This window comes from Bradyrhizobium sp. 139 (genome assembly GCF_023074175.1).
Classification (GTDB): Bacteria; Pseudomonadota; Alphaproteobacteria; order Rhizobiales; family Xanthobacteraceae; genus Bradyrhizobium.
The window spans coordinates 1-42,341 of record NZ_JADPKS010000119.1; the positions used below are offsets into that span (position 1 = coordinate 1).

Genomic DNA, 42,341 nt, shown 5'->3' on the forward strand with positions numbered 1-42,341 from the left:
CCATCGCGTTGATCCCGTACAGAAGCAGGTTCCCGGCAAGCGGATGACGCAAAAAGGGATTGACTAACCAAGGCCCGTTACAGAAGCCCGGATGGAGCGAAGCGTAATCCGGGACCGCCGCGCGAGGCTGAACCATCCCGGATTGCGCTTCGCTCCATTCGGGCTACGTCGGCCTGCTTATAGGAAAAATTCCGCCGCTCGTCAGTGGCGCGGCGACAGACCCGCGATGACGAAATCGATCATCTGATCGATGGTCGGCCCCGGCTTGGTGGCGCACTGGGCGATCATCTGGGGATGGAAGAAGCGCATCATCGCGGTGCAGGCGCACAGCGAAGCCAGTTGCAGGTCCGGCGCCTCGAACTCGCCGGAGGCTGCGCCCTGCGCGATCATCTGGCCGATCACTCCGGCAATGCACTCCATGTGGGTGACGCAGACGTCCCAGTCCTCCTGCATCGCGATCTCGACCATCTCGTGCAGCTTGGAATCACCGACATAGCGCTCGGAGTTCATGCGATGGATGGTCGTGAGCAGCTCCCGGAAGCGCTCCAGCACCGGACCGGGCCTCGCCACGATCCGCTGCGCCTCCAGTTCGACCTCGCCCATCAACGAACGAGCCACCGCCTGGTGGATCGCCTTCTTCGATTCGAAGAAGCGATAGACATTGGCGGGGCTCATCCGGAGCTCTTTGGCGATGTCTCCAACCGTGGTCTTCTGATAGCCGATCTGGCGGAACAGCCGCTCGGCCACCTCGAGAATCCGATCCCGGGTGTCGCCTTCGATATGTTCCGCAACCAATGTCATGTGTCAGGACTCGTCCGTCAGCAGTCTTCTCATTTATTCAGCCGCTTCAGCAAGCGGAATTGCGTGCTGGTCATCGCTCCCATGCTGCGGCGCGGCAGGCTGCTCGGGCGTGCCCGCCTCGTCCAGACTCTTGCGGAACCAGAGGGCGTAAAGGCCGGGCAGGTACAGCAGCGTGAGGAAGGTCGCAACGAACAAGCCGCCCATAATGGTAATCGCCATCGGGCCCCAGAAGGCCGAGCGCGACAGCGGGATCATGGCCAGGATCGCGGCGAGCGCCGTCAGCACCACAGGGCGAGCGCGGCGGACGGTCGCCTCCACGATCGCCTCACGGCGGGTCAAGCCGTGAGAAACATCGGTCTCGATCTGGTCGACCAGGATGACCGCATTGCGCATGATCATGCCGGCGAGCGCGATCAGGCCGAGCAGCGCCACGAAGCCGAACGGGGCGTTGGCGACGTTGAGCCCGAGGGAGGCGCCGACGATGCCGAGCGGCGCGGTCAGGAACACCAGGATCAGGCGCGAGAAGCTCTGGAGCTGGATCATGAGCAGCGTCAGCATCACCATGATCATCACCGGGAAGAGGATGAAGATCGATGCGTTGCCCTTGGCGGATTCCTCGAAGGCGCCGCCCGCCTCGATGCGATAGGCCGGCTCGAGGTTATCCTTGATCGCCTTCAGCTTCGGCGTGATCTGGCCGGTGACATCGGGCGCCTGCACGCCGTCGACGACGTCGGAGCGCACGGTGATCGCCATGTCGCGGTTGCGCCGCCACATGATCGGTTCCTCGTGGGCATACTCGATCTTGGCGATCTGCTGCAGCGGCACGGCGACGCCGTCCCGCGAGGTGACGGTCAGATCGCCGACACCGCCGAGGTCGAGACGTTCGGACGAGACGGCGCGCGCGACCACGCCGACCTTCTCGATGCCGTCGCGTATGGTCGTGACCTGTGCGCCGGAGATCAGCATGGCCAGCGCCTGCGACACGTCTTGCGGGGTCAGGCCCATGGCGCGGGCGCGATCCTGGTCGACGACGAGCTTCAGGTACGGCGACTGCTCGTTCCAGTCGAGCTGGACGTCCTTGACGCTCTTGTTCTGCCGCATGACGTCGCGAACCTGATAGGCGATCTCGCGCACCTTGTTGGCATCGGGACCGATCACGCGGAACTGCACGGGGAAGCCGACCGGCGGACCGAAGTTGAAGCGGTCGACGCGCACACGTGCTTCGGACAGGAAGCCCTCGGCAGCCGCGTTTTCGATCTTGGCCTTGATGCGCTCGCGTGCCTCGACGCCCTTGGCGACGATGACGATCTCGGCGAAAGCCTCGTTCGGAAGCTGCGGATTGAGGCCGAGCCAGAAGCGCGGCGAACCCTGGCCGACATAGGCCGTGTAGGTCTCGATGTCCTTGTCATCCTTCAGCAGCGTCTCGGCCTTCTTCACCGCCTTTTCGGTGACGTTGAAGGCGGTACCTTCCGGCAGGCGAAGCTGGAGGAACAGCTCGGGCCGCTCCGACAGCGGAAAGAACTGCTGCTGGACATGGCCGAAGCCGACGATCGAGGCGATGAAGACGCCGACGGTCGCGGCCACCACGGTGATGCGGTGATTGACGCACCATTGCACGATGGCGCGCAGGCCGCGGTACATGCGGGTCTCGTAGACCGCGTGCGGATCGTGATTGTGGTGCACCTTGATGTTGGGCAGCAGCATGACGCCGATATAGGGCGTGAAGATCACCGCCACGAACCAGGACGCGACCAGCGCGATCGCCACAATCCAGAAGATGCTGCCGGCATATTCGCCGACGGCGGAATTGGCAAAGCCGATGGGGAGGAAGCCAGCGGCCGTGACCAGCGTTCCCGTGAGCATCGGAAACGCAGTGGATTCCCAGGCAAAGGAGGCCGCGCGAAAGCGATCCCAGCCCTGCTCCATCTTCACCACCATCATCTCGACCGCGATGATGGCATCATCCACCAAGAGGCCGAGCGCGATGATCAGCGCGCCGAGCGTGATGCGGTGCAGATCGAGCGACATCGTGTTCATGACGATGAAGACGATGCCGAGCACCAGCGGCACGGACAGCGCGACCACGATGCCGGTGCGCCAGCCGAGTGCCAGGAACGACACGAACAGAACGATGACGAGCGCTTCCATGAAGGAGTGCACGAACTCGCCGACGGCGTGCTCGACCACCATGGGCTGGTCGGCGATGAGCTTGACATCGATGCCCTGCGGCACCGCCTTCATGAATTCGGCGGTCGCCTTCTCGACCTCCTTGCCGAGATCGAGAATGTTGGCGCCCTTGGCGGTGACGACGCCGATGCCGATTGCGGCCTTGCCTTCCTGGCGCACGATGAAGCTCGGCGGGTCGACATAGCCGTGGGTGACGGTGGCGATATCACCGAGACGGAAGACGCGGCCGTTGCTCTCGACCGGAGTTTCGGCGACGGCCTTGGCGCCGTCGAGCGCGCCGGTGACGCGCAGCGGCACGCGCTGCGACGAGGTCTCGACCGTGCCGGCGGGCGTTACGTTGTTCTGCTTGGCGAGCGAATCGAACAGCGCCTGCGGCGTGATGCCGAGGGTGGCGAGCTTGGCGTGGCTGAATTCGACGAAGATGCGCTCGTCCTGGTTGCCGTAGACGTCAACCTTGGTCACGCCCGGCACCTTCAGCAGGCGCTGACGAAAACCTTCCGAGACCTTCTTGAGCTGGGCATAATCGGCGCCGTCGCCGGTCATCATGTAGAGGATGGAATCGACGTCGGAGAATTCGTCGTTGACGACGGGCCCCAGAATCCCCGCGGGCAACTGGCCCTGCACGTCGGCGAGCTTCTTGCGCAGGAGGTAGAAGAGATAGGGCACGTCCTTCGGCGGCGTGGAATCGCGGAAGGTCACCTGGAGCGCGGTGAAGGCGGGCTTGGAGTAGGTCTGCACCTTCTCGAAGTAAGGCAGCTCCTGGATCTTCTTCTCGATGGGATCGGCGACCTGGGTCTGCATCTCCTGCGCGGTCGCGCCCGGCCAGATCACGGAGACGTTGACCACCTTCACCGTGAAGAAAGGATCCTCGGCTCGCCCGAGCTTCTGATAGGAGAAGAAGCCGGCGACGCCGAGTATGAGCATCAGGAACAGGACCAGCGTCGGATGGCTGACGGCCCAGGCCGAAAGATTGAAGCGCTTCATCGCACTCTCCGTAAGACGATCCAATTGCCAAAAACGACAGCCACTCGGTTCAACCCGTCATCGCGAGGCAGCGAAGCAATCCAGGGGGCTGGGCAGGTTCTGGATCGCTTCGCCGCTTCAGCCCCAGTATTTGCGCTCGGGCCGAAACTCACCTCGCAACGACGAACTTGTAAAAACGTTTAGAAGGACAGTGACGAGACGATCCGCACCCTCTGGCCCGGATCGAGCTTCTGCACGCCAAGCGCGACGATCTTGGCGCCTTCTTCCACGCCGCTGGTAATGACGACGTCGTTGCTCTCGTACGACTTCACCACAACCGGCTTCAGCGTGACCGCGCCGTTGTCGTCGACGACGTAGAACGAAGGCTTGCCGCCTTCGTTGAACAGCGCCGACAGCGGCAGCCGCGCGACGCGCTCGGTTGCCGCGTCCGACAGCGTCAGCGTCGCGGTCATGCCGAGCGAGACCTTGTCGTCGGCCTCGGGCAGCGAGAATTTTGCAAGATAGGTGCGCGTGGCCGGATCGGCCGCCGGCGCGATCTCGCGCAGCTTGGCCGTATATTTCTTGCCCGGCTCGGACCAAAGAGTGACACTGGCGACGCCCGACTTGGCGCGTCCAACCAGCGTCTCAGGGATCGCGACGACCGCTTCCTTTTCGGCAAAGCGGGCGACACGGATCGAAGCCTGGCCCGCGGCGACCACCTGGCCGGGCTCGATCAGCGTTGCGGTGACGACGCCACGGGCGTCGGCGTTGAGCGTCGCGTAGGAAAGGGAATTTTTGGTCAGTTCGACCGAGCGCTCGGCCCGGTTCAGCCGCGCGCGGGCCTCGTCGGCAGCGGCCCGGCTCGAATCCATCTGGGCATCGGTGGTCCAGCCTTTGGCCTTCAGATCCTTGGCGCGCTGCTCGGCAGCGGCGGCCTGGGCGAGCACGCCGGTCGCAGCGGTCTGCTCGGCAACGGACTGCTCGGCCTGGAGCTTGAGGTCGACCTCATCAAGGGTTGCGAGCGGCTGGCCGATCTCCACGGTCTGGCCGACTTCGACGAGGCGCTTGGCGACCTTGCCGGCGACACGGAAACCAAGATCGCTCTCGATCCGGGGCCTGACGGTGCCCACGAAGCTGCGCTCCGGCGTCTCGGCATCGTAGTGGGCGGCTGCGACCAGAACCGGCCGCGGCGGCTCCGCCTTTTCAGCAACGGTATCATTGCACCCGGCCAGGGCGGCGGCCATCAGGGCCAGCGACACACCCGCCAAGAGCCTGGAATAGCTGGATAATACTGACCGGACGAACATCGGAAGACACTCCTGCATCTCGATTGAGAGGAATGTCGACTAATCACTGATGAAAGTCAATAATCGTCAGTCATCAGAAAAGCGTGATCGTTAACAGGTGGTAAGGGTTGGGAGACCGCCACCAAGGAGGCGCTAATACAAGAGTGGGCGAAGCGTGTGCCCACCTTTGCGCTTGATGAAGCTGGAAGAAATGGTGGGCACGGCGCTGCGCGCCTTTGCCCACCCGAGGCTGTGCCTACCGCCCCTGCTCGGCGAATTCGTGCTTGCTCTCGTGGCCGCCGACGAAGACCAGAATGCCGGCAAGCAGCGGCAACACCGCAAGCACGAGCAAGCCGGTCGAGGTCTGTCCCGTGGCTTCCTTGACCCAGCCGATCAAATAGGGCCCGCCGAAGCCGGCGAGGTTGCCGATCGAATTGATCAGCGCGATGGCGCCGGCCGCCGCCGTGCCGGAGAGCCAGGCGGTCGGCAGCGTCCAGAACACGCCAAAGCAGCAGAACACGCCGATCGCGGCGACCGTCAGCACCACCATCGTCATGGCGGGATCGGTGAGATACGAGGAGACGCCGAGCGCGACTGCCGTGAGCAGCAGCGGCCCGCCGACATGCATCACACGCTCGCGCGCGGCGTCCGAATGCCGCGCCCACAGAATCATGGCGATGGTGCCGAACAAATACGGGATCGCGGTGACGAAGCCGGTCTGTGCGTTGGTGAGGCCGAACGCCTTGACGATCTGCGGCAGCCAGAACTGCATGCCGTAGAGCGCGCCGACGAAGCCGAAATAGACCAGGCTCAGCATGATCACCTTCGGCGACGACAGCGCCTCGCCGAGCGACAAATGCTTCACCGCCTGCTTGGCGGCGATCTCGGAATCCAGCTTCGCCTTGAGCCAGGTCTTCTGCTCGGTCGAAAGCCAGTCGGCCTTCTCCGGCCTGTCGGTGAGGTAGAACCAGGTGACGATGCCGAGCAGCACCGAGGGGATGCCCTCGATGATGAACAGCCACTGCCAGCCCTTCAGCCCCATCGCGCCATCGAGCCCGAGCAGCAGGCCCGACACAGGTGCGCCGATCACCGTCGAGACGGGGACGGCGATCGCGAAGGCCGCGAGGAAGCGGGCGCGATATTCGGCCGGGTACCAGTAGGTGAGATAGAGAATGATGCCGGGGAAGAAGCCGGCTTCGGCGACGCCGAGCAGGAAGCGCAGGACGTAGAAGCTCGTCACCCCGCTGACCAGCGCCATCAGCGCCGAGATGATGCCCCAGGTCACCATGATACGGGCGATCCAGCGGCTCGCGCCGAACCTTTCCAGCGCCAGATTGCTCGGCACCTCGAAGATGAAATAGCCGATGAAGAAGATGCCGGCGCCCCAGGAGAAGATCAGCGGCGTGAACTTCAGCTCGGCGTTCATGGTCAGCGCGGCGAAGCCGAGATTGACGCGGTCGAGATAGGAGAAGAAGTAGGCCAGCACCAGGAACGGAATCAGGCGCCAGGAGATGGCGCGGATGGTCGAGGTCTCGATTTCGCTCTTGGCTCCGCCGGCAGATCCGGCATAGGTCGTGGTCTGGCTCATGGCTTCCCCCGGGTTGTTGCTTTTGTGAGCTGATCCGGGGTTTTGAGCATCACGGGCAAAGAGTCAATGGAGCAAGCAATGCACGGGGCGCAACCGGATAAATCTGTTGCGCCGTTACGGACATCCCTGATCCGCGCCGGGCTGGCGCTGGCGGTGATCGCCTGCGGGCTGTCCCTGCGCTGGTACGGCTTTCCGCTCGGCCTGCCCGCCTTCGTGGTGAAGTACGGTGGCTCGCTGCTGTGGGCAACGATGGTGCTTCTGCTGGTTGGCGTTTTGCTGCCGCGGCTGTCGCAAGCGCAGATCGCCGCCATCGCCGCAGCGATTGCGATCGCTGTGGAGTTTTCCCGGCTGGTGCATACGCCATGGCTCGACGCATTTCGACTCTCCACCGCGGGCGCGCTGCTGTTGGGGCGCGTTTTTTCGCTGTGGAATTTGGTTGCTTATGCGATCGGGATTGTGTTTGGCGTCTGGATCGACCGTCTCGCCGCGATGCGTAGCCTCGTAGGGTGGGCAAAGGCGCCCTAGCGCCGTGCCCACCATTTTCTCCACGGATAATGATGGTGGGCACGCTTCGCTTTGCCCACCCTACGAGACCGACGCCGTGGCGAGCAGCTTCACTCCGCCAATTGAAACTGCTCGAAGCGATCGAGCTCGTCCTCGATCTTTTGCTTCAGCTCCCTGCGCCCCGCCGTCTTCTTGCCCTGGCCGATCCAGGTCCATTTCTGCATCAGCAGCTTCTTCGCTTGCCGGTCGGTCTTGAGATCGAGCGCGGCGACGATCTCGTCGCCGACCAGCACGGGCAACGCGAAATAGCCGAGCTTGCGCTTGGCTTTCGGCACATAGGCTTCGAACAAATGATTGTAGCCGAAGAAGACATCGGTGCGCTTGCGCTGGATGATCAGGGGATCAAACGGGGAGAGGATGTGAACGAGATCGGGCGAGGCGCCCTCACCCGGCTCCAGCGCCGCAGGCGCGGCCCAATGCTCCTGTTTGCCGGCGCCTTCGACCGCAACGGGCACGAGCTCGCCGCGTCGGACGCGCGAAGTGATCAGGCCCGCGACCGCCTTCTTGCTCGGCGCATCGAGGTGGCAGATCGAGTCCAGACTGACCACGCCCTGCGACCGCAGCGCGCGATCGAGCAGATACGCCGTGATCTCCTTCGCCGACGCCGGCTTCGGCGGCTTGTCCCAACCGAAATGGCGCGTCATCAGCTCGTAGGTCTTGAGCATGCCCTGGCGCTCGCTGACGGTCACAACGCCGGTATAGAAGGCGAGTTGCAATGCCCGCTTCGACGGTTTTCGGCTCTGCCAGAGATGCTCCTTCTCAGTGAGCACGTCATCCTCGATGTCGCGGATCGTCAGCGGGCCGGCGCGCACCAGCCGCATCACCTTGCGCAAATCGGCCGGCGTGACCGAGGCGTACCATTTGTGTCCCTCGCGCCGGTGCTCGCGCATCGCCGGCAGAAAGAAGCGAAAATCGTTCGCCGGAACGTAGGACAGCGCATGGGTCCAGTATTCGAACACGCTTTTGTCGACGCTCTGCGCCTGGCGCAGGTCGGTGCGGCGGTAGGACGGGATGCGACTGAACAGGATGTGGTGATGGCAGCGCTCGATCACGTTGATGGTGTCGATCTGGACATAGCCGAGATGGGCGACCGCATCCGCCACCGCGCGCGCACCCTCCCCGAACGGCGCGCGCTCGTCCAGCCGCTGGGCGTGCAGCCAGATCTGCCGGGCCTGTGTCGTGGTGAGTGGGAGCGGTTTGGGGACGCGTGACATTGCGAAGAGCAATGTAGCGGGATTCGCGCCGGGGCAAAGAAGCCGGACAAAGAAAAAGCCGCGCTGCCATCTGCTGACAGCGCGGCCGAACGGTGCGCGCCTCGACCAAGGATGAGCGCAGGTTTCCAACAGGGAAGGCGGCCCGGATTGGGCCGCCCCCGTCGCCCTTTGCCGCCCCGGTGATCCAGATCACCCAGATCACAATGCGTCGTTGTGAACTGGATCAGATTGCTCTCATCGGATCGGCTCAGGCCGCTCCGAGCGTAGCGAAGAAGATTGGATCAGGGGAATACGGATGGAATTTCGGCCATTTTTGAATGTGACCGGCATCACATCAGGTTATTTGAACCCGCCCTATGCTTGCAGCATCAAGTAGCCACCAAGCGTAACAGCGAGGATACGACAATGACCCATTTCAATAAGTTTTTTGTCAATAAGTTTTTTGCCAATAAGTTTTTTGGACTGAAGGCGATCACCCTCTCGGCAGTTCTGTCGATGTCGGCGGGCTTGGCACTGGCCGGCGACAACGTCTCTACCGACCAGATCCTGGATGCGCTGAAGCCAAAGCCGGCGACCCGCGGCCTGTCCGCCGGTCCGCAGGCCGATCCGGCGGTGCAGGCCAAGGAATCGACGTTCCTGAACACCGTGCGCAACCGCTCGACCCGGTCGCTGTCGACCGGCGAGCGCGAGCAGATCGCCGAACTCGCGGCAACCAAGCCGAAGATCGATCTGGAGATCCAGTTCGACTACAACTCGGCCGACATCGCCAGGACTTCGGTGGCCTCGGTGCAGGCGCTCGGCAAGGCTCTGTCCGATCCGTCACTGAAGGGCTCGACCTTCGTGGTCGCCGGCCACACCGATGCGATAGGGACTGAAGAGTACAATCAAGGGCTCTCCGAACGTCGCGCGGACACCATCAAGAAGTATCTGGTGCAGAACTACGCCCTCACCGGCACCGATCTCGTCACCGTCGGCTATGGCAAGACCAAGCTGAAGGACACCGCCAACGGCGCCGACCCCGTCAACCGCCGCGTCCAGGTCGTGAACATGGACACCGAGACCGCATCCAAATGATCCACAGGTAATCGCCGCCGAAACACGCCGCCTGCCATAATCGTGGCAGGATTTCATATCCAGCTCTGGAACAGCATCATCCGGTTGAACGTCTGCATCGACGTGCCGATGAAGGCCGCCGAGATCGGCAGCATGGCGGCAAAGCCCGCTGCCGCGACCGCGACATAGGCCCACAGCAGCCAGCGCGGCAGCCCCTCTCTTCGCAGCACGTAGACGAGTGCAAGCGATGCCGCGGTTGCGGCCGGCAGATAATAGTAGATGAAGCCGAGCGTGCGCGGCAGCAGCGCCCAGGCGAGCCACGGGCCGAAATAGAACGCCGCGATCAGGAACGCATCCCATCGGCGCGTCACGATGAAGTCGCGCAGCACAACGGCAATCGCAAGCAACGCCGGCCACAGCACCAGGGGATTGCCGAGCAAGACGATCGCGGCGATGCGGTCCTCCGCGGCCTTGTCGAACAGGAACCACACCGGGCGCGCGAGCAGCGGCCAGGACGGCCACGAGCTCATATAAGTGTGGCCGGCGATCGCCGTGGTGGTGTTGTCGGAAAATATCCGGCGCTGCGCCTCGAGCAGCTCCGACAGCGATAATCCGTGGAGCGGAACGAAGGCCGCAAGATATGTCATCGCCGGCAGAACGGCGAAGCAGAGCGTGACATGCTGCACGCGAAAATCGGGCCAGAGATCGGGCCGATACCAGTCGCTCGGCTTCGCGTCGGCAAACATTGTGTGCCAGCCCTGCATCAGGCGGACCGCGCAGACGATGACGATGCAAACGCCGAGCGGAAACAGGCCGCTCCATTTGCAAGCCGCTGCAAGACCGAACAGGCTGCCCGCGAGCGCGAACGGCGCATGCGGCCGCTCTCTTCGAAAGCCGTGCATGAAGGCGGCGGTCGCGAGCAGGCCCAATCCGAGCGCGAAAATGTCGAGCATAGCGATGCGCGCCTGCACGTAGAGCATCTGGTTGAAGCCGGCGATCAGCGCGGCTGCGATCGCGGGCCCTTGCGCGGAGAACAGCGCAAGCCCGCACAGATAGATCGCGACGATCGCGAGGGCGCCGAACAGGGTCGACGGATAGCGCCAACCCAGTGCGTTGTCGCCGAAGGCTGCGATCGATGCCGCGATCAGCTCCTTGGCCAGCGGCGGATGCATCGGATTCAGCATCGGCTGCGACATCGTAGGTGCCAGCATCTGCCGCGCCGCGGGCACGTAATGCACCTCGTCGAAGACGAACTTCTCCGGCACCGTCAGGCCGATCAGCAGCGCGAGCTGCGCCGCTAGGAAAATCGCGACAGCTATCACTGCGCTCCGCGACACCTTTGGAACTGCGGGCAATTCAAGCTGCTGCTGTGGGGATGTTTTACGTGGCAAATCTGCTTCACCGCGAGGAAAAATAAAGCTGGTCGTTTTCATTGAACGCTTTCCGCCGCAACTGTCACTAAGCATAACGCAGGTCCCGCGCCGTTTGTGATAATTTCGCCACATCAGAAGCGCGCGCGATCCGGTACGATCAGGGACATATCATCGGTTGCGAAATGAATTTGCGTTTCTTGTTTTTCTCCGCACTGCTGTCGGCCGCGTTGTGCGCGGCGCCTTGCGCACGGGCGCAGACGCGCGTCGGTGAAGCCGTCGTGATTCAAAACGAAGTGGTGCGCGTGGCCGCGGCCACGACGCCGATCAGTGTCGGCGACAGCATGCTGCGCGACGAGACCGTGCGCACGGGCGCCGACAGCACAGCGCGCTTCGTCATGGCCGACAGCACCAATCTGTCGCTCGGGTCCGGCGCGACGCTGAAGCTCGACCGCACCGTCTTCAACGACGAGCACAGCTATCGCGACGTCGCGATCCGCATGACCACCGGCGCATTCCGCTTCGTCACCGGACATTCGGACAAGACCGCCTACAAGATCACGACGCCGCTCGCGACCATCGGCGTGCGCGGCACCACGCTCGACATCCTCTCGCAACGTGGCCGCTCCGTTGTCGTGCTTCAGGACGGTGCGGCCAGCGTCTGCACGACGAACTCCCAATGCGTGCAGCTCACCCAGCCCGGCGACACCGCAATCATCACCTCGGCCGGCGGCAAGGTCAGCATCACCAAGACCAACACGCCGCCCTGGACCTTTGCCGCCAACTGCGCCGCAAGCGCCGGGCTGTGCTCGGTCAACCAATATGCGGACGCCTCGCCGGCCCTCACGCCCGCCGTCCAGGACGACGGCATGCTGTGCGGGCGGTGACGATGGCGAAACTCCGCAAAGTGCTCCTCACGGTCGCACTGATCGGCGCCACAGCGGTTGTGCTGATCGCGACGGATATGCACCCTGCCGCGGCGCAGGCCTCGCCGACACCGACATATAGCCCATCGCCAACACCGTCGCCGTCGCCGTCGCCGTCGCCGAGCCCGTCCCCCTCTCCTTCGCCGACCCCGACCAGCGTAGATTCCAGCGGCAATTCGATCGGCGGTCTCGCCAACCAGCGTTTCAACCAGATGATCACCAACCGGGTGCTCGGGACGGTGCTGCTCGGCGTCAACGAGCAGGTCAATTGCAACGACTGCATCAGCGCGTTCGGCTCGGCCGGCTCGTTCTCGGCCGGCATTCACGGCCGCAAGGAACTGACCAACAATTTGTCGCTGCTCGCCGGCATCGCCTACACGCAATACAGCGAGGGCGGCTACAACATCACCAGCGCGCCGATCGGCGCCTTCGCTCTGCGCTATGACCTCACCGACTGGGGCTCGTCGCGCCCGTTCTTCGACGTCGGTACGATCCTGACGCCGTGGGAGAAGGCACGCTACACTCGCAGCTACAACACCAGCCTCGGCCCGGTGAGCGTGACGAGCTCGACCAATGCTTCGAACTACGCCGTCTACGGCCGTGCCGGCTGGATAAGCCGCGTGTCACCGCGCGACGAGATCGCGGCCTCGATCGAAGTCTGGCAGCTCTGGCAGCGCGTGTCCGGCTACACCGACAGCGCGGTCGCGTTTAACCCGTTCGACGCCAGCATTGCGACCGGCACCGATCGCACCAGCCTGGTCAAGATCGGCGGCCAATGGACCCATCTCTACGGCAGCAACATCGAGGCCAACATCAATGGCGGCTGGGTGCAGTCGTTCGCGAGCCGCAGCGGCATCGTCGCCACCGTGACCGGCGATGGCATGGTGGTGCCGACGATGGGCAACCAGGGCTGGTTCGAATATGGCGGCCGCCTCGGCTTCCGCGTGCAGAAGGGCTGGATCGTGGACGTCTTCGCCAACGGCACGCTGGGCCCGCAGCCGGTGGGGAACACCATCCACGGCGGCGTGGGGCTGCGGATCAGTTACTGAGATCCCGAGGAGAGTCGTAGGGTGGGCAAAGCGAAGCGTGCCCACCACATCGCTCAATCGAGGACAGATGGTGGGCACGGCGCAAACGCGCCTCTGCCCACTCTACAATACTACGGTACTTGTCGGGACCTCAGGCCGCCGGCTTGCCCTCGAACGCGCGGCGTAGGGCATCCACGTCAAGCTTCACCATCTTCATCATGGCCTGCATCGCGCGCGCCGCTGCCGCCTTGTCCGGGCTCGTTAGAAATTCGAACATCACCTTCGGCACCACCTGCCAGGCCACGCCCCAGCGGTCCCTGAGCCAGCCGCACTGCTCTTCCTTGCCGCCATGGGCCAGGAAGGCATTCCAGACGCTGTCGACCTGGGCCTGGTCGTCACAATGGATCATCAGCGAGAGTGCGTGGGTGTATTCCATCTTCATGCCGCCGTTGAGCGCGACCAGGGGCTGTCCGGCCACCGTGAACTCGACGACGAGCACGGAGCCTTCCTTGCCGGATGGATTGTCCGAAACGTTGCGCTGAACGTGAGTAATCTCCGAATTCGGAACGAGCGAGACGTAGAACTTCGCGGCTTCCTCGGCATCGCCGTTGAACCACATGCAGGGCACGAGCTTGGACATCGTGGATGCTCCTCTTCAGATTCTCGATGCTGGGGCTTCGATCAGGCGTTTGCCATGTCGGGCTGGGTGGTGGCGGCCGCGAAGTCCATCCACGTCACGCCCCACATATGACCGTCCGGATCCTCGAAGCTGCGGCCGTACATGAAACTGAACTCCTCCTTCGGGCTGGGATCGGCCGCGCCGCCCGCGAGCTCGGCCTTGCCGACGATATCGTCGACCTCGTCCCGGCTGTCCGCGGACAGGCAGAATAGCACCTGGCTCGAGGTCCTGGAATCCGCGATCGGTCTCGGCGTGAACTGACGGAATTTGTCGTGGGTCATCAGCATGGCGAAAATGGTCTCGGAAATGACCATGCAGCTCGCCGTGTCGTCGCTGAATTGCGGATTCCTGACCACGCCGATCGCCTCGTAAAAGGCGGTGGCGCGCCTGAGATCGGTCACCGGCAGGCTGACGAAAATCATCTTGGGCATCGGAAGCTCCTTGGGCGGGGTTCTGCCCAAGGACGGACGGCCCGGCGGCCATCCGACACGGCTTCCGAATATTTTCTAGCCCGGGGCTGCGGGGTTCTGTCGCACAGACCCCTTGGCGTTGTGGCAGCCCTACTTCGTCTCGTTCGGATCCCGGTGAACGGGGTCGATCCACAGCACCGTCTCGGGCTTCTCGACCGGCTCGATATCAAGGTTGATCGCGACCGCCTCGCCGTCGCTGCGCACCAGCACGCATTCCAGCACCTCGTCCCGGCTGGCGTTGATCTCCTGATGCGGCACGTAGGGCGGAACGAAAATGAAATCGCCGGGGCCAGCCTCGGCGGTGAATTGCAGGCTCTCGCCCCAGCGCATCCGCGCCCTCCCCTTCACCACGTAGATGACGCTTTCAAGATGGCCGTGGTGATGTGCGCCGGTCTTGGCATCGGGCTTGATGCTGACCGTGCCCGCCCACAATTTCTGCGCGCCGACGCGGGCGAAATTGATCGCGGCCGCGCGGTCCATGCCCGCCGTCGACGGCACGTTGGTATCGAGCTGGTTGCCGGGAATGACGCGCACGCCGTCATGTTTCCAGCGATCGTCGTGATCGTGGTCATGGTGAGAATGCGAATGGTCATGGCCGGTCATGAGGACTTGCTTTCTGTTGGTTCCATGCGGGCGAAGCTAGCCAAACCCACGCTGGCAAGCCATACCAAAAATCGGAACCCTCCCAGCCATGAAACGTTGTCTCTGCGACAAACGGAAGGAGAGTTTTATGGGTAGCACCACCGACAAGATCAAGGGCACCACCAATGAGGCGATCGGCAAGGCCAAACAGGGCATTGGCGAAGCCACCGGGTCCGATCGTATGAAGGGCGAAGGCACGGTGCAGGAGGTGAAGGGCAAAGGCCAGCAGGCCATGGGCGACGCCAAGGACGCCGCGAAGGATGCGGCGGATCGCGCCGCAGCCGCCGCAAAGCGAGCGGCTGAGTAAGGAACGTTAGACTGAAAGCGAAAAGACCGGCCGCGAGGCCGGTCTTTTGTTTGCGCCGCATGCCGACACGGCAGCCGTTGTTCACTTCACCGCGAGCAATTCCACGTCGAACATCAGCGTCGCGTTCGGCGGGATCACGCCGCCTGCGCCCCGGGCACCATAACCGAGCTGCGGCGGAATGATCAGCGTGCGTTTGCCGCCGACCTTCATCGAGGCCACGCCCTCGTCCCAGCCGGCGATGACACGGCCCTTGCCGATCGGGAATTCGAACGGTTCGTTGCGGTCGAGCGACGAGTCGAATTTCTTGCCCTTCTGACCGTTCTCGTAGAGCCAGCCGGTGTAATGCATCACGCAGATCTGGCCGGGCTTGGGTGAAGCGCCGGTCCCGGCGACGCCGTCGGTGATCTGCAAACCTGAAGCTGTGGTCATGGTCTTTCCTGCGGTCTGGGCCGAGGCCGTGGTGGAAACAAGGCCGGACACGCCGCCGATCACGGTGATCGCGAGTGCCGACATGATGGCGAGGAGCAGGCGCTGTAAACGCTGCATAAGACACCTTCCGTTCGAGGCGGGAGGTGTCTAGCGCAACGCGGGTGCGGTTTCCACCCCTCACACCTCGATATTTTCCAGCCGCACGGGCAGCTTGCGGATGCGCTGGCCCGTAGCGTGATAGATCGCGTTGCAGATCGCGGCGTTGGTGCCGACATTGGCGAGTTCGCCGAGTCCCTTCGCGCCTGCCGGGTTGATGTGATCGTCCTGCTCGGAGAGCAGGATGACCTCGACACCGGGCACGTCGGCATTCACGGGCACGAGATAGTCGGCAAGATTGTCGTTGACGTAGCGCGCATTGCGCTGGTCGATCTCGGTGGCCTCCAGCAGCGCCGAGGACATGCCCCAGATCAGGCCGCCCATGAGCTGGCTGCGCGCCGTGCGCGGATTCATGATGCGGCCGGCCGCAAAGGCGCCGACCAGACGCGGCGCACGGATTTCATGCGTGAAGCGGTTGACGCGGACCTCGACGAACTCGGCGCCGAACGCATAGGCAATCTTGTCCTTCATGGCGTGGCCGCCGACGAGCCGCGCATGCCCGCTGTGCATCGCCTTGAAGGAATCCAGCGGCGCGCCTTCCGGCTTCCACTCGCCATATTCCTCGACGACGCCGGCACCCAGCTCGTCAAAGGCCTTCTCAAGATCGAGCGGACGATCGCTCTTCGCCACCTGCGTACTCGGCGCTTGACTGATTCCGACGGTCTCCTTCGCCTTGTCGGTGAGGCTGTCGCTCGGCATCAGGGCCTTGAACAGCCTTTGGCGAATCTGATCGCACACCATCATCACCGCCGAACAGGTACTGGCGGTCGAATTCGAGCCACCGGCAACCGGCGCCGGCGGCAGCTCGCTGTCGCCGACAAGGACGGCGACCTTCTCCAGGGGCACGCCGAGCCGCTCGGCCGCGGTCTGGGCAATGATCGTATAGGCGCCGGTGCCGATCTCGTGGCCGGCGATCTCGACCCTGGTGCGGCCGTCGCGCTGGAGACGGACGCGCGCGGCGGATGGCGCCATCTGCGTCGGATAGCAGGTGGCCGCACAGCCATAACCAACCAGCCAGTCGCCATCCGACATCGATTTCGGCTGCGGCGAGCGCTGCGACCAGCCGAACGCCTTGGCGGCCTCATCGAAGCACGCCATCAATGACCGCGATGTATAGGGCTTGCCACCGATTGGCTCGTTGGTGGTGTCGTTGATGCGGCGGAGCTCGACCGGATCCATGTTCAGCTTCACCGCGAGCTCGTCCATCGCGCTCTCCAGCGCGAAGAGATACGGCACCTCTGGCGGTGAGCGCATGAAGCCCGGCGTGTTGCGGTCGGCGCGCACGATCGAGACCAGGCTGTCGACGTTCGGGCAGGCATAAAGCCGCGTCGTCGTCTTGGTGCCGCCGACGCAATAGGCATCCGGGCGCGAGGAGACCTCCGCGCCCTCGTGCCTCAAAGCCACCAGCTTGCCGTCCCGGCTCGCGCCAAGCCTGATCTCATGGCGCGTCTCGGCGCGGTAGGTTGCGATCGTGAAGCCCTGGTCGCGGGTCGGCACCAGCTTGATCGGCCGGTTCAGGCGTTTGGCGATGCCGGCGATGATGGCGGTGCGGGGCGTCATCGAGCCGCGCGAACCGAAGCCGCCACCGACATAGGGATTGACCACGCGGATCTTGTCGGGGTCGATGCCGAGCTGCTCGGCCACACCGTTCTTCAGGCCGTAGACATACTGGCTGCCCTCATAGATGACGAGGTTGTCGCCCATCCAGGCGCAGCTCGTCGTGAACAGCTCCATCGGATTGTGGTGCTGGGTCGGCGTGTCGTAGGAGGCGGTGAGCTTGACCTCGGCCTTGTCGAACGCCTTGGCAAAGTCGCCAACTTCCGGGTCTTCCTTGAATTGCGCGTTCTGTCCCTTTGCCGCTGCGGTGGTCGTCCCCGGCGAGTCGAAGCTCGCGCTCGGCGCTACGGCCGTGTAGCTGACCTTGACGCGGTTGGCGGCCTCGCGCGCGGCCTCGTAGCTCTCCGCAACGACGACCGCGATGATCTGGCCGTCATGCGCGATGTCGGCCGATTTCAATGGCTGGATCGTGGTCCCGGCATAGCCGCCATTGCTGAACAGCTTCGACTCCTTAAGCTTCGGGGCGTTCTCGTGCGTGACGATGTCGATCACACCACGGACCCCCCTGGCATCGTCGAGATCGAAGCTGTCGATGCGACCCTTGGCGATGGCGCTGGTGACCAGGAACGCATAGGCCGGATTGTCCAGCGGCATGTCGGAGGCGTAGGTCGCCCGGCCCGTGACCTTTGCGGCGGCGTCATAGCGCGGCACGGGCTGGCCCATATTTGCCTTCGGCTCGGGAGCAGCAGCGGTCATGATCGGATCTCCATCGTTACGGCCTGCTGGAGCGCGCGCGTCATCACGCGCTTGCCGAGCGCGATCTTGAAGCTGTTGTGACGGCGGCCCCGGGCGTCGGCAAAAGCGGCATCAGCGACACGCTGCGCCAGGCCGTCGTCGAACTTCTGTCCCTTCAGCAACGCTTCCGCCTCGCGCGCGCGCCACGGCACGGTGGCGACACCACCCAAAGCCACGCGTGCATCCCGGATCGTACCGTCCTGCACGTCGAGTGCGACCGCAGCCGACGACAGCGCGAACTCATAGGATTGCCGGTCCCGCGCCTTGAGGTACACCGAACGCGGCCATCGTCCGGGCACGGCAAAGGCGGAGATCAGCTCACCCGGCTGAAGCGTGGTCTCGATGTCGGGCGCGTCGCCAGGAGGCTTGTGCAACTGTGCGAACGGCATGCTGCGCGTGCCGGCCTGGCCGGTGATCTCGACCATGGCATCGAGAGCGATCAGGGCCTGCGCGAAATCGCCGGGATAGGTCGCGATGCATCGGTCGGACGTACCAAGCACGGCATGCATGCGGTTGACGCCGTCCATCGCAGCGCAGCCGGAGCCGGGATTGCGCTTGTTGCAATTCTCATAGGAGACATCGCGGAAATAGCTGCAACGCGTCCGCTGCATCACATTGCCGCCGAGCGTGGCCATGTTGCGCAGCTGGGCGCTGGCGGCGAGCTTCAGGGAATTCGCGATCACTGGATAGTTGCGCTCGATCTCGGCATGCGCGGCTACGTCGGACATCTTCGCGAGCGCGCCGAGCCGCAAGGCGTCGCTGCCTGGCTCGATCGCCGACCAGCCGCGCGCAAGCGGGTTGATATCGATGACCGCGGCGGGCCGCATCACGTCGAGCTTCATCAGGTCGATCAGCGTGGTGCCGCCCGCAAGCGGCTGCGCTGTAGCCTTCGTCAGCGGATTGTTCGCCGCCGCGGCGGCGCTGAGCGCCTGCACGGCCATGGTGGGGTCTGATGCCCTTTGATATGAAAATGGTCGCATGCGCCTAGCCTTTCATGATCTCCGGTGCGGCCTGCTTCACGGCTGCGACGATGTTGGGATAGGCGGCGCAGCGGCAGATATTGCCGCTCATATATTCGCGGATATCGGCCTCGCTGCCCGCATGCCCCTCCTTGACGCAGGCCACGGCGGACACGATCTGACCCGGCGTGCAGTAGCCGCATTGAAACGCGTCGTTGTCGATGAAGGCCTGCTGCATCGGATGCAGGTGATCGTCGGTGGCGAGACCCTCGATTGTCGTGATCTCCTGCCCCTCGGCCGCGAGTGCGAGCGTCAGGCACGAGACCACGCGCCGATCGTCGATCAGTACCGTGCAGGCGCCGCACTGGCCGTGGTCGCAGCCCTTTTTGCTGCCGGTAAGCCTGAGATGTTCACGCAAGGCGTCGAGGACCGTGGTGCGCGCATCGATGTGCAGACGCATGTCCTTGCCGTTGACTCGCAGCGTGACGTCGACAGGAAGTGCCGCATCCTTTGCGCCTGATGCGCTCGCATCCTGCGCCGCCGCGCGCGCCGTGATCGGAACCAGCGCACTCCCGGCGGCGCCCGCGATGAAGGTGCGCCGATCGAATCCGGATGGTCGGGAACTTGATTTGTCGGACATGGACGGCCTCCGCCGCTTTCGAGCAACAGCGGCGCACGCCTGCACCGCTCATCGCCCCCTCAACTTCGAGCAACAAGCGCAGTTCCGAATGACAAAGGGCGACGCAGCAAATGCCACGCCGCCCTTTGTCAAATCTTCCTGATCTGACGCGAGGAACCCCGCCCCGCGCGCGGACGATCAATAACCGAGCGCGCAGCCGTCCTTGCGCGGATCGGAACCGCCGGTGAGCGTGCCCTTGTCCCAGTCGATCCAGATCGCCTGGGCGCCGCCGAGCGGGCCGACCACGCTGGTGGTCTTGTGGCCGAGCTTCTTCAGCCCTTCGACGATATCAGCAGGCACGCTGTCCTCGAGCTGGTACTGGCCCTCGTAGTGCAGGCCGCGCGGCATATCCATCGCCTCCTGCACGTCGCAGCCATAATCGAGGATGTTGGTCACCACGCGGGTCTGGCCGACGGGCTGATATTGTCCGCCCATCACCGCGAACGGCATCACGGAGCGGCCGCCCTTGGTGAGGAGGCTCGGCATGATCGTGTGCAGCGGGCGCTTGCCGCCGGCGATGCAGTTGGGATGGCCGGGCTGGATGCGGAAGCCGCCGGCACGGTTCTGGAGCAACACGCCAGTCTTGTTGGAGACGATCGCCGAGCCGAAGGAATGCGCGATCGAATTGATGAACGAGCAGACGTTGCGGTCCTTGTCCACGACAGTGATGTAGATGGTCGATGGATTCATCGGCGGCGCGACGTTCGGCAGGTCGAGCATGCCGTCCATGCGAATCTTGCTGATGTGCTCGTTGCAGAATTCCCTGGCGAGGATCTTCGACACTTCAACCTGCATGTGGTCGGGATCGGCGACATGCAGCTCGCGATGCATGTAGGCGATGCGCGCGGCCTCGGCTTCGAGATGGAAGCGCTCGATGCTGAGCGGCGGGTATTTCGTCAAGTCGAACCGCGACAGGATGTTCAGCATCAGCAGCATGGTCAGCCCGGGTCCGTTCGGCGGGCACTGCCAGACGTCGTAGCCCTTGTACATGGTGCCGATCGGCGTCGTCGTCTCGGTGCTGTGCGCCGCGAAATCCTCGAGCGTGTGCAGGCCACCGATGCCGCGCAGGGTATCAACCATGTCTTCCGCGATCGGACCCTTGTAGAAGGCGTCGCGGCCGTCCTTGGCGATCGCGCGCAGGGTCTTGCCAAGCTCGGCCTGGCGGATGACGTCGCCGGCCACCGGCGGCTTGCCGTGCGGCAGCAGATAGCGCTGGGTGTTGGTGCCGTTCTTCAGCTTCTCGAACTGGTTCTTCCAGTCGAAGGCGATGCGGGGCGCGACGACATAGCCTTCTTCGGCCGCCTTGATCGCGGGCTGGAGCAGCCGGTCGAAGCCGAACTTGCCGTGATCGCGCAGCACGGTCGCGAAGGCATCGACCACGCCGGGAATCGACACCGCATGCGCCGAGGTCAGCGGTACGGAAGTAATCTTGCGCTCGAGATACCAGTCGGCGTTCGCCGCCTTCGGCGCCCGGCCCGAGCCGTTATAGGCGATGATCTTGCCCTCGCCGCGCGGCTGGATCAGCGCAAAGCAGTCGCCGCCGATGCCGGTCGATTGCGGCTCGATCACGCCGAGCACGGCCGAACCCGCCACCGCCGCATCCACGGCCGTGCCGCCCTCGCGCAGCACCTCGATCGCGGCGAGCGACGCCTGCGGATGCGAGGTCGCCACCATCGCGTTGGTGGCGTGGACGGTGGACCTGCCGGGGAAATGGAAGTTTCTCATGTCAATTCTTGCTCTCGTTAGGCTCTCTTGGAAGGCGCTCTTGGACCGTGGGGCGCGCGGCGCGCCATCTCGGAAAAACCGGGCCTACATGACACATTCCGGCCCGCCGGGGCAATGCTGGCATACCAGCGAAATGGCTGCCATCCGCTGGGCGTATAGACTTTTGCCCTCCGGGGCCATGCGGGTTTTCTGAGCGGCGGCCGCCTGCTAAACGAGCCGCCATGATCCACAAGGTCGCCGCCTTCTACCAATTCGCCGCCCTGCCCGATTACCGCGAGCTGCGCGAGCCGCTGCGCGCGTTCTGCGCAGGCCTCGCGCTCAAGGGCAGCGTGCTGCTCGCCCGGGAAGGTATCAACGGCACGATTGCGGGTGCGCCCGAGGCGGTGAACGCTTTTGTCCACGAGCTCGCGCACGGCGACATGTTCCGCGGCCGGCTGAACAACCTCGAATTGAAGTTCTCGACTGCCGAGGCAATGCCGTTCGGCCGGCTCAAGGTGCGGCTGAAGAAGGAAATCGTCACGCTCGGCGACGAGGCGGCCGATCCGACCCGCTTGGTCGGCGCCTATGTCGACGCCGCCGAGTGGAACGTGCTGATCTCCGCGCCCGATACGCTGCTGCTCGACACCCGCAACGCCTTCGAGGTGGCGATGGGCACGTTCGAGGGCGCGGTCGATCCCGGCATCAGGAGCTTCGGCCAGTTCAAGGACTTTGCCGCCGAGCAGCTCGATCCGGCAAAGCACCGCAGGATCGCGATGTTCTGCACCGGCGGCATCCGCTGCGAGAAGGCGAGCGCGCATCTGCTCGCACGCGGCTTCGCCGAGGTCTATCATCTCAAGGGCGGCATCCTGAAATATCTGGAAGAGGTGCCGGAGGCGCAGAGCCGCTGGCGCGGCGAATGCTTCGTGTTCGACGAGCGCGTGGCGCTCGGCCACGGTTTGCTCGAACACGGCTTGCGAGAACACGGCTTGCGAGAACACGGCTTGCGCGAACGGGACAAGGGGCACGACCGTGACGAATGACATCAAGACGCTGGACGAGCGCATCGACACACTGGAGATGCGCATCGCTTATCAGGACAATACGATCGAGACGCTGAACCAGACGATTACCGCGCAGTGGAAGCAGATCGACGCGCTGACGCGGAAGATGGCAGAGCTCGGCGAGCGACTTCAGGAAGCGGAGGCGAATGCGCCAGGCCCTGCCAACGAGCCCCCGCCGCATTATTGAGAATGATGGGCTACAGCCCTGACGCCTTGGGCAGCAGGCTCGCCACCTCGACTGACATCATCAGGCGGTCGCGCCCACCTTCCTTCGCCGCATAGAGCGCCTGATCGGCAGCCTCGATGAGCGAGCCCACGCCGGCCGTGCGTTCCAGCGCCGGCCGGCAGGCCGCGCCGCCGAGCGAAGCGGTGACGCAGCCCGATGCGCGATTGGTGCTGTGGACGACGCCCGCCTCGCGCACGGCGCGGCGGATCCGCTCGCCGATCCGCGCGCAGCCTGCGGCGTCGGTGTTCGGCAGCAGCATGGCGAATTCCTCACCGCCATAGCGCGCAGCCAGATCTCCGGCACGCTGCATCTCGGCCGCGATGACCGTCGCCACCACGCGCAGACAGGCATCGCCTGCGGGGTGGCCGTATTCGTCGTTGTAGGCCTTGAAGTGATCGACGTCGATCATCAGCAAAGCGAGGCTGGAGCGGTCGCGATAGGCGCGCGCCCATTCCTCCTTCAACCGTTCGTCGAAGCGGCGGCGGTTGGCGAGCCCGGTGAGGCTGTCCTCGATCGCGAGCGTCTCGAGCCTGGTCTCCAGCTTCTTCTGCTCGGTGATGTCGCGCGAGATCGCGACCACACCGTCGACGTTGCCGTTTTCCTTGCGCGTCACCCGCATGGTCGATTCGAGCCAGACTTCCGAGTCTTGCCGGTGCACGTTGCGATAGGTGACGCGCACTTCCTCCTTTTCGCCACGCTTCATGGCATCGACGAGCAACTGGACCTGCGGCAGATCATCCGCATGTACGCCGGCGAGGGCGGGCGTTCCGATCAGCTGATTGGGCCGCCACCCGACGACGCGGACCGATGAGGGCGAGACATAGCGCAGCCGCTCGTCGAGCCCGATACGCGTCACCATATCGCTCGAGCCTTCCGCAAGCAGGCGGAAATGCGCCTCTTTCTCGACCAGGGCCGCGGCCATGCGTTGGCCCCGCTGCAACTGCCGCACCAGCACCGCGCCGATGATCGCGATCAGCATGACCAGCGCGAGCACGTACAGCATGCGGGAAATGGCCGCGGCGCGCCAGGGCGCGAGCAATTCCTCCTTGTCCACGGTGGCGAGCAGGACGAGAGGGAAACGGCTGCTGCGCTTGAAGAAGCTGACGCGCTCGGCGCCGTCCAGCGGCGACTTGAAATGATAGGCTCCGCCCGCCCGCTGCAGGCTCGGGTCGCGGAACAACGGGGCATCGGCGACGCTGCGCCCGACGAATTTGTCGTTGCTCGGGTTGCGAGCGATGACCAGGCCGTCGCCATGCACGAGCGCCACCGAGCTGTTACGGCCGATCTCGAACTGTTCGTAGAAATGCGAGAGATATCTGGAGCTGATGGTCGCGAGCACCGCGCCGCCGAAGCTGCCGTCCAGCTTGTTGAATCGGCGCGACAATGTGATGAGCCATTCGCCATCGAGCTGGCTCTTCACCGGACGGCCGACATAAGGCTCCCGTTTCGGGGAGAGCTGGTGATAACGGAAGAAAGCGTCGTCGCTGAGCGTCGAACCGATCGTGCCGGGCAAGGTCAGCCAGTTGCCCTGGTCGTCGATGATGGCAAGGCTGTGCACGCGCTCCATCGCCTTCCTGCGCGCATCCAGCAGGCTTCTGAGCTTGGCGATGGTGGCGGGTTCGGTCCCGTCCATTTCCAGCCGGCTGACGACGCCGACAACACCGGAATCCAGGAGGTCGAGGCTGTCCTCTGCATGCTGCGTCAGCGAGCGCGCAACGTTCGCCATCTCGGTCTCGGCGCCCCTGAGCACGGCATCGCGCGCGGCCCATTCACGCCAGCCGCTGACGCCGAGGATGGTCGCACAAGTGAGCACGACGAACGCCGCCGCCCGCAGCGGCAGGCGGCTCCATCCAACTCGTTGGGTAGCAGCGTTCATGCGGCAGAATTCTCCGATCGTCGGAAACTCTGCCGCTTCTGTTATTGAACCCTGAAACGCTTGCGGACATTCGCAGGGATATGCGGCTTTTCCCGTACTCCTACGGAGCTGGGCGTCGCTGGATCGCTAACAATGCGTTAGCAAGCCTATCGGAAACCGGTACCTCTGCCCTCGCCGAAGATCGGCCCTAGCTGAAGATCGCCTTAACCTTGTGCCACAGCGAGGGAGTGTCGGCCTCCGCATCGGCCTTCGACGGCGTTGGTTGTGCGGCGCTCACGGGATCTGATGCCGGGAAGGTGTCTCTCAGGCCGGCGTCGAGCTTGGCGTGGCGGTCGGCGGCGAGTGCTTCGCGCGGATCGTCGGCGTGCTTGTCATGCGGCGCGGGGTTGAATGTCTCAGCCATGGATTGCTCCTCCATAGGCGGGTCAACGCGGCGCATTTGCGCTGGTTCCCCTGTTCCGCTCAGGCCTTGGGCAGTGTATCAGAAACCTCAATTCTGCATCAGGACGCCTAGTGACCCAGTCTGCGACAAAGCCCTTCATCGACGTGCTCTCCGGCCAGCGAGAGGCCATTCCGCCAGTGTGGATGATGCGGCAGGCCGGCCGCTACCTGCCCGAATATCGCGAGGCGCGCGCCAGGGCCGGCGGCTTCCTTGATCTCTGCTTCAACCCGGAACTTGCCGCCGAAGTGACGCTGCAACCGATCCAGAGGTTCGGCTTCGATGCGGCGATCATCTTCTCCGACATTCTGGTGATCCCTTACGCGCTCGGCCGTTCCGTGCGTTTCGAGATTGGCGAGGGTCCGCGGCTGGAGCCGCTGGATGATCCCGCGAAGGTCGCGACGCTGGCGGGCCGCGCCGATTTCGGCAAGCTCGCGCCGGTGTTCGAGGCGCTGCGCATCGTGCGCGGCGCGCTCGAACCCAAGATCGCGCTGATCGGCTTCTGCGGCGCACCGTGGACGGTGGCGACCTACATGGTCGCAGGCCAGGGCACGCCCGACCAGGGGCCGGCGCGGATGATGGCCTACCGGCACCCGGAGGCGTTCGCGAAAATCATCGACGTGCTCGTGGAGAGCTCGATCGCGTATCTGCTGGCGCAGCTCGCGGCCGGTGCCAATGCGCTGCAGATTTTCGACACCTGGGCCGGCGTGCTGCCGCCGGCCGAGTTCGCGCGCTGGTCGGTCGAGCCGACCCGGCGGATCGTGGAGGGCGTGCGCGCCAAGGTGCCCGATGCGAAGATCATCGGCTTCCCGCGCGGGGCCGGTGCGCAATTGCCTGGTTACGTCGAGGCGACCGGCGTGAATGCCGTCAGCATCGACTGGACCGCCGAGCCGGCCTTCATCCGCGAGCGCGTGCAGACACGCGTCGCCGTGCAGGGCAATCTCGATCCGCTGGTGCTGATATCAGGCGGCGACGCGCTCGACCGCGCGGTCGACGACGTGCTGGCGAATTTCGGGGAAGGCCGGCTGATCTTCAATCTCGGCCACGGCATCCAGCCGGAAACGCCGATCGCCCATGTCGAGCAGATGCTGAAGCGCGTGCGCGGGTAGAGGGTGGTCGCTTGAGGCGCACCGAAGCTTCCTCACCGTCATAGCCGGGCTTGTCCCGGCCATCCACGTCTTGCTACGCAGCACGAAGAACGTGGATGCCCGGGACAAGCCCGGGCATGACGGCCTTCAGGCCGCGCTCCCACAAAAAACGCGAAAACAACCCCATGCAAAGTAGAAATCATTGAAGAATTTCGCACGGCACGGCGCGAGCCGTGCAGCGAAGGGCGTTTGACACGTCGGGCAAAACAGGCGCACGATTGCATGATGGCGCCGATGTGCCCTCGGTCAGGCTCAGCGCGGCCGGCTGCGCTCGATGATCTCGGCGGCGCCCTTCGTCAGCAGATCGAGTCCTACGGCACGACCAAGCTCGCGCGGACGATTGGCGGGGCCTGTGCGCGCGGCTTCGATGATGGTGTTACCGGAGAGGTCGAGTACGGACGCCGTGAGCGACATCTGATCGCCTGCGATGGTCGAGAAGCTCGCCACCGGCGAATTGCAGTGGCCGTTGAGCACCCACAGCACCTCGCGCTCGGCATCGGCAGAGGCGTGCGCAGCGGGATCGTCGATCGATGCGAGGATACGCCTTGTCTGCCAGTCCGGTGCGGCGCATTCGACGGCGACGATGCCCTGCCCCGCCGCGGGCAGCATCTCCGCCGCAGTAAACTCGTAGGCGATGCGGCTGGAAAGACCGACGCGGTCGAGGCCGGAACGCGCCATGATCAGCGCATCGGCCGGCCCCACCGCGCCGCCTTCCGGCAAGCGCTGCTTCTCGCCATTGTCGAGTTTTCGCACGCGTGTGTCGGCGGCGCCGCGGAAATGGATGATCTCGACATCCGGAAACAACCGCCGCGCATAGGCCGCGCGCCGCACCGCGTTGGTGCCAATCTTGAAACCCTTGCCACGCGACTGGCGCAGCGCCTCCACCGTCACGCCGTCACGCAGCACCAGCGCATCGCTGGCCGGATCGCGCGATAAGGTGGCGCCGATCACGAGACCGGGCGTGTCCTCATTACCAGGCATGTCCTTCAGCGAATGCATCGCGGCCTGCAGCTCGCCTGACAGCACGGCGGCGCGGATCTGCGCCACGAAGGCGCCGCCCTTGCCGCCATGCGGCAGGAGCTTGCTGGTCTGGTCAAGATCGCCTGTCGTGTCGAACTTGACGATCTCGACCTCAAGATCGGGCATGGCGGCGGTCAGGCGGCGCGCGATCTCTTCCGTCTGTGCCAGCGCCATCGCGCTCTTGCGCGTGCCGATCTTGAATTGAGTAGCCAAGTCCTTGTCCCTTCGAGTCGCGGATTAATGCGCATCCTCCAATATCATGTCGGAGGCCTTTTCGGCGATCATGATGATCGGGGCATTGGTGTTCCCCGACACGAGATCCGGCATGATCGAGCCGTCAACGATGCGAAGGCCTTCGAGCCCCCTCACCTTCAGCCGCTGGTCCACCACCGCGAGCGCATCATTGCCCATACGACAGGTCGAAGTCGGATGGTAGATGGTGCTGCCGCGCTCACGGCAGTAATCCAGCAGCTCGGCATCCGTGGCTATCTTCGCTCCGGGATCGTATTCGTTGACTACGAACGGCTTCAGCGCCGGCGCGTTCAATATCTTGCGCAGGATCTTCAGAGCTTCCACGTTGGTCGTGCGATCGGTCTCGGTCGACATGTAGTTGATGCGGATTTCCGGCGGCACGGTCGGATCAGCGCTCCGGATCCGCAAGGTCCCGCGGCTTTCGGGGCGGAGCTGGCACACGGATGCCGTGAAACCGGAAAAATCGTGCAGCTTCTCGCCCATCTTGTCGGTCGAGAACGGCAGGAAGTGGACCTGGATGTCCGGGGACGCAAGCCGCGGACTGGTCTTGAAGAACGCGCCCGCCGTGCCGGCCGCGATCGTCAGCCAACCTTTCCGGAACAGCGCATAGCGCGCGCCGGCCATCGTGCGGCGGAGCGGATGGTTGACGGTGTCGTTGAGCGTGATCTTCTGCGAGCAGCGCATCACGATGCGGACCTGCATGTGGTCCTGGAGATCGTGGCCGACGCCCGGCGCGTCCAGCACGACATCGATGCCGTGCTTGCGCAGGAGATCGGCGGGGCCGACGCCGGAGAGCTGGAGAAGCTGCGGCGAGTTGTAGGCGCCGCTCGACAGCACGATCTCCTTGCGCGCCCTGGCGCGGCGCACGGTTGCGCCTTGCCGGAATTCGACGCCGACGGCGCGGCGCCCTTCGAACAGCACGCGCTGGCCGAGCGCGGATGTTTCGACCTTGAGATTGCCGCGCGTCTTCGCCGGACCGAGATAGGCCACTGACGTCGAGGCGCGGCGGCCGTTGCGCGTCGTGGTCTGGAACAGGCCGACGCCTTCCTGCGTGGCGCCGTTGAAATCAGGGTTGTAGGGCAGACCGGTCTCGACCCCGGCATCGATGAAAGCTTTCGACAGCGGATCGGTCACAACCATGTTGGACACCGGCAGCGGCCCGCCGCTGCCGTGGTACTGATCGGCGCCGCGCGACTGGTTCTCCGCCTTCTTGAAATAGGGCAGCACGTCGTCATAGCCCCAGCCGGTATTGCCACGCTGGCGCCAGCGGTCGTAGTCCTCATGCTGGCCGCGGACATAGAGCAGGCCGTTGATCGAACTCGATCCGCCCAGCGTCTTGCCGCGGGGCTGGAACACCTGGCGCCCCTTCAGTTCGGGCTCCGGTTCGGTCTGGTACATCCAGTTGACGGTCTTTTCCTTGAACAGTTTTCCGTAGCCGAGCGGCACGTGAATCCAGATGTTGGAATCCTTCGGGCCGGCCTCGAGCAGCAGCACGCTGTACTTGCCGTTCGCCGACAGCCGGTTGGCGAGCACGCAGCCGGCAGAGCCGGCGCCGACGATGATGTAGTCGAATTCGGGATCGGACGGCGTGAGTGAGGAATTTGCGTTCATGCGCTACTGTTCTTTTTGTTGGTGTGGCGTTTCCGTTGGTGATTAGCACAATCATGCGCGCAGTCGCAGCGCCTCGACCAGCGACTTGAACGCACGGGCGTATTCCGCGCCCGCCCTTGCGATATCCGCGCGTCCGGCGCAGGCGACCGCGGCCTCGGTGACCGCGCCGAGCAGCAGCCGCGCCAGCGGCTCGACCGGCTGCCGCGCGATCAGGCCGGCCTCCATCGCCGCCGCAATCGCGCGCGGCAGCTTGCCACCAAAATGCCTGGCGTCGATCTCACGCCAGCGCTCCCAGCCGAGCACGGCGGGGCCGTCGCGCAGGATGATCTGGCCGGTCGGCCCCCTGGCGGTCGCCGCAAAGTAATGCTGCGTGCCGGCGACCATCGCAGCGAGCACGTCCTTCTCGGCGCGTGCTTTGCTGTCTATCTCGGCGACGAGGTCGCGCGAGACCTGATCGAACACGGCCTCGAACACCGCCTCCTTGGTCTTGAAGTGATGGTAGACCGCACCTTTGGCGATGAGGGCTCCCTCCGCAATCTCGTCCATGGTGGTGACGGAAAATCCTTGCGTCCCGAACAGGCGGCGCGCCGCCGTCAGGATCGCCTCCGATGTCGCTGCCCGCCGCTCCGCCTGTTTCGCCATGGCTCTCGTCTAATCCAATTCGCCTGATACGGCCAGTTGACTTTTCGACTACCGGTCGGTATTTACCGACTATCAGTCGGTTTTAATCGTGAGGTGTGCCATGCCGAGCCGTGACATCGTCGAAGCCTTTGCGCAGCGGCTGGAAGCCGGGGATTTCATTGGCGCGATCGAGCAATTCTATACGCCCGACGCCGCGACCTATGAGAACAACGCCGCCCCGACGGTCGGCCGCGACAAGCTCGTCGCCAAGGAGCGCGGCGTGCTGGCGGCCTCCAGAGAGGTCAAGGCCGTGCGCGTCGGGCCGAGCCTGATCGAGGGCGACAATGTCGCAACCCGCTGGACCTTCAGCTTCACCAACGCCGAAGGCATCATCCGAACGCTGGATGAGATCGCCTGGCAGACCTGGCGAGGCGACGAGCTGATCGAGGAGCGGTTCTATTACGATCCGAAGCAGCTGGGGCGGTGAGTTCTCCGCGATCACCGGGCAAGCGGCCATCCTTCGAGACGACCGCTTCGCGGTCTCCTCAGGATGAGGTCTTGTTTCGCGGTGAAATCCTTGACCCTCATGGTGAGGAGCGCCGCCTTACGGCGCGTCTCGAACCATGAAGGCCGAGCATGGTCGCAGCTATCAGAAAGCCATGCGCGATAGGCCTGCCGCGACGACGATAACGACCGCGGCGTGCATTTGTATCGATTTGTTATCGATACGGCGGTTTCAACACGCAGATGTGGTCGCGGCGATGCCGGCCGGGTGAGATAATTCATAGTTCGTCAAAGGTTTGCGGCGAATTCTCCGGGCCGGGCCGGACAAGCGGCCCATGCTGCAGGCTCTCGAATGCGGACTCAATCGACCAGCTATGTCGCGCGGCTGTTCGCCGGCGAACTTTCGGCGTTCGGCGGTCCAGCAACCGACGAAGCCGTGGCCGGCCATATCCGCGCCGACCAGATGTCGCTGGTGCTCGGTTATTCCGTCGGCATCATGCTGGCCAACGCCTGCAACGCGGCCGTCCTTGCCGTCGCGCTGTGGCATTCGCCGGACTGGAGGTTTGCGCTGGCCTGGGCTGTCATCGTGGCCGGCGCCGCGATCGCGTTCGGCCTGCAATCCCACGCCTCGCGCCGCATCACCAAGCCGCAATTTGTCTCGCGCCGGGCGATGCATCGGCTGGTGCGCAACGCCTTGATCCTCGGTGCTGCCTGGGGCATCGTCCCGGTCGCCTTCTTCGCGAACGCCGCGACCGGCGGCCAGCTCGTCATCACCTGCCTTTGCTCGGGAATGCTGGCCGGCGGCGCACTGGCTTTCGCCACGATCCCGATCGCGGCCATCGCCTTTACGACTCCAATCTTCGTCGGCATCGCCATCTGCCTCGGCCGCGACGGCGATCCCGCCTATGTGCTGATGGCCATCCTGGTGGTGGTTTACGGCAGCGTGCTGCTGCGCGCCGTGTTCGTCAATTCATTCGCGTTCGCGCGGCGCGTGATCCGGCAGATCGAGGCGGAGCGCACGGTCCGGCAGGATCCCCTCACGCTGTTGCCCAACCGCTTCGCCTTCAACGAGACGCTCGAAGCCGCGCTCAAGCGGCTGGCCCTGTCCGGCGAGGAATTCGCGGTGCTCCTGCTCGACCTCGATCGCTTCAAGGAGGTCAACGACAAGTTCGGCCACCCAGCCGGCGACGAATTCCTGGTCCAGGTCGCAAGCCGCTTGCAACGCTGCACGCGCGCGGCCGAGCACGTCGCGCGTATCGGCGGCGACGAGTTCGCGCTGGTGATGGCCAATCTGGCGCGGCCGGAGGATGCGCTCGAGATCGCCGAACGCTTCGTCGCGGCCTTCGCCGAGGCCTTCCAGATCGAGGGCCGCCAGATCGTCGGCGCGACCAGCGTCGGCATCGTGCTGGCGCCGCGCGACGGCAACACGCAGCTCGACATCATGAAGAATGCCGATGCCGCGCTCTACCGCGCCAAGAAGGCGGGACCCGGCACAGTCTGCTTCTTCGAGGCCAGCGATGACAAAGTGTCACGCGATCGCAAGGCGCTGCAGGCGGACCTCAAAGGCGCCATCGCCAGGGACGAGCTGTTCCTGGTGTTCCAACCGTTCCTCGATCTCGGTGACAACCGCATCACCGGCTTCGAGGCACTGCTGCGCTGGCAGCACCCCCAACGCGGATTAGTGCCGCCGAGCGAATTCATAGCGATCGCCGAGGAAACCGGGCTGATCCATGAGATCGGCGAATGGGTCATCCGCCGCGCCTGCGCGTCGCTGTCGGACTGGCCGGAGGACATCAGGGTCGCCGTGAACTTTTCCGCAGCGCAGTTTCACAACACCAGCATCCTCCAGACCATCGTGCAGGCGCTCGCAGACGCGAAGGTCGCTCCGCACCGGCTCGAGATCGAGATCACGGAATCGATGCTGCTGTCTAAATACGGCTCCGCGGCGTCGATCCTGAACGCGCTGCTCGAGCTCGGCATCACGGTGGCACTGGACGATTTCGGCACCGGCTTCTCCTCGCTGACTTACCTGCGCAAGCTGCCGTTCAGCCGTATCAAGATCGACCAGTCCTTCATCCGCGACATGCTGGTGCAGCCCGATTGCGCCGCGATCGTGAAGTCGGTGATCTCGCTGGCGCGCGACCTGCGCATCGGCGTGGTCGCTGAAGGCGTCGAGACCGCCGATCAGCTCGAATATCTGCGCCAGATTAGTTGCGACGAAGTGCAGGGCTATCTGATCAGCCGGCCGGTGTCAGCCGATGGCGTTCTGGCACTGCTCGACCGGAAGAAGCTGCGGGCGATCCACGCGGCGTAGGGCTTCCTGGGGCCATCCTTCGAGACGCCCGTCTTTGGCGGGCCCTCAGGATGAGGCCTTGTTTTGCAGCAAAATCTTAGACCCTCGAGGAGCGCCGCCTTACGGCGCGCCTCGAACCATGAAGGGCGAACAGCTGCCTTAAACCGCATCGGCCCGCAGCAGCGTGTCCACGATGATCGTCCCCCGCGCGCGCGAGACGCAGGCGCATATCTTCTGGTTGCTTCTCTTCTGGTGGTCGCTGAAGAAGACGTCGCGATGGTCGATCTCGCCATCGACCTCGACCACGTCGATGGCGCACAGGCCGCATTCGCCGCGCTTGCAATCGTACATCACGTCGTGGCCGCTGGCATTGAGCACGTCCAGCATCGAGCGCTCGCGCGGGATTTCGAGCTCGACATCGGTCCCCTTCAGGCGCACGCGAAACGTCTCGGTCGGCAGCGTGCCGCTGGAGCCGAAGGTCTCGTAGCGGAGATCGGGCAGCGAATGGCCGACACCGATCCAGGCCTGGCGCGCGGCATCCAGCATCCGCATCGGGCCACAGAACAGCGCCAGCGCGCCCTGGGGCACCGAGGCGAACAGCGCGTCGAGATCCAGCCGGCGGCCCTCGTCGCCGGCATGGACGACGAGGCGCTCGCCGAGCATCGCGGCGAGATCGTCGAGATAGGCAGCCTCGCCGCGCGAGCGTACAGCATAATGGAGCGTGACGTTCGCACCGCGACGTGCCAGCGCCTGCGCCGCGCCGAAGATCGGGGTGATGCCGATGCCGCCGGCGATCAGACAATAGTTCTCGCGCGCCCAGTCGACCGCGAGCAGCGAAGCGGGCTGGGTGATGTCGAGCCGCGCGCCCCGGGTGAGCTGCCACATGTAACGCGAGCCGCCGCGGGAATCCTCGGCGCGGCGCACCGCGATCCGTAAGCCGCGGGACGAGGCTTCACCGACCAGCGAATAGGACCGCGTCTCCGGCAGGCCATCGATGGTCACGCTGACATTGATGTGGCTGCCGATCGGATAGGCGGCGCCGTCGAACTGATCCGGCAGAATCAGGAATTCGCGGATGCCCGGCGCAAGATCGCGCGTCGAGACGAGCGTCGCCGGGATCCAGGTTTCGATGAAGCGCATGGCACTCCCCTATTCGGTTGCGGCGGAGCTGATCCGCGCCAGCGCCGGCAGCAGGTCGAGATGGGTCCGGTTGCGCAGCGCGAGCCGGAGGTTTCGCACCGCGAGGCGCGCATGCTCGCGCATCACGGCTTCGGCGCGAGCGCCTTCGCGGTTCTCGATCGCGTCGATCACGACGCGATGATGCTCCTGGCCGATGATCAGAATCTGCTGCGCCTCAGGCAATGCCGACTGCGCCATTACGAAACCGCTTGGCGAGGCGAATGGCAACGCTGAGGCGCGGTCGATCTGCCGGATCAAGGGCGGACTGCGCGACAATTCGGTGAGCAGCGCATGGAAGCGCGCGTTCAGCGTGACATAGGACGAGAAGGCATCGACCGAGATCGGCACCTGGCGCAGCAACTCGTCGATCGCGGCAAGGCATTCCTTCAGCGGCTCGAGCTCGCGCGCGGAGACGCCGCGCTCGGCCGCAAAGCGCGCGGCGAGCCCCTCGAGCGTGCCGCGCAGCTCGATGGAATCGGAGATGTCGCGCTCAGAAAATGCCTTCACCATGAAGCCGCCGGAAGGGATCGCCTCCAGCAGGCCTTCCTCCTCCAGCCGCACCAGCGCCATGCGCACCGGCGTGCGCGAGGCGCCGGTCGTCTCCACCGCCTGGAGCTCGGAGATGCGCTCGCCGGGACGTAACGACCCCGACAGGATCTGATCGCGCAACGCGAGCTGCGCCTTCACGGTCTGCGAGACGGACCGGTCGACCTCGCGCTCGGGCGCTGCTTTCACCCGGCCTACTCCGCCGCCTGGAGGTGCTGCGGCGCGCTTTCCTTGGCCACCATCCGGTCGATCAGCTTGCGCGTCCACATCGCGCCGGCGTCGATGTTGAGGTTGTAGAAGATGCGATCGGGATTCTCGTCCATCGCGCGCTGCTGCGCTTCGAGGATCAGTTCGTCCTCGTGGAAGATGCCGGAGACGCCCTCGCGGATCTCGGTGGTGATGCGCTGCTCGCCGAGCTGGTAGTTGCGGACGAAGGCCCAGAAATAGTGGCAGGTCTTCTCGGTCTCCGGCGTGATGGTGTTGAGCACGAACCCGTTGACGCCCTGCGAGCGGTCGCCTTCCGGTGCGCCGGTGCCGGCCGGCGCCACGCCGACGTCGATCGCGATGGTGCACGGGGCTTCGAATCGGATGATCTGCCAGCGGTCGACCAGGCCGGGCTTGCCGAGCTGCTTGGCCCAGAATGGCGGCGCCTCGATGCCGCGCATCCAGCGTGTCACCGTCACCGCCTTCTCGCCATGGGTGACGTCGAACGGCGCTTCGGCCACCGCCTCGTTGCCGATCGAGGAGCCGTGCACGAAGGTCTCGTGGGTGAGGTCCATGAGATTGTCGAGCACGAGGCGGTAGTCGCAATTGACGTGGATGGTCTTGCCGTCGCCGGCCCAGGCCGGATCGTGATTCCAGTGCATATCAGGGACGAGCGCCGGATCGGCCAGCGCGGGATCGCCCATCCAGAGCCAGATGTAGCGATGACGCTCGACCACGGGATAGGCGCGCACGCAGGCCGACGGATTGATGGTCTCCTGCGAGGGCATGAAGGTGCAGCGCCCCTGCGCATTGTATTTCAGGCCGTGATAGCCGCAGACGACGGTGTCGCCTTCGAGCCGGCCCTTGGACAGCGGCACCAGGCGGTGCCAGCAGGCATCCTCCAGCGCGGCCACCGAGCCGTCGGCCTTGCGGTACATCACCACATGCTTGCCGCAGATCGTCCGCGGCAGCAGCGCCGGCTTCACCTCGGCGTCCCAGGCGGCGGCGTACCAGGCGTTCATGGGGAAGGGCTTTGTCACTGGTTTCACTCTCAAGGACTTCTGAATACCTGATGTATACAGTAACTGGGACGTCGAACGATTCAAGGCGGAATTGTGCCTACCTAATTACCATCAATCGACTTTAAGTATACAGGATGAGTGCTTTGCAAACTCGTCGTGCCCGGGCTTGTCCCGGGCATCCACGCTCTTCGTGCCGCACCAAAGACGTGGGTGGCCGGGACAAGCACGGCCATGACGGTGCGGCAACGTCCGCGCGGCAGTGCGCTCCCAGGCTAAGCGGCACCCGTCTCGGCAATTACGCCCCGAACACTTTTGCCAGGGCCGCCTGGGCTTCGTCCTGAATCCGCTTGAGGTGCTCGGTGCTGCGGAAGCTTTCCGCGTAGATCTTGTAGACGTCCTCGGTGCCTGACGGCCTGGCCGCGAACCAGCCGAAATCGGTTTCGACCTTGATGCCGCCGAACGGCTGGCCGTTGCCAGGCGCCTTGCTCAGTGTGGCCCGCACGCGATCGCCGGCGAGGTCCTTGAGACCGAGCTGCTCGGGCGTGACGGACTTGAGGATGTTCTTCTGGGGCGCGGTGGCGGCGACGTCGATGCGTGCGTAATGGGGCACGCCGAGTTCAGCGGTCAGGTCGCCGAACAGCTGGCTCGGATCGCGGCCGGTCCTGGCCATGATCTCGGCTGCGAGCAGGCCGAGGATGATGCCGTCCTTGTCGGTGGTCCACACCGTGCCGTCGCGGCGCAGGAACGAGGCTCCTGCGCTCTCCTCGCCGCCGAAGCCGAAGCCGCCATTGAGGAGGCCGTCAACGAACCATTTGAAGCCGACCGGGGTCTCGACCAGCTTGCGGCCGAGCTTCTTGGCGACGCGGTCGATGATGGAGCTCGACACCACGGTCTTGCCGATCGCGGCATCCTTGCTCCAGTTCGGGCGATGCGCGAACAGGTAGGCGATCGCGGTCGCAAGATAATGGTTCGGATTCATCAATCCGCCGGTGCGCGTCACGATGCCGTGGCGGTCGGCGTCTGTGTCGTTGGCAAAGGCGACGTCGAAGCGGTCGCGCATCGCGATCAGGCTCGCCATCGCGTAGGGCGAGGAGCAGTCCATGCGGATCTTGCCGTCCCAGTCGACCGTCATGAAGCGGAAGGTCGGGTCGATCGCCTCGTTCACGACCGTGGCCTTCAGGCCGTAGCGCTCGATGATCGGATGCCAGTAATGCACGGCGGCGCCGCCGAGCGGATCGATGCCGATATTGATGCCGGCGGATTTGACGAGATCGAGATCGACGACATTGCCGAGATCGGCGACGTAGGGCGTGATGTAGTCGTAGGCGTGGACGGTCGCGGATTTGCGGGCCTTGGCGTAGTCCATGCGCGCAACGTCCTTGAGCCCGTCGGCGAGATAGGCATTGGCGCGCTTCTCGACCACGGTGGTCGCATCGGTATCGGCGGGCCCGCCATGCGGCGGATTGTATTTGTAGCCGCCATCTTCCGGCGGATTGTGCGAGGGCGTGACGACGACACCGTCGGCGAGGCCGGAGATTCGGCCCTGGTTGTAGGTCAGGATCGCGTGCGAGATCACCGGCGTCGGCGTGTAGCCGCCGTCCTTGTCGATCATGATGTCGACGCCGTTGGCCGCGAACACCTCGACAGCGCTGACCAGCGCCGGCTCGGCCAGTGCATGGGTGTCGATGCCGATGAAAAGAGGGCCGGTCAACCCCTTTTCCTTTCTGTAGTCACAAATTGCCTGCGTGGTCGCCAGGATATGACCCTCGTTGAAGGTGTTCTTGAACGAGGTGCCGCGATGGCCCGAGGTGCCGAACGCCACCCGCTGTGCGGGATCGCCGACATCGGGCTTGCCGGCGAAATAGGCCGTCACCAGCCGCGGAACGTTGGTGAGCGCGTCCGGCGAAACCTGCTTGCCCGCCGCGGGATCAACATCAGCCACTGAAATATCCTCGTCCTGTCGTCACAGAGATAGCAGGATACCATAGCATCGGCCGGCCCCCCGCCAAGGGCACAACACGCGCGATGGGGTGGCCGTTCCTGAGATCATGCTATGGTCCTTCAGATCGGGGCTTTTCGAGTCGGGGCATGACGCTGTTTCACAGGCTGTTGGTTGTTCTGATTGCCTGGCTTGCGACGGCTGGCATCGTGCCCGATGCGCTGGCCGCGGAGTTCTATACCGAAGACCTGCGCATTCCGATGGCGGAGGCCGGGCCGCAGGGGCTGGAGGCCTTTCTGGTCCGGCCGGCCGGAACGAAGCGCTATCCGCTCGCGCTGCTCAGCCACGGCTCGCCGCGCAAGTTCGACGACCGCGCGACCATGTCGGCGCACAAATATTACGGGATCGCGCTCGAATATGCCCGGCGCGGCTTTGCCGCGCTGATCGTCATGCGGCGCGGCTACGGCACCTCGCCCGGCGGTCGCGTCGACAGCGTCGGTGCTTGCGCGAATGCCGCCTATCTGCCGTCTGCGGCGGTCGCGGTCGCGGATTTGCTCGCGGCGATCGATGCGATGGGGCGCAGGACCGACGTCACGACATCGGGCATGATCGCGGCCGGCCATTCCGCCGGCGGGCTCGCCATCGTCGCGCTGACCGCGCAGTCGCCGGCGGGTCTTGTCGCCGCGATCAGCTTTGCCGGCGGCCGCGGCTCGCGCGATGACGACGACGTCTGCAATCCGGATGGGCTGGCGCAGGCCTTCGCCAGTTTCGGCAGGACCTCGCGCGTGCCGATGCTGTGGGTCTATGCGAGCAACGATTCGTTCTTCGGTCCCGATCTCGCGCGCCGCCTCCATGACGGCTTTCGCGGCAACGGCGGTCACGCGACATTCATCGCAGCGCCGCCCTACGGCGATGACGGCCACTATCTCTATTCGGTCGTGGGCCGGCCGCAATGGACGCCGTATGTCGACGCCTTCCTGCGCGAGCGCGGGCTCGGCCACGATATCCTGAGCCTTCCCGATCCGTTGCCGCCGCCGGGCCAGCTCAATGAAGCCGCGCGCGCCGAATTCGCGCGCTATCTCGCCAGCACCATGCCGCACAAGGCTTTTGCGGTGTCGCCGAACGGCGGCTACGGCTGGCGCTCGGGGCGCACCACGGCCGACGACGCCCGGCGCGATTCACTCGCCGCCTGCGTGAAATGGTCGCCCGCCTGCACGCTGTATGCGGTCGACGACGGGCTGGCCGGGGCTGCGCAAAGGACGTCAACGGACCAGAGCGCCCGCGCGCGATAGGGCGAGGGCGATCGGATCTTTCGAGACTAGAGCCGCTCGCTGAGCGCGAGCTTGTAGCCGACACCGGTGACGGTCGCGATCACAGGCGTGCCGCTCCCGATGAGCTTGCGGCGCAGCCGCGCCACCAGCGCATCGACCGTGCGGATGTCGACCTCGGCCTGGCGGTTGCTGACGACCTCGATCAGATAGTCGCGGCTGAGCGGCCTGCCGTCGGCGCCGACCAGCGCCGCGAGCAGGTCGAACTCGGCGCGCGTCAACGCCACCGGCTTGCCGTCGCTGCCGAGCAGCTCGCGCCGCGTCAGGTCGATGATCCAGTCGCCGAAGGCGATCGAATTGTGGTTGCGCGCCGCCTTGCGGTCGATCGAGCGCCGCCGCAGCACGCTGCGCGCGCGCGCGAGCAGATCGCGCAGATCGATCGGCTTGGTCACATAATGGTCGCCGGCAATCTCAAGGCCGAGGATGCGATCGACATCGGTGTCACGGCGGGTCACGAAGATGATGCCCGCGTTGCTGGTCGCCTGGATCTCCTTGGCGAGCTCGAAGCCGTCGCCATCAGGCAACTGCAGGTCGAGGAAGACGAGATCGGTGCGCGAGCGCAGCGCCTGGCGGCATTCCGCGCAGGAGCCGGCACCGACCACGTCGAAATTGTTCTCGTTGAAATAGCCGATCAGCATCGTCCGCGTCACGGGATCGTCTTCGACGACGATCAGCCGCTCGCGGCCGGCAGGCCTTAATTCCCGACCTGCGGAATCAGCCACGTTGTCGGATGTCCTGTGTGCTTGCGGCCCGGCTTGAAAATTCAAGTCGTCGTGCAGCACACTGTCCTGTGAACGACCATTCACGACTTATTCGAGCCCCCGAAATTGCCTGCCGGATACTAGGCGTGTTGTGCTGCCCCAACAATATTGGTCATGGTCTTGAAGCATTAACTATGAACTGGCCCACATTTCTCATCGCGCGCATCATCTTGCAGGCGTGGCTCGCGCGAGCGCCGCCCCTCCCCGACGCCGCCGATCCCGACCATCCGGTTCCGGATTCAACCGCTGGTTAACGTAAAGAGAGTGTTCGGCTACGGAAAAGCCGGCCGTGCCTCTATGGTCCTCGAATGCAGGTGCGAAACCACGGAGCAGGCGTGATGCATGGGCAGGCCCGGCTGGCTGCCGGACGAACCGACGAGGGCGCAACGCCCTTCGGCCGTTCGCACACGCTCGACTTGCTGCGCGGCCTCGCCATCGTCGGCGTGATGGCGATCCATGTCTCGCAGTCATTCCCGTCCAACATCCAAGCCATCGACTTCGTCTTCATGTGCGGCTGGACCGGCGTCAACGTGTTCTACTTCGTCAGCGCCATGACGATGTGCCTGATGTGGACACAGCGCACCGAAGCCAACCCGACACGCAAATTCTACATCCGGCGCTTCCTGCGCATCGCGCCGCTGTTCTGGCTCGCGATCCCGCTCTACCTCCTCGTCAACGGCACGGGGCCGAGCTACAACGCGCCTGATGGCATCGGGCCGCTTCAAGTGATCCTGACCGCGACGTTCCTGCACGGCTTCTGGCCGGACAGTGTCAACAGCGTCGTGCCGGGCGACTGGTCGATCGCCGCGGAGATGACGTTCTATCTCGTCTTTCCGCTTTTGATCACGGCGTTCGGATCGCGCCGCCATCTTTATCTCGCGCTCGCAATCGTACTGCATCTCGTCAATGTCTGCCTGTTCAAGCCGTGGGCGTTCGCGCTGTTCTCGGCCTATTACGGGCCCGGTCACGAGGCTTTCGTCTGGAATGCCCTGCACATCAGCTTCCTGAACCAGCTGCCGGTCTTTCTCGTGGGATGCGCGCTGTTCTTCTCGCTGCGCGACGGCTTTGCGAAGTCGGATGCAGCGATCTTCGCCGTCTTCATCGCGCTGTCCTTCATCGCCGACCGCGCGACCGGCTCGCATGAATTCAACTATCTGATGATCAACCTGGTGCTCGGCGCGCTGGTTGCCGGTTGTATCCGCCTCGCAATCCGCTGCCGGCCGATCGAGGCGCTCGGCCGCAATTCCTATTCGATGTACCTGTCGCACTTCGCGGTGATCAATGGCCTGCGCCAGATCTGGCCGCTGGCGGACGGACTGGTCTCGCTGCTGATCGCCTATGTCGTGAACGCCGCGCTGAGCTATCTCGTGGCGCGGGCGACCTGGCATCTGATTGAGCGGCGCGCGCAGGATCTCGCGCATCGCCTGACCTCTTCAGCGACCCAGACCGCGGCGCGCACAGACATCGTGGCCGCGGCAGGTGTCGTCGTGAACGGCCGCAGCGCCAGCGCTTGAATCGTCTGCCGAGGCCGTCCGGCGTCAGGACGAGCCGACCTCGATCCGGTACGACAACTGTTCTTCCGCGCCAGGTGCGATATGCATCAGGCCCGGCTTGTCGCTGAACTCCCCGTCGAAGCCGGCGGGACTCGCGTAGCCGCGCCAGGGCTCGATGCAGAGAAACGGCGCGCCCGACGGTTTCGACCAGACGCCGAGTTCGCGAAAGCCGCGCCATGACATTTCGAGACACGGTCCGGTGGAAGCCCCCTGCTCCGCGGCATAGCGGACTGAATTGCTCTCGACCCGGTCGCAGATGATTGCGTCATCGACAAACAGGGATTCGGACAAGGGCAACACTGTGCCGCTGACGGGACTTGGCTCCGCTCCCGCGCGCAGCAATCCGCCGTCGAGACGGCGGACGGCAGATGGCTCTGCGTTCGCGAAGGTGAGTGCGTAGCTCTCCTTCGCCACTCCCGGCTGAAGCGGCCAGTTGAAAGCAGGATGGCCGCCGAGCGAGGCCGGCAATGTCTCCTTGCCGGTGTTGGCGATCGTGAACAAGACATTGAGGCCGACGTCATCGAGCGCATAGGCAGCCGTCAGGCGGAACGCGAAGGGATAGAGCGCGCGCGTTGCCTCGCTGTCTTCGAGCACCAGCGTGCAACGGTTCTCGTCACGCGCACTCCACGCAAAGCGGCTGTCGCGCGCAAAGCCGTGCTGGGTCATCCGGTACGTCTTGCCTCGGTGCCGCAATTCGTCCTTGGCGAGACGCCCGACGATCGGAAACAACAGCGGCGCGTGGCGTGCCCAGGCCGGCCCCGCCTGCCAGATAAACTCGACGCCGCCGCCGTCCTTCAGCGAGCACAGCTCGGCGCCATGCGCCTTGATGGTCGCGGAGAGCGGCCCGTTTCGGATCGTTTGCGTGTCGTCGGTCATGACAATCTCCTGGCGGCAGCTGGCGACCAGACGCAGCCGCCTCATGCGAGGCGACCATACCGCGTTGGAGCATCCTTCGCTCGCCCCACGATGGAGCGAGCGACGATCAGCTCTCCGCTTCCGCCGTGCTAGGCCTGAGACGACCGTCCGACGCTCTCGTAGACAAAGCCGGCCGCGGCCATGTCCTCGGGGCGATAGATGTTGCGGAGGTCGACGACGACGGGTTGGGCCATGGTCGCCTTCAGCCGGTCGAGATCGAGACCGCGGAACTGCACCCATTCGGTGACGATGACGAGCGCATCAGCGTCTTCAGCGCAGGAATAGGCGTCCTCGCAATAGGTGATGCTGGGCAGCTCGTCCTTGGCCTGGTCCATGCCGACGGGATCGAAAGCCTTGACCTTCGCGCCCATGTCGATCAGGCCGGTGACGAGCGGGATCGACGGCGCATCGCGCATGTCGTCGGTGTCGGGCTTGAAGGTGAGGCCGAGCACGGCGATGGTCTTGCCGCGCAGCGAGCCGCCGAGC

38 protein-coding genes are annotated in these 42,341 nt (G+C 64.7%); 12 read left to right on the forward strand and 26 right to left on the reverse strand.

Translation table 11 applies throughout. The features are described from left to right. Window positions 1-201: 201 nt before the first annotated feature. From IVA80_RS27445 to IVA80_RS27460, 4 genes are all read right to left on the reverse strand, one after another. Window positions 202-801: a TetR/AcrR family transcriptional regulator gene (locus IVA80_RS27445; protein ID WP_247437504.1), complete on the reverse strand. Its 600-nt coding sequence runs from the start codon at window positions 799-801 to the stop codon at window positions 202-204. A 33-nt stretch (window positions 802-834) separates the two neighbouring features. Beyond that, a complete protein-coding gene (locus IVA80_RS27450; protein WP_247437505.1) occupies window positions 835-3,972 on the reverse strand; it encodes an efflux RND transporter permease subunit in 3,138 nt (1,045 codons plus the stop codon). A gap of 179 nt (window positions 3,973-4,151) precedes the next feature. Next, complete coding sequence (locus IVA80_RS27455) at window positions 4,152-5,258, reverse strand: efflux RND transporter periplasmic adaptor subunit (protein ID WP_247437506.1); 1,107 nt, start codon at window positions 5,256-5,258, stop codon at window positions 4,152-4,154. Between the two features lie 235 nt (window positions 5,259-5,493). Then, complete coding sequence (locus IVA80_RS27460; RefSeq protein WP_247437507.1) at window positions 5,494-6,825, reverse strand: MFS transporter; 1,332 nt, start codon at window positions 6,823-6,825, stop codon at window positions 5,494-5,496. 78 nt (window positions 6,826-6,903) lie between these two features. Here IVA80_RS27460 and IVA80_RS27465 point away from each other — a divergent pair, with 78 nt between their 5' ends. Next, a complete protein-coding gene (locus IVA80_RS27465; RefSeq protein ID WP_247437508.1) occupies window positions 6,904-7,350 on the forward strand; it encodes a DUF2809 domain-containing protein in 447 nt (148 codons plus the stop codon). A gap of 89 nt (window positions 7,351-7,439) precedes the next feature. On the opposite strand, the gene IVA80_RS27470 is transcribed toward IVA80_RS27465, so the two are convergent. Continuing rightward, complete coding sequence (locus tag IVA80_RS27470) at window positions 7,440-8,603, reverse strand: crosslink repair DNA glycosylase YcaQ family protein (protein WP_247437509.1); 1,164 nt, start codon at window positions 8,601-8,603, stop codon at window positions 7,440-7,442. 405 nt (window positions 8,604-9,008) lie between these two features. On the opposite strand from IVA80_RS27470, the gene IVA80_RS27475 reads away from it, so the two are divergent. Then, complete coding sequence (locus tag IVA80_RS27475; RefSeq protein WP_247437510.1) at window positions 9,009-9,677, forward strand: OmpA family protein; 669 nt, start codon at window positions 9,009-9,011, stop codon at window positions 9,675-9,677. Between the two features lie 53 nt (window positions 9,678-9,730). On the opposite strand, the gene IVA80_RS27480 is transcribed toward IVA80_RS27475, so the two are convergent. After that, on the reverse strand, window positions 9,731-11,161 hold the full coding sequence (locus tag IVA80_RS27480) for a glycosyltransferase family 39 protein (RefSeq protein WP_247437512.1): 1,431 nt from the start codon (window positions 11,159-11,161) through the stop codon (window positions 9,731-9,733). Between the two features lie 50 nt (window positions 11,162-11,211). Here IVA80_RS27480 and IVA80_RS27485 point away from each other — a divergent pair, with 50 nt between their 5' ends. Then, on the forward strand, window positions 11,212-11,913 hold the full coding sequence (locus IVA80_RS27485) for a FecR family protein (RefSeq protein WP_247437514.1): 702 nt from the start codon (window positions 11,212-11,214) through the stop codon (window positions 11,911-11,913). 2 nt (window positions 11,914-11,915) lie between these two features. After that, complete coding sequence (locus tag IVA80_RS27490) at window positions 11,916-13,001, forward strand: hypothetical protein (RefSeq protein ID WP_247437515.1); 1,086 nt, start codon at window positions 11,916-11,918, stop codon at window positions 12,999-13,001. Window positions 13,002-13,131: 130 nt separating this feature from the next. On the opposite strand, the gene IVA80_RS27495 is transcribed toward IVA80_RS27490, so the two are convergent. The 3 genes from IVA80_RS27495 to IVA80_RS27505 form a co-directional block, all read right to left on the reverse strand. Next, the gene (locus IVA80_RS27495) at window positions 13,132-13,620 is read right to left on the reverse strand and encodes a VOC family protein (protein WP_247437516.1); all 489 of its coding nucleotides are present in this window, start codon (window positions 13,618-13,620) and stop codon (window positions 13,132-13,134) included. Between the two features lie 41 nt (window positions 13,621-13,661). Then, on the reverse strand, window positions 13,662-14,090 hold the full coding sequence (locus IVA80_RS27500) for a VOC family protein (protein ID WP_247437517.1): 429 nt from the start codon (window positions 14,088-14,090) through the stop codon (window positions 13,662-13,664). Window positions 14,091-14,219: 129 nt separating this feature from the next. After that, complete coding sequence (locus IVA80_RS27505; RefSeq protein WP_247437518.1) at window positions 14,220-14,732, reverse strand: cupin domain-containing protein; 513 nt, start codon at window positions 14,730-14,732, stop codon at window positions 14,220-14,222. 127 nt (window positions 14,733-14,859) lie between these two features. Between IVA80_RS27505 and IVA80_RS27510 the strand changes: the two genes are divergently transcribed. Further along, window positions 14,860-15,078 carry a CsbD family protein gene (locus tag IVA80_RS27510; protein ID WP_247437519.1) on the forward strand — a complete coding sequence of 73 codons (219 nt, stop codon included), beginning with the start codon at window positions 14,860-14,862 and terminating at the stop codon, window positions 15,076-15,078. Window positions 15,079-15,159: 81 nt separating this feature from the next. On the opposite strand, the gene IVA80_RS27515 is transcribed toward IVA80_RS27510, so the two are convergent. From IVA80_RS27515 to ggt, 5 genes are all read right to left on the reverse strand, one after another. Continuing rightward, window positions 15,160-15,624 carry an FKBP-type peptidyl-prolyl cis-trans isomerase gene (locus IVA80_RS27515; RefSeq protein ID WP_247437520.1) on the reverse strand — a complete coding sequence of 155 codons (465 nt, stop codon included), beginning with the start codon at window positions 15,622-15,624 and terminating at the stop codon, window positions 15,160-15,162. Between the two features lie 60 nt (window positions 15,625-15,684). Next, the gene (locus IVA80_RS27520; RefSeq protein WP_247437521.1) at window positions 15,685-17,976 is read right to left on the reverse strand and encodes a xanthine dehydrogenase family protein molybdopterin-binding subunit; all 2,292 of its coding nucleotides are present in this window, start codon (window positions 17,974-17,976) and stop codon (window positions 15,685-15,687) included. Beyond that, window positions 17,973-18,995, reverse strand: coding sequence for a xanthine dehydrogenase family protein subunit M (locus tag IVA80_RS27525; protein WP_256467537.1), 1,023 nt, complete (start codon window positions 18,993-18,995; stop codon window positions 17,973-17,975). The genes IVA80_RS27520 and IVA80_RS27525 overlap by 4 nt, the downstream gene beginning before the upstream one ends. 4 nt (window positions 18,996-18,999) lie before the next feature. Further along, window positions 19,000-19,614 carry a (2Fe-2S)-binding protein gene (locus tag IVA80_RS27530; protein WP_247437524.1) on the reverse strand — a complete coding sequence of 205 codons (615 nt, stop codon included), beginning with the start codon at window positions 19,612-19,614 and terminating at the stop codon, window positions 19,000-19,002. A gap of 177 nt (window positions 19,615-19,791) precedes the next feature. Then, window positions 19,792-21,378 (reverse strand): gamma-glutamyltransferase, encoded by a 1,587-nt coding sequence (gene ggt / locus IVA80_RS27535; RefSeq protein ID WP_247437526.1) that lies wholly within the window; start codon window positions 21,376-21,378, stop codon window positions 19,792-19,794. 221 nt (window positions 21,379-21,599) lie between these two features. On the opposite strand from ggt, the gene IVA80_RS27540 reads away from it, so the two are divergent. Together IVA80_RS27540 and IVA80_RS27545 are read left to right on the forward strand one after the other, a co-directional pair. Continuing rightward, window positions 21,600-22,397, forward strand: coding sequence for a rhodanese-related sulfurtransferase (locus IVA80_RS27540; protein WP_247437528.1), 798 nt, complete (start codon window positions 21,600-21,602; stop codon window positions 22,395-22,397). Then, complete coding sequence (locus IVA80_RS27545; RefSeq protein WP_247437530.1) at window positions 22,387-22,605, forward strand: SlyX family protein; 219 nt, start codon at window positions 22,387-22,389, stop codon at window positions 22,603-22,605. Before IVA80_RS27540 ends, IVA80_RS27545 begins: the two co-directional genes overlap by 11 nt. 10 nt (window positions 22,606-22,615) lie before the next feature. On the opposite strand, the gene IVA80_RS27550 is transcribed toward IVA80_RS27545, so the two are convergent. Next, window positions 22,616-24,520 carry a diguanylate cyclase gene (locus tag IVA80_RS27550; protein ID WP_247437532.1) on the reverse strand — a complete coding sequence of 635 codons (1,905 nt, stop codon included), beginning with the start codon at window positions 24,518-24,520 and terminating at the stop codon, window positions 22,616-22,618. A 187-nt stretch (window positions 24,521-24,707) separates the two neighbouring features. Further along, entirely contained in the window at window positions 24,708-24,923 is a 216-nt protein-coding gene (locus tag IVA80_RS27555; RefSeq protein ID WP_247437534.1) for a hypothetical protein, read from the reverse strand. Window positions 24,924-25,033: 110 nt separating this feature from the next. On the opposite strand from IVA80_RS27555, the gene hemE reads away from it, so the two are divergent. Next, window positions 25,034-26,068 carry a uroporphyrinogen decarboxylase gene (gene hemE / locus IVA80_RS27560; RefSeq protein ID WP_247437536.1) on the forward strand — a complete coding sequence of 345 codons (1,035 nt, stop codon included), beginning with the start codon at window positions 25,034-25,036 and terminating at the stop codon, window positions 26,066-26,068. 291 nt (window positions 26,069-26,359) lie between these two features. Here the strand turns inward: hemE and hemC are convergent, their stop codons facing one another. Genes hemC through IVA80_RS27575 form a run of 3 tightly spaced genes read right to left on the reverse strand, consistent with a single transcriptional unit; the run spans window position 26,360 to window position 29,632 of the window. Continuing rightward, window positions 26,360-27,340, reverse strand: coding sequence for a hydroxymethylbilane synthase (hemC, locus tag IVA80_RS27565; RefSeq protein ID WP_247437538.1), 981 nt, complete (start codon window positions 27,338-27,340; stop codon window positions 26,360-26,362). A gap of 24 nt (window positions 27,341-27,364) precedes the next feature. Further along, a complete protein-coding gene (locus tag IVA80_RS27570) occupies window positions 27,365-28,990 on the reverse strand; it encodes a choline dehydrogenase (protein ID WP_247437539.1) in 1,626 nt (541 codons plus the stop codon). 51 nt (window positions 28,991-29,041) lie between these two features. Continuing rightward, window positions 29,042-29,632, reverse strand: a complete 591-nt coding sequence (locus IVA80_RS27575) for a TetR/AcrR family transcriptional regulator (protein ID WP_247437541.1) — start codon at window positions 29,630-29,632, stop codon at window positions 29,042-29,044. A gap of 100 nt (window positions 29,633-29,732) precedes the next feature. Between IVA80_RS27575 and IVA80_RS27580 the strand changes: the two genes are divergently transcribed. Beyond that, window positions 29,733-30,098 (forward strand): nuclear transport factor 2 family protein, encoded by a 366-nt coding sequence (locus tag IVA80_RS27580; RefSeq protein ID WP_247437543.1) that lies wholly within the window; start codon window positions 29,733-29,735, stop codon window positions 30,096-30,098. A 369-nt stretch (window positions 30,099-30,467) separates the two neighbouring features. Then, window positions 30,468-32,429 (forward strand): EAL domain-containing protein, encoded by a 1,962-nt coding sequence (locus IVA80_RS27585; RefSeq protein ID WP_247437545.1) that lies wholly within the window; start codon window positions 30,468-30,470, stop codon window positions 32,427-32,429. Between the two features lie 138 nt (window positions 32,430-32,567). On the opposite strand, the gene IVA80_RS27590 is transcribed toward IVA80_RS27585, so the two are convergent. From IVA80_RS27590 to pgm, 4 genes are all read right to left on the reverse strand, one after another. After that, entirely contained in the window at window positions 32,568-33,548 is a 981-nt protein-coding gene (locus IVA80_RS27590; protein ID WP_247437546.1) for a PDR/VanB family oxidoreductase, read from the reverse strand. 9 nt (window positions 33,549-33,557) lie between these two features. Continuing rightward, window positions 33,558-34,322 (reverse strand): GntR family transcriptional regulator, encoded by a 765-nt coding sequence (locus IVA80_RS27595; RefSeq protein WP_247437548.1) that lies wholly within the window; start codon window positions 34,320-34,322, stop codon window positions 33,558-33,560. A gap of 5 nt (window positions 34,323-34,327) precedes the next feature. Then, window positions 34,328-35,377, reverse strand: coding sequence for an aromatic ring-hydroxylating dioxygenase subunit alpha (locus tag IVA80_RS27600; protein ID WP_247437549.1), 1,050 nt, complete (start codon window positions 35,375-35,377; stop codon window positions 34,328-34,330). A 277-nt stretch (window positions 35,378-35,654) separates the two neighbouring features. Further along, window positions 35,655-37,301, reverse strand: a complete 1,647-nt coding sequence (gene pgm / locus IVA80_RS27605; protein WP_247437551.1) for a phosphoglucomutase (alpha-D-glucose-1,6-bisphosphate-dependent) — start codon at window positions 37,299-37,301, stop codon at window positions 35,655-35,657. 146 nt (window positions 37,302-37,447) lie between these two features. Between pgm and IVA80_RS27610 the strand changes: the two genes are divergently transcribed. After that, window positions 37,448-38,590 carry an alpha/beta hydrolase gene (locus IVA80_RS27610; protein WP_247437552.1) on the forward strand — a complete coding sequence of 381 codons (1,143 nt, stop codon included), beginning with the start codon at window positions 37,448-37,450 and terminating at the stop codon, window positions 38,588-38,590. 26 nt (window positions 38,591-38,616) lie between these two features. On the opposite strand, the gene IVA80_RS27615 is transcribed toward IVA80_RS27610, so the two are convergent. Continuing rightward, window positions 38,617-39,432, reverse strand: coding sequence for a response regulator transcription factor (locus IVA80_RS27615; protein ID WP_247437554.1), 816 nt, complete (start codon window positions 39,430-39,432; stop codon window positions 38,617-38,619). Window positions 39,433-39,725: 293 nt separating this feature from the next. Here IVA80_RS27615 and IVA80_RS27620 point away from each other — a divergent pair, with 293 nt between their 5' ends. Then, window positions 39,726-40,901, forward strand: coding sequence for an acyltransferase (locus tag IVA80_RS27620; RefSeq protein WP_247437556.1), 1,176 nt, complete (start codon window positions 39,726-39,728; stop codon window positions 40,899-40,901). 24 nt (window positions 40,902-40,925) lie between these two features. Here IVA80_RS27620 and IVA80_RS27625 read toward each other — a convergent pair whose 3' ends face one another. Beyond that, entirely contained in the window at window positions 40,926-41,816 is an 891-nt protein-coding gene (locus IVA80_RS27625; RefSeq protein WP_247437557.1) for an aldose 1-epimerase family protein, read from the reverse strand. Window positions 41,817-41,944: 128 nt separating this feature from the next. Further along, window positions 41,945-42,341, reverse strand: a 397-nt coding sequence (locus IVA80_RS27630) for a UDP binding domain-containing protein (RefSeq protein WP_276007914.1), incomplete at its 5' end; no start/stop codon positions are given.

Bases quoted from the DNA above. Each gene is read 5' to 3' on its own strand.
- IVA80_RS27445 (WP_247437504.1), bottom strand. From the start codon at position 801: ATGACATTGGTTGCGGAACATATCGAAGGCGACACCCGGGATCGGATT.
- IVA80_RS27450 (WP_247437505.1), bottom strand. From the start codon at position 3,972: ATGAAGCGCTTCAATCTTTCGGCCTGGGCCGTCAGCCATCCGACGCTG.
- IVA80_RS27455 (WP_247437506.1), bottom strand. From the start codon at position 5,258: ATGTTCGTCCGGTCAGTATTATCCAGCTATTCCAGGCTCTTGGCGGGT.
- IVA80_RS27460 (WP_247437507.1), bottom strand. From the start codon at position 6,825: ATGAGCCAGACCACGACCTATGCCGGATCTGCCGGCGGAGCCAAGAGC.
- IVA80_RS27465 (WP_247437508.1), top strand. From the start codon at position 6,904: ATGCACGGGGCGCAACCGGATAAATCTGTTGCGCCGTTACGGACATCC.
- IVA80_RS27470 (WP_247437509.1), bottom strand. From the start codon at position 8,603: ATGTCACGCGTCCCCAAACCGCTCCCACTCACCACGACACAGGCCCGG.
- IVA80_RS27475 (WP_247437510.1), top strand. From the start codon at position 9,009: ATGACCCATTTCAATAAGTTTTTTGTCAATAAGTTTTTTGCCAATAAG.
- IVA80_RS27480 (WP_247437512.1), bottom strand. From the start codon at position 11,161: ATGTGGCGAAATTATCACAAACGGCGCGGGACCTGCGTTATGCTTAGT.
- IVA80_RS27485 (WP_247437514.1), top strand. From the start codon at position 11,212: ATGAATTTGCGTTTCTTGTTTTTCTCCGCACTGCTGTCGGCCGCGTTG.
- IVA80_RS27490 (WP_247437515.1), top strand. From the start codon at position 11,916: ATGGCGAAACTCCGCAAAGTGCTCCTCACGGTCGCACTGATCGGCGCC.
- IVA80_RS27495 (WP_247437516.1), bottom strand. From the start codon at position 13,620: ATGTCCAAGCTCGTGCCCTGCATGTGGTTCAACGGCGATGCCGAGGAA.
- IVA80_RS27500 (WP_247437517.1), bottom strand. From the start codon at position 14,090: ATGCCCAAGATGATTTTCGTCAGCCTGCCGGTGACCGATCTCAGGCGC.
- IVA80_RS27505 (WP_247437518.1), bottom strand. From the start codon at position 14,732: ATGACCGGCCATGACCATTCGCATTCTCACCATGACCACGATCACGAC.
- IVA80_RS27510 (WP_247437519.1), top strand. From the start codon at position 14,860: ATGGGTAGCACCACCGACAAGATCAAGGGCACCACCAATGAGGCGATC.
- IVA80_RS27515 (WP_247437520.1), bottom strand. From the start codon at position 15,624: ATGCAGCGTTTACAGCGCCTGCTCCTCGCCATCATGTCGGCACTCGCG.
- IVA80_RS27520 (WP_247437521.1), bottom strand. From the start codon at position 17,976: ATGACCGCTGCTGCTCCCGAGCCGAAGGCAAATATGGGCCAGCCCGTG.
- IVA80_RS27525 (WP_256467537.1), bottom strand. From the start codon at position 18,995: ATGCGACCATTTTCATATCAAAGGGCATCAGACCCCACCATGGCCGTG.
- IVA80_RS27530 (WP_247437524.1), bottom strand. From the start codon at position 19,614: ATGTCCGACAAATCAAGTTCCCGACCATCCGGATTCGATCGGCGCACC.
- ggt (WP_247437526.1), bottom strand. From the start codon at position 21,378: ATGAGAAACTTCCATTTCCCCGGCAGGTCCACCGTCCACGCCACCAAC.
- IVA80_RS27540 (WP_247437528.1), top strand. From the start codon at position 21,600: ATGATCCACAAGGTCGCCGCCTTCTACCAATTCGCCGCCCTGCCCGAT.
- IVA80_RS27550 (WP_247437532.1), bottom strand. From the start codon at position 24,520: ATGAACGCTGCTACCCAACGAGTTGGATGGAGCCGCCTGCCGCTGCGG.
- IVA80_RS27555 (WP_247437534.1), bottom strand. From the start codon at position 24,923: ATGGCTGAGACATTCAACCCCGCGCCGCATGACAAGCACGCCGACGAT.
- IVA80_RS27570 (WP_247437539.1), bottom strand. From the start codon at position 28,990: ATGAACGCAAATTCCTCACTCACGCCGTCCGATCCCGAATTCGACTAC.
- IVA80_RS27575 (WP_247437541.1), bottom strand. From the start codon at position 29,632: ATGGCGAAACAGGCGGAGCGGCGGGCAGCGACATCGGAGGCGATCCTG.
- IVA80_RS27580 (WP_247437543.1), top strand. From the start codon at position 29,733: ATGCCGAGCCGTGACATCGTCGAAGCCTTTGCGCAGCGGCTGGAAGCC.
- IVA80_RS27585 (WP_247437545.1), top strand. From the start codon at position 30,468: ATGCGGACTCAATCGACCAGCTATGTCGCGCGGCTGTTCGCCGGCGAA.
- IVA80_RS27590 (WP_247437546.1), bottom strand. From the start codon at position 33,548: ATGCGCTTCATCGAAACCTGGATCCCGGCGACGCTCGTCTCGACGCGC.
- IVA80_RS27610 (WP_247437552.1), top strand. From the start codon at position 37,448: ATGACGCTGTTTCACAGGCTGTTGGTTGTTCTGATTGCCTGGCTTGCG.
- IVA80_RS27620 (WP_247437556.1), top strand. From the start codon at position 39,726: ATGCATGGGCAGGCCCGGCTGGCTGCCGGACGAACCGACGAGGGCGCA.
- IVA80_RS27625 (WP_247437557.1), bottom strand. From the start codon at position 41,816: ATGACCGACGACACGCAAACGATCCGAAACGGGCCGCTCTCCGCGACC.